This is a genomic window from Streptomyces sp. NBC_00669 (assembly GCF_036226785.1).
GTDB lineage: Bacteria > Actinomycetota > Actinomycetes > Streptomycetales > Streptomycetaceae > Actinacidiphila.
This window is the reverse complement of sequence record NZ_CP109018.1, coordinates 9,314,911-9,371,048: the sequence shown is the minus strand read 5'-3', so window position 1 is coordinate 9,371,048 and position 56,138 is coordinate 9,314,911. Positions and strand designations below refer to the sequence as shown.

Sequence of the window (56,138 nt, the reverse complement as noted above, 5' to 3'; positions counted from 1 at the left end):
CGCGGACGCCTCGCGCCACCTGCCGGTCGAGCAGCGCCTGGAGGCGCTGATCCGCCGCGGGCGCGAGAGCGGCGAGTTCACCACCGGCCTGGAGACCGGCTGGCTGGTCGCCGCCACGATCGCGCTCGGCCACGCCGCCGACCAGCAGATCCGCGCCGGCCGCCTGGACGCGCCGGCGGCGGCCGAGCAGTTCCGGTCGTCGGTGATGCGCTTGTACGAGGCAGGCGATCCCGGCCTCTCACCGTGACGGTGCCCCAGCGTCAGGCACCGGTCCCCCGCGGTGCGGGCTTGGCCGCACCCGCCCCTTCCCCGCCTCACTCCCCCGTGTCACCTCGGCCGGCGGCGCGGTCGTCGACACGCGGCGGTTCCGCGACGCCGACGATGTTCCCGTCGAGGGTACGGACCTGGACCGACCAGCCCAGCGCGGTGAGGTCGTCCGTCAGGGAACGGGCATCGTGGAAGACCTTCACGATGCGGTACTGGCTGCCGTCGTCGAGCCGGCGCAGCGCCGCCGGCGTCGGCTGGTCCGGCAGGACGTCCTCGTACGCCGCCGCGGCGGGGCCGTCGTCGACGAAGACCGCCCGGCCACCGGGCGCGAGCGCGGCGGCGACGGTGTTCCAGAAGGCGGGCAGCCGCGCCGGCGGGACGTGGGAGAGCCAGAAGGCGAAGAACACCGTGTCGTAGCGTCGCGGCGGCCGCCACGTGAACAGGTCGGCCTGAAGGAACTCGACCGAGGGGGAGGTGGTGCGCGCCCGGGCCAGGGCCAGCACTTCCGCTGACGCGTCGACGGCCGTCACCGAACGGGCCCGCGCGGCAAGGCCCGGGGTCCACCGGCCCGTCCCGCAGGCCAGCTCCAACACCTCCCCGGCGATCGGGAGTTCGTCGACGACCGTCAGCAACTCCCGCAGGGCTTCGTAGGTCGCGTACTGCCGGTCGTACTCGGCCGCGCCGGCCCGGTAGTAGGCCCTCTGCTCCGCCAGAAGTGCGGTGTCGTCCATGGTGCGGGCTCCTCTCGACAGGGGTGCGGTCGAAGTGCGGTCGAAGCCCTTCACGGCCGGCTCGCCGACTTGGACCCACCGCCACTGTCGGCCTTCACCTTCGGGCAAGGTCAAGTGCGGACGCGGTCAGACACCCGGTAGGTGCCGCTCGCCAGGGCTCACTGGAAGCGCCAGCGGAAGTCGTCCTTCGGATTGGTGTCGCAGGGGTCCTGTTCGAGCCGGGCGTCCTCGCGGCCGGTGCCGACGCCGGGCACGTTGACGCACATGCCGCTGCTGTAGTCGCGAATCCAGTACGTGCCGTCCGGGCGCGGGTCCAGCCACCAGAGCTGGTTGTCGGCCTTCGTCCGGTTGCAGGCGAACTCCTCGATCTTCGTGCCGGCCGGCTCCGCGGCGTAGTTCGGCAGGTCCATGCACAGCCCGTCCTTGTGGTTCCTGATCACGAACAGGCTGGCGCCCTGCGGGCCCCCGCTCTTGTACGCGACCTGAAGGTCCCACAACTGGTTGTCGCCGTCGGTGCCGTCGCAGTCGTACTGGTTGACCGGCCCGTCGCTCGTCCCGTTGCCGAAGCCGGGTACGTCGGCGCACAGGCGGGTGGTCACGTTGTCGATGAGCACCTTGCTCGCGCTGGAGGCGGCGTTCGCGCGGGCGCGGGCGGCGGCCGCGGTCGACACCTTCTTCTTCGGCGTCGACTTCGGCTTCGCCGTATGCTTCGGCGCGGATTTCCCCGAGGTCGTGCCGGTCGTTCCCGGGTGCGGGGTGCCGGCGGCGCGGTGCGGGTGCGCGGGCGGCTTCTTCGACGCGTGGGGCGACACCTTCGCGGTGGGCGACGCGGTGCCGGTGGCCGGGGCCGGCAGCGTCTGCGGGGTGTCGCCGTGGGGGTCGGCGGACGGGATGTCATGGGTCTGCGCGGCGGGGGCCGCGCCGTGGTGCTGCCAGGTGGTGACCGCGAACGGGAGCGTGGCGCCGATCGCCACGACCACGCCCACCGTGATCAGTACCGGCAGCGAGCGGGCCGCCGACCTCCGCCCGGCCTCCGGGCCCCGCCCGGAGGCACCGCCGGAAGCGCCGCCGGCCCCGGGGCCGGAACCGCCCGCGGCGGGCCGCACGGACCCGAGCGGTTCCCCGGCGGCGGCCGTCCCCGCGGCGCCGCCGGTCGCGGTCCGCGCGGGTGCGGCCGGCGGGAGGCCGTCGGGCACCGAGGGCATCACGACCGCGCGGCGGACCACCACCGCCGGTGCGGCGTCGTCGTCCGGCTCCGGCCGGCTGCCGTCGGCGCCAGGGTCCCGCGGGGGCCGCGAGGTGGGCATGCGTCGTCTCCGTAAGGTTCCGTAAGATTCCGTAAGGTCTCAGGTCGCCCGGCCGGGCCGTGCGGTGCGTACGCCCCGCGGACCGGCCGGTGAGGCGGTCCGGCGCTCCGTCCCAGGCGCCATCCTCCACCACGCGGAACCGGTTGGACCCGGGATCGGCCGAATTCCGTCGCGTACGGCCGCACTTGGGCGCGAACCATCCCCAACCACCGTGCCGACGAGCCCGCGTGGCACGCCCTTACCGGACGATACGCCCAGGCCCGGGCCGGTTGATCATCGACCCCGGTCCGTCTCGTCGGTCGCCCGCCGCATCCCGCGGCCGGCCGAGCAGCGCGAGGCCCCGTGCGCGGCGGCGAAGCACCCACCGCCCGCCGGCTCCCTCGTCCACGCCGGCCCGGCCGGCCACCCCTCCCCGTGCGGCCCGGCTGGGCTCACCGCGCTCATCTGTCGCCGAAGTACCTGGCCAGTCCGTAGGCGGTGAGCGCGGAGCAGCACAGGGTGGAGAGCCGTCCCAGGCCGAAGTCGTGCGTCCACGCCCTCCACAGGGAGCCGAAGTGGTGGAAGAAGACGTCCGTGACCGAGAGGCTGTGGCCGAGTCCGGCCGCCGTGTCACCGGCGATCAGCGCGGCGCCGAACAGGCTCCCGAAGATCACCGCGCCGGCTGTGAGCAGCGCCGCCGCGAAGGGAAGCGCCACGACGCGCCCGCCGACCTCGCCGACGGTGATCCCCACCAGCGCGGCCATCACGAAGGCGCCGAAGTGGAACTCGACGCTGCTGCCGTGACGGTCGGTCAGCCCCCACAGCAGCCCGCCGTAGGCGAACGCCGCCACGACCGCCACGAGCACGCCCACCGCCAGGCCGAGGCCGAGGTGGTTGCGTTCCCCCGCGCCGGGCGGCGGCACGAAGCGGGCCGGGGCCTCCGGACGGTGGTAGCCCGGCGCGCCGAACGGGTTCCGGCCCCCGGCCGGCGGTGGCGGGTGGTCGACGCTCATGAAGAAGTCCCCCCCAGGACGGTACGGCGTGCGGGCGCCGCGTCACGCCGGCGAAGTGCGGGCGGTCGGCGACGAGCAGAGCCGCAATGTAGCAGGAGGGTACGACAATTCGGATCTGCGGCCACGGCGGAGGTCCAGGTCAGCGCGGGGCGTCCATGCGCTGCGTGCCGATGACCGACAGAAGCCGGAGCGCCTCCTCGGACGGCGAGCCGGGGGCGGCGGTGTAGATCACCACCTGCTGATCGCGGTCGGTGATGTCGAGGACGTCGCAGTCGACGGTGACCGGGCCGACCGGCGAGTGCGGGAACGTCTTGCACAGGGTCGGGGCGACGGACACGTCGTGGGAGTCCCACAGCCGGCGGAACTCCTCGCTCCCGGCGAGGAGTTCGTCCACCAGCTCGGCCACTTCGGAGTCCTCCGGGTAGCGGGCGGCCGTCGCGCGCATGCGTTGCGCCGAGGAGCGCGCGAAGAGGTCCGCGTCGGACACCCCGTACAGCCGCAGCCCCTGCGGGTGCGGCCCGAGGAAGCACCTGCGCACGAGGTTGCGGTCGCGCCGCGGCACCGCGGAGAAGTCCTCCATCAAGGCCGCCGCGAGGTCGTTCCAGGCGAGGACCTCACAGGTCGCGGACGTCACGATCGCCGCGGCCTGCGGCAGCCGGCGCAGCAGGTCGAGGATGCTCTGCCGCACCTCGCGGGCGGGGCCGGCCGGCCGCTGCGGCGGCGCGCCGGCGAGGTGGTGGAGGTGGTCGCGCTCGGCGTCCGACAGCCGCAGGGCCCGGACCAGCCCGGCCAGCACCTCGCGCGACGGCCACGGGCCGCGGGCCTGCTCCAGGCGCGTGTAGTACTCCGTGGAGATGAACGCCAGCTGCGCGACCTCCTCGCGGCGCAGCCCGGGGGTGCGCCGCCGCCGCCCCGCCGGCAGCCCCACGTCGGCCGGGCCGATCCGCTCGCGCCTGCTGCGCAGGAAGTCGGCCAGTTCTCGTCGGTCCATGCTCCCAGTGTGGGCCGGGCCCGCACCGCGCAGCCAGGTACAGCCGGTGCCTGGATCGGCTCCGCGGCCGGACGCAGGCTCGTTCCCATGGACAACCTCACTTCCGTCGACGGCACACCCACCACCGACACATCCAAGGTCTCCGCCGCCACCACCACTTCCGCCACCGCCTCCGCCACCGCCTCCGCGGACCGGGGCCTGCTCGCCGGCAAGGTCGCCTTCGTCAGCGGCGCCGGGCGCGGCATCGGCGCCGCCGCGGCGCGGCTCTTCGCCCGCGAGGGCGCCCGCGTGCTGCTGGCGGCCCGTACCGAGCACCAGCTCAAGGCCGTGACCGAGGAGGTCCGGGCGGCGGGCGGCACCGCGCAGTACGTGGTGTGCGACCTCGCCGACGCGGCGAGCGTACGGGCTGCCGTGGCGCGCGCGGTGGACCTCTACGGCCGGCTCGACGTCGCGTTCAACAACGGCGCGGCGATCCAGCGCCCGGGCCCGATGGACCAGTTGCCGGAGGACGACTTCGACCGCATCTACGAGGTGAACCTCAAGGGCGTCTGGCTGGCCATGGTCGCCGAGGTCCAGGCCATCCGGGCCACCGCCGGGACGGGGGCCATCGTCAACAACTCGTCCGTCGGCAGCCTGATGGGCAACCCGGAGCTGCCGGCCTACGGCGCGATGAAGCGGGCGGTCAACAGCCTCACCGAGTCGGCCGCCGTCACCTACGGCCCGGAGGGCATCCGCGTCAACGCCGTCGCCCCGGGCGCCACCATGACCGAGATGATCCGCGAGTGGGAGGCGGACTCCCCCGGCATCGTGGACCGCACCAGGTCCGTCACTCCGCTGCGCCGGCCGGCCGAGCCCGACGAGATCGCCCAGGCCGCCGCGTGGCTGCTCAGCAACCGCTCCTCCTTCGTGACCGGCACGGTCCTGCGCGTCGACGGCGGCCTCCGCACCTGACCCGCGGCCCCGCTCGCCACCGAGGCGGCCCGGGGCCGTACGGAGCAGGAGCCGCCGCCTGGCTGCTCAGCAACCGCTCCTCCTTCGTGACCGGCACGGTCCTGCGCGTCGACGGCGGCCTCCGCACCTGACCCGCGACCCCGCTCGCCACCGAGGCGGCCCGGGGCCGTACGGAGCAGGACAGGGCGGTCGCAGTGCGGCGCGGTAGCGGGCGAGCAGCCGGCGTACCGGTCCTGCCGGAGCCGGTCCAGGGCGTCGGCGGCCCGCTCGCAGCGGAACGCCCCGGCCCACGGTCGGATCGCCTTCCGGCGACGCGGTGTCCGGGGCCGCGTCCCGCACCGCCGATGGGCCGGCCTGGGCGGCGACGACGTGCACGGTGCGCCCGTCGTGCGGGTTCGGCGCGGGCCGCGCCTGGTCCATGGCCGGGCGCGCGGCCATGGGGCCGCTCCCGGCACCCCGTGCCGCCGGCGGCGGGACCACCCCGCCGCACCCGCGCCGCAGGCGTTCGCCAGGACGTCCGCGGGGTCCGGGAGGAGCATGGACAGGAAGGGAATCCGCGGGCAAGGGAGCCTTCCATGTCGCAGAGCACGACACTCACCGTCCTGGGAGCCGGCGCGCTCGGCGCGGCGATGGCGACGCGGCTCGGACGGACCGGGCACGAGGTACGGCTGTGGAACCGCACGTCGGAGAAGGCGAGCGCGGCGGCGGAGCACGCTGAGGGGGTCACGGCGGTGGAGGACCTGGGCGACGCGGTCGCCGGCGCGTCCGTCGTCTTCACCGTGCTGCGTGACGGCCCGGCGGTCGCGGAGGTCATGTCGGCCGCCTTCGCCCGGCTCGCCGACGACGCCGTGTGGGTGCAGGCCAGCACGGTGGGGCCGAGCAGCGCCACCGACCTGGCCGGCCTGGCACGCGACCACGGTGTCGCGTACCTCGACGCGCCGGTCTCGGGAAGCACCGATCCCGCCCTGCAGGGCACGCTGATCTGGCTCGTCGCCGGCTCCGAGGACGTCCTCGCGCGGGCGCGTCCCGTCCTCGACGACCTCGGCTCGTCCGTGCTGCACGTGGGCACGGGAGCCGAGGGCAGCGCCGTCAAACTCGCGCTCAACGCCTGGATGGCCGCCTCGACGGTGGCCATGAGCGACGTCCTGGCGCTGTGCGACGCGCTCGGCGTCGACCACGCGGCCCTGGTCCGCGCGCTGGAGGCGGGTCCGCTGGCGATGCCGTACGAACTGCAGAAGATCGGCGCGATGGACGACGAGGCGTACGCGCCCGGGTTCGGGGTGCGGCTCGCCTTGAAGGACATCGACCTGGCGGCGTCGGCCGACGTCCCCAGTTCCCTGTTCCAGGCGGTGCGGGACCGGCTGGAGCAGACCGTCGCGGCCGGGCACGGCAAGGACGACCTCGCCGCCGTCGACTACCGGAGGCAGAAGCGGTCGTCGGCCGCCTGACGCCGACGAGGAGCCGACCGACCCAAAGGGACCCGGCACGGGGACGCCCGGGCGGACGGGCTGCGGCGCCCGGCCGGCGCGGGCTCGCCCGCCCGGCTCCGGTTCGCTCCGCCGGCCCCGGCTCACGACCCGTTCGCGTCGGGCACGATGACGACCTTCCCGGCGACGGTGCGCGACTCGGCGAGGGCCAGCGCCGAGGCGGCCTCGGACAGCGGGAAGCGCGCGGCGACCTGCGGCGCGAGGACGCCGTCGGCCAGCAGCCTCAGCACCTGCGTGAGGTCCTCGCCCAGCCGGCGCCGGAAGTCGGACAGGCGGCGCCGCCCGGCCCAGAAGTTGTAGAAGTGCGCGCTCTTGCCGTTGGGCAGGTAGTTCCACAGCGTCAGGCGCGCGAACAGTTGCAGCACCGGCAGTCGGGAGTTGCCGCCGCTGTCCTTCGTGGCCGCGGTGCCGTAGGAGACCAGCGTGCCGCCGCGGCGCAGCAGCCGCCACGACCGCGCCACACCGGGGCCGCGCGGCCGGGCACTCCGCCGTACTTCACGCTCCTGACGGGCCGCGGCCGGGCTGCGCGGAGTGGGTGTGCAGGCGCGGTGCGAACGTGGTGTGGAAGACCCCCGCCGCCGCTCCCACGGCCGCCGCCGCGTCGCCGAGCGTCGAGTACACCACCCGCACCTGGCGTACCCGCCGCGCGACCGGCAGGCGGTTCACGGCCGCCGAGATCTCCGTGAGGTAGAGCTCCGCGACCTGCGGCGGCACCGCGGGGCCGCCGACGACGATGAGGTCGATGTCGTACAGCTCCGTCATCGCGACCGCGCCGCGGGCCACCACGCGGGCCACCCGCCGGATCGCCTCCGCGGCCCGCTCGTCGCCGTCCGCCGCTGCCGCGCACACGGCCGCGTGCGCGCCGGTGTGCGGCAGCGCCAGGCCGGCTTCGGCGGCCGCGGCGACCACCGCGGACATGGTCGCGCACTCGGGCACCATCCGGGGATCGCCGTCCGGGGTGAGCCGGTCCGCCGCGTAGGCCGTCATCACACCGAACTCGCCGGCGTTGCCCGAGGCCCCGCGGAAGACGTCCCCGTTGAGGAACGCGCCGCTGCCCGCACCGGCGCCCAGGTACAGGTAGGCGAAGTCGCCCGAACTCTCGGCCGCGCCCAGCCACCGCTCGCCCACCGTGGCCGCCGTCGCGTCCTTCTCCAGCAGGACCGGCAGTTCGAGTTCACGGCTGAGCCAGGCGCGCAGCGGCACCTCGTCCCAGCCCTCGAACAGCGGCGGGTCGAGCAGCATCCCGGCGTTGACGTCGAGCGGTCCGGGCGCCGCCACACCCACGCCGAGCAGGTTCTCCGCGAGCGCGCCGACCGTCTCGACGGCCGCGCGGGCCATGTCCCCGATCCGGGCCACGCACCACTCCGGTGCGCTCGGCCGGGGCAGCGCCAACTGGCGGCGGTCGCGGACGTTCCCGCACAGGTCCACCAGGACCAGGGTGATCACCTCCGGGTCCACGTGCAGGCCGATCGCGCACGCCGCGTCGGGGCGCAGCCGCAGCGGGACCCGCGGCTTGCCCCTGCTCGCCATCCGCCGCTCGTCCTCGGCGAGCAGGCCCGTGGTCAGCAGGTTGCGGGTGATCCGGGACACCGCCTGGGGGGTGAGTCCGGTGCGTTCGGCGATCTCCACCCGGCTCAGCGCCCCGGACACGCGGATCGCCTCGATCACCAGCTTCTCGTTGAACGATCCCAGCGTGAACTGGTCGAACGCGCGGTGCGTGGCCCTGGCCGGCGGCGCCTCGGCCGCGCTCCCCGAACGGAACCACCGGAACGGCTCGGTGGCCGGCGCGCCCGTGTGCACGCGGGTCGCCTCCGCGAGCGAGTCGAGCGCCGCACGGGCCCGGTGCGGCTGGTAGCGCAGCTCGAGTTGGGCCACCACGCTCACCGTGGCGGCCCATCCCATCGACGCCGAGGCGGTGTGGCGTACGACGCCCGGCGGCAGCGGCTGCACGTCCGCGGTGTCGCCCCAGAGCAGCACGTGGACGGTACGGCCGGGGAACATCCGTACCAGCTCGGCGAGTTGCGCAGGCGTGCCGGGCCGCACCGCACCGTCCTCGGCGCGCATCTGGGCCCGGCGCAGGCTCACGGTCATGGCCGCGTAACGCCGGCGCCGCTCCTCGCCGCCCGCCTGCACCGTGTCGAGTTGCTCGGGCCGGTCCGTCTCCGCGACGGCCAGGCCCGCCGCGCCCTGCCCGGCCGCCCACACCCCCAGCAGCTCCGGCCGGTGGCAGCTGAGCGGGCCCCGCGCGGGCAGGTGCAACGGCCCCTCGGGGGTGCCCGGGTGCGCGCCCCAGCGCTGCCACACCTTCCCGAGCGAGGTGTGCGAGACGCCGAGGAGTTCGGCCAGGGCCCGTGCCGACCACTCCCGCAGCGGAGCGGGCGGCCCCGCGAGGGTGGCGGCCACCGCGTCGGCCTCGTCGATACGGTGCGGCCGGCCGCTGCGGGGCTGGTGTTCCAGGCCCGCCAGCCCGCTCTGCGCGTAGCGCTGCCGCCAGGCCATCACGGTCGGGCGCGACACCCCCAGCCGGCGCGCGCTCTCCGTCACGGAGACACCCGCGGCCGCGTCGCGCACGATGCCGACCCGGACGGCACGCTCCGCTCCCCCCTCCGCCCAAACGGCGAGTTCAGCGAGCTGATGGTCGGTCAGAGCGATGTCCGCGGGCCGTTGCACGATGCGCTTACCTCCTTTTGTAAAAGTACTTATTGGCCGACAGCATGCCCAGCTGGCCAGGGAGAGTCTTTCACTTCGCCGATCAGGGCACTCCGGCCGCCACCAGCAAGAACGCGCTTTCTACGAGTGTAGACACAGCTCCTTGGTTGCCGAACGAGCGGTTGCCGACGCAATTTGCCTGTTGGAAGCATTGACGTAAGGTAATCCATTGAATTTATATAGCCCCCCTGGCCCTGGTGGTGGCCGGAGACACCCGTCTCTCTAGGAAAGGGCTTTCATGTCATGACGACCCTTGACCAACCGGCCGCTCGGCCGCCCTCGGCAGACGCACCGCCGGGCGACAGCCCGCAGCGGGCGTCCCGTCCACGCCGCCGCCGCGACATGGGCCTGCTCTGGTTCCTGATACCGGGCATCGTCGTACTGCTGCTCTTCCAGTACATCCCGCTGCTCGGCAACGTCATCGCCTTCCAGGACTACCAGCCCTACATCGGCATCATGCACAGCCGGTGGAGCGGCCTGCAGAACTTCGACGTCATCTTCAACGGTGACCAGGGGTTCCTCCACGCGCTGGTCAACACGCTCGAACTGACCCTGATCCAGGTCATCTTCGTCTTCCCCGCCCCGGTCCTGCTGGCGCTGGCGCTGAACAGCCTGGTCAGCGACCGGGTCAAGAAGTGGGTGCAGAACGTCCTGTACCTGCCGCACTTCCTGTCCTGGGTGGTCGTCGTCGCGCTCTTCCAGCAGATGCTCGGCAACGACGGCATGCTCAACCTGTTCCTGCGCGCCCACGAGATGGGCAGCTGGAACATCATCGGCAACCCCGACCTGTTCAAGGGGCTGCTCACCTCCCAGGTCATCTGGAAGGACACCGGCTGGGGCACCATCCTCTTCCTGGCCGCGCTCTCCCGCGTCGACAACGACCTCTACGAGGCCGCCGCGATGGACGGCGCCAGCCGGCTGCGCCAGACCTGGCACGTCACCCTGCCCGCCCTGCGCGGCCTGGTGATCCTGCTGCTCATCCTCCGCCTCGGCGACGCGCTGAGCGTGGGCTTCGAGCAGATCCTGCTGCAACAAGGCGGCGTGGGGCTGGACCAGAGCGAGGTACTGGACACCTACGTCTACAACAACGGCCTCATCGGCGGGCAGTGGGGCGTCAGCGCCGCGGTCGGCCTGGTCAAGGGCATCGTCGGAGTCGTGCTCGTCCTGGGCGCCAACAAGATCGCCCACCTCTTCGGCGAAGAAGGTGTCTACCAGTCATGACCACGCTCAATCCCAGCCACCCGGTGCGCAGCAGGCCGCGGCGCTCCTACAGCGCCATCCCCGGGGAGTCACCGGGGTCCCCGCCCTGGCGCGTGGCCAAGTCGCTGATCCTGCTGGTCTGCACGATCCTGGTCCTGCTGCCGTTCCTGGCGATCATCTCCACCTCGCTCGCGGGCGCCGACCAGGTGAACAAGGCCGGGGGCTACGTGATGTGGCCCCACCACATCACCTTCACCGCGTACCACGCGCTGCTGTCCGGCGGCATGGTCTCCAAGGCGATGCTGGTCAGCGTCGGCGTGACCGTGGTGGGCACCGCGCTGAGCCTGATCTGCTCCATCATGCTCGCCTACGGCCTCAGCCGGCCGGGCTCCTTCGGGCACAAGCCCGTGCTCATGATGCTGCTGATGACCATGCTCTTCGCGCCCGGTGTCATCCCCAGCTATCTGATGATCAAGGAACTGCACCTGATCAACAGCTACTGGTCGCTGATCCTGCCGTCCCTGATCAACGCGTTCAACGTGATCGTGCTGCGGTCCTTCTTCATGGGTCTGCCGCGCGAACTCATCGACGCCGCCCGGATCGACGGCGCGTCCGAGCTGTCCATCCTGCGCCGGATTGTGCTGCCCCTGTCGAAGGCGTCCGTGGCCGTCGTGGGCCTGTTCTACGCGGTGACCTACTGGAACGCCTTCTTCAACGCCATGTTGTACATCAACGACGCCTCCAAGTGGCCGCTCCAGCTGGTGCTGCGCACGTACGTCGTCAACAACGCGGCGATCAGCGGCGGGCAGGTCAACACCGCGGCCGGGGCGCCGCTGCCGCCGACCCAGACCCTGCAAGCGGCGATCCTGGTGCTGTCGATCGTGCCCATCGTGATCGTCTACCCGTTCCTGCAACGGCACATGAACAAGGGCGTGATGGTCGGGGCGGTGAAGGGATGAGCGTTCGCCTGCGCGCGGGCCGCGTCCCGGCCCGCCCCACACCCCACACGTCGCGTACCGAGAGGAGACTGCCGTGACTTCGGCACTCAGCCGTCGGGGTTTCCTGCTCGGAGCCGCCGGCATCACCGCCGGAATGGCGCTGTCCGGCTGCGGCGACGGCGGGCCCGACATCTCCCAGGCCGCGGCCAACGCCAAGGCGCAGCTTCCGTCGTACATCCCCTACCGGGGGGTGCCGACCACGATGCCCAGCAGCCCGCAGGGCATCACCCCCGGGTACCTGCACTATCCGGCCGAGCCCGTCAAGGCGTTCCCGGAGGGGCCGCCCGCCACGGGCCCGGGCATCGACATCATGACGTTGATCTTCAACCCGGTGCCGCCGCCGGTGGGGCGCAACACCATGTGGAAGGCCCTCGACAAGTCCGTCGGCTGCGACCTCAACTTCCAGATCACCCCGGTCGGCGACTATCCGGACAAGTTCGCCGTGGTCATCGCGGGCGGGGACCTGCCGGACGCGATGCTGATGCTCCTTCAGAGCGCCAACCGCTCGCCGCAGATGCTGTCCGTCCTCTTCCAGGACCTCTCCGAGCACCTGTCCGGGGACAACATCCGGGACTACCCCTACCTGGCGAACATCCCCACCGCGTCCTGGGCGCCGTGCGCGATGAACGGCGGCATCTACGCCCTGCCGATGCCCCGCATGCTCTCCGGCGGCCCCACCTACACCCGCCTGGACCTGTTCAGGAAGAAGGGCATCGATCCGAACCCCACCAGCTGGAAGGAGTTCGCGCAGCTCTGCAAGGACATCACCGACCCCAAGGCGAACCAGTACGCGCTCGGCGACCCCATCACGGCGTTCAACTTCGCGATGCAGAGCCTGCACGGCGCCAACCAGTGGGGGGAGGAGAACGGCAAGTTCACCTGGTACCTGGAGACCGAAGAGGCCAAGCAGTCCCTGGACGCCGTCCGGCAGCTCACCAAGGCGGGCACCCTGCATCCCGACGCCTACAGCGTCACGGGCAAGGTCAAGGACTGGTTCGGCGGCGGGCAGATCGCCATGAACCCCGACGCGCCCAGCTCGTGGAACGACTACTACACGACGTACGCCTCGGCCACCAAGGGCTTCGAACTCGGCGCCATGATCGCGCCGGGCTGGGACGGCGGCGCCCGTGCCCAGTGGCAGGGCTCGGCGAACTACGCCGTGCTCGTCGTCAAGAAGGCCCCCAAGCCGCGCATCAAGCAGATCCTGCGCGCCATGAACGCGCTCGCGGCCCCGTTCGGGACCGACGGCTACCTGCTGCGCAAGTACGGCGTGCAGGGCCCCGACCACACCATGCAGGGCTCCGACCCGATCCTCACCCCGCAGGGCCAGAACGAGGTCACGCTGCCCACGATCTTCGCCACGGACGCCCCGCAGGTCCTCTACTACCCGGCCAAGCCGGAGATCGTGGCCTCCCAGTACGCCTTCCAGAAGGCGGCCGTCCCGATCCTGATGCCCAACCCGGCCGAGCCGCTGTACTCGGAGACCAGCTCCAGGAAGTCCGGGCTGCTGCAGACCTCCATCGACGACACCCGCAAGGGCATCATGCAAGGCCGCGTCCCGCTCAGCGAGTGGGACGGCGTGATGAAGGACTGGCGCAAGAACGCCGGCGACCAGATCCGCGCCGAGTACGAGAAGGCGTGGGAGGACTCCCACGCGTGACCCGCTCCCCCGCCGATGACCGCTTCCGGCGGGCGCCGGCCGCGGACCGGCTGCCGTAGCCACCCCGGACCGAGCCCACCCCCCAGACCACCGGTGTGCCGCCGGCCCCAGGCGACCCGGGACCGCGCCCCGCTCGCGGCCCACCGGTCCCCCCCGACCGTCACCGACTCCCCCAAGGTGCGTGACCCATGTATCGAAGAGCGATATCCGCCCCCTGCGGCGCCCTGCTGCTCGCCGCCTGCGCCCTGTTCTTCCTCCCCCACGACGAGGCCCACGCCGGCACCGTCCCGACGCATACCCGGCCGCACACCCCGACGGCCGGCGCGACCACACCGTTCACGACCGTGGAGGCCGAGTCCGGGAAGCTGGGCGGCGGCGCCCGCGTCCGCTCCATCAGCCCCGGCGTGCCGGAGCCGACCGCGGCCTCCCTCGAAACCGAGGCGTCGGGCTACGCGCTGGTCGAACTGAAGGCCACCGGTGACTCGGTGACGATCACGAACACCAGCGGCAAGAGCGCCAACACGCTGGTGGTCCGGGCCTCGATCCCCGACGCGCCGAAGGGCGGCGGCATCGACGCGTCGCTGGACCTGTACGTGAACGGCGTGCAGCGCCAGGCGATCCCGCTCAGCTCCAAGCAGGCATGGAACTACCGTGGCGCGACCACCAACCCGGACGATCCGAACGCCGGCGGGATGCCCTACCGCTTCTACAACGAGTTCCCGCTGTGGGTCACGGGCGCGCCCATCCCGGCGGGCAGCACCATCACGCTCAAGAAGGACGCCGCCAACACCGCCGCCGTCTACGACGTCGACTCCGTCGACTTCGAGAACGTGGCAGCCGCGCTGAAGCAGCCGGCCGGCTCCCTTTCCGTGCTGGACTACGGCGCGGACCCCAAGTTCGGGACCGACTCCACCATCGCCATCCAGAACACGGTGAACGCCGCCAGGACACAGGGCAAGTCGGTGTGGATTCCGCCGGGCAAGTACCTGACGAACAGCCTGGCCGGCACGCCGCTGGACTTCACCGGCGTCAAGGTCCAGGGCGCCGGCATGTGGTACACCACCCTCTACCGCAAGGTCCCGCTCCCCACCCCCGACGGTTGGCGCTCGGAGATCCTGGTGGGTTCGGGCACCACGCTGACCGACGTGCAGATCGACGCCAACGCGGTCTGGCGCCAGGTACGCGGTGACGGCGGTTCGGACTACGGCATCAACGCCAGCGGCGCCGGCGGCTGGCTGGTGGACCGGATCTGGACCCGGCACACCGACGCCAACTGGCTGTCGGGCACCAACGGCGTCATCGAGAACAGCCGGACCGCGGACTCCTACGGCGACGGCTTCAACGTCAACAACAGCAACACCGCCAGCCCGGACAAGCTCGGCAAGAACATCACCGTGCGGAACAACTTCGCCCGCAACACCGGCGACGACTCCTTCGCGACGTATTCCGACGCCGGCACCGGCGGGACCGACCCGCAGGTGGACGGCACGAAGATCCTCAACAACACCGCGATCGCGCCCTGGTGGGCCAACGGCATCCGGATCGCGGGCGGCTCCCACATCCAGGTGAAGAACAACCTGGTCAACAGCGTGTCCTCGAACAACGCCATGGACATCGGGGTGTTCGGCGACACCGGCAACCCCCTGCTGTCCGCCACGGTCAGCGGAAACGTCCTGATCGGCGGTGGCGGCTGGAACGGCGTCCGGCACGGCGTGCACATCGGCTCCCCGGCCGACACCTCGCTCTTCCCGACCGCCTACACGACCGTCACTTTGAGCGACAACGTCCTGCGCGGCTCCCTGAACGCGGGCCTGTCCATCGACACGGCCCGCGACCACGTGACGCTCACGAACAACACGATCGACCACCCGGCGAAGCAGGGCATCTGGATCGCCGCCGGAGTCACCGGCACCGGCGTCTTCTCCGGCAACACCGTGAAGAACCTCCTCCCGGGCCAGGTCGCGACCCAGAACGACTCACCGACCACCTTCACCGTCACCGGCTGAAATCTCCCGGCCCCCGCCGCCGTTCCCCTCCCCCACGTGGGGAGAGGGACGGCGGCACTGTGCGGTGGGCAGGGTCCCCTGCCGCCTTACGCGGCCGGGTCCGGGGAATCCGGCTCCGCGGAACTCGAGCCCGGGGAGTCCGGGTCCGGGGAATCCGGGGCGATGCCCTGGAAGAGGTTGGCGATCAACCGGTCGACGAACTCCGCGGTCAGCGGCTGCGCGGGCAGCAGCAGCCGGTGGTAGACGGCGCCCCAGAGCTGGTCGACGATCGCCTCGAGGTCGACCCCCGCGCGGATCTGGCCGGCCTCCCGCGCGCGCGTGAGGCGTGCGACGGCGAGCGCGCGGCGGTGCGCGACGTAGTGCGTGGAAAGCGCCTGCGCCAGGTCGGGGTCGCCCTGGGCGGCTCCGATGATCCCGGCGACGACGGCACCGTTGCGGTTCAGCAGCTCGACGAACACCCGCAGTTGCGCGGTCAGGTCGGCCTTGATGTCGCCCGTGTCGGGGAAGGCGAGGGTCGCCTGGAACGCGTTGAAGTAGGCGTCGAAGGCCAGCGCCCCGGGCGACGGCCACCACTTGTAGAGGGTCATCTTGCTGACCCCGGCCCGCGCGGCGACCTTGGAGAAGGTCAGGGCCTGCACCCCGTCGGCGAGCAGGAGCTCGGCCGCCGCGGTGAGCGTCGCGTGGCGGACGTCCTCCGCCCGGCGCCGTCCGCGCCCCGGCTTGAGCGGGCCGGGCCCCTCGGCCCCGGGCTCCTCGGCGTCTGTTCGCTCCATCACGACTGCTCCTCGTCCGGCATGGCCGGCCTGGTCGACGCGGCCTCGGCACCAACTATATGGACTCTCCGGCCACATGTATATGGACTCGACGTCCACATACTGTTAATGTACTCATCGTCCACAAAGACGAGAGACCCGAGAGAGAGGTCGCCATGACCACATCCGCGCAGACCACCACCCGTGTGGCGCTCGTGACCGGGGGTTCGGGCGGGATCGGCAGCGAGGTCGCGCTCGCGCTGGCCGCCGACGGCATGTCCGTCGTCGTGCACTACTCCGGCAGTGCCGAGCGCGCCGAGAAGGTCGTCGCCGCGATCCAGGAGGCCGGCGGTGTGGCGGTCGCCGTACCCGGCGACGTCGCGGACGAGACCGCCATGACCGCTCTGTTCGACGCCGCCCAGGAGCACTTCGGCGGGGTGGACGTCGTGGTCAACACCGCCGGGATCATGCTGCTCGCCCCGCTGGCGGAGATGGAGCTCGACGCCTTCGACCGGATGCACCGGGTCAACGTGCGCGGCACGTTCGTCGTCTCCCAGCTGGCCGCCCGCCGGCTGCGCCCCGGGGGCGCGCTCGTCAACTTCTCCACCTCCGTCACCCGGCTCCAGCCACCGAGCTACGGCGCCTACGCGGCGAGCAAGGGCGCGGTCGAGGCGATGACCCTGATCCTCGCCCGCGAGCTGCGGGGCCGGGACGTCACCGTCAACGCCGTGGCCCCCGGGCCCACCGCGACCCCGCTCTTCCTCGAAGGCAAGAGCGCGCAGGCGGTCGACCGGCTCGCCGCCGCCTCGCCCCTGGAGCGGCTCGGCACGCCCGAGGACATCGCCCGCGCCGTGGCCTTCCTGGCCGGTCCCGGCGGCCGGTGGATCAACGGGCAGGTCCTGTTCGCCAACGGCGGCGTCGCCTGACCCACGGGCGCCGTCCGCCCGCGACCCACACGGCCACGCACCACCCACCACGCACCGCGCACCACCACGACCGGAGAGTTCCCATGTCCACTGTCCTCATCACCGGCGCCGCCACCGGCATCGGCAACCTCACCGCCCGCGCGGCCGCCCGCGCCGGGCACCGCGTCTACGCGACGATGCGCGGCCCCGAGGGCCGCAACGCCCCCAGGGCCGGCGAGCTGCGCGACGCCGCCGCCGCGGAAGGCGTCGACCTGCGCGTCATCGAACTCGACGTCAGCTCGCAGGAGTCCGCCGACGCCGCCGTGCGCACCGTGCTCGCCGACGGCGGCGGGCTCGACGTGGTCGTCCACAACGCCGGCCACCTGCTGGTCGGTTACGTGGAGGCGTTCACCGCCGAGGAGATCGCCCACCTCGTCGACGTGAACACCCTGGGCGTGCAGCGGCTCAACCGCGCCGCGCTCCCCCACCTGCGCGAGCGCGGCCACGGCACCCTGCTCTACGTCGGCAGCACCATCCCCGTCACCACCCCGCCCTTCCTCGGCCCCTATGTCGTCTCCAAGGCCGCGATGGACGCGCTGGCCCTGGTCACCTCCTACGAGGTCTCCCAGTTCGGCATCGAGACCGTGATCGTCATGCCCGGCGCCTTCACCGAAGGCACTGACCACTTCCCCAAGGCCGGCCGCGCCGCCGACACCGCCGTCGCCGAGGCGTACCGGGTCCTGGACCCGCTGGTCGCCCGCAACGAGGAGGCCACCGCGAGCCTGTTCACCCCGGGCAGCACGGCCGACCCCGTCGTCGTGGCCGAGGAGATCGTCCGCATCCTCGCCCTCCCGTACGGCGAGCGGCCCTTGCGCAGCGTCGTCGACCTCACCCACTCGAAGGTGGAACAGGCCAACGCCGCCGTCACCGAGGCCCGTACCGACTTCGTCCGCCGCATGGGCTTCGGCGAGGTCCTGGAACTGCGCCGGGCCTGACCGCCCCGGCCCCCTGCGAACTGCACAAGAGAGCGAGACCCCCATGGCCGAGTCCCCCCTCGCCGCGATCATCGACCTGCTGCGCACCTCCCCGCTCGACATGGGCGGCGACCCGCACACCATGCGCCTCGTCTTCGACGAGATGATCGGCTCCCACCCCGTCCCCGAGGACGTCCGCGCCGTCCCCGGCGAACTCGGCGGCATCCCGACCGTCGACGTCACCACCGGCGGCGCGCCGTCGGGAGTGACGCTGTACTTCCACGGCGGCGGCTACGCCCTCGGGTCCGCCGCGGCAAGCGTCAACCTGGCGGCCGACATCGCCCGCCGCACCGGTACCACCGTCCGTTCCGTGGACTACCGCCTCGCGCCGGAGAACCCGTTCCCGGCCGCCGTCGACGACGCGCTCGCGGCCTACCGCGGGCTGCTCGACCGCGGCATACCGGCCGAGGAGATCGCCGTCAGCGGCGAATCCGCCGGTGGAGGGCTCGCCGTGGCCCTCCTGGTCGCGATCAAGGAAGCCGGCCTCCCCCGGCCCGCGGTCGCCGCCGTCCTCTCCCCGTGGGCGGACCTCACCCTGTCCGGCCGCAGCCACGTGACCAAGGCCGCCCTCGACCCGGCCCTCACCCGGGAAGGGCTCGCCACCCGCGCCGCCGACTACCTCGCCGGCACCGACCCGCGCAGCCCCCTCGCCAGCCCCCTCTTCGCCGACCTGCGCGGGCTGCCCCCGCTGCTGATCCAGGCCGGCAGCCACGAGGTCCTGCTCGACGACGCCGTCCGGCTGGCCGCGAAGGCCGCCGACGACGACGTGGCGGTCACCCTGCGGACGTTCCCGGGCGCGCCCCACGTCTTCCAGGGCTTCGCCGCCGTCCTCCCCGAAGGCGCCCGGGCCCTGGACCACGTCGGCGCCTTCGTCCGCGCCGGCCTCGGCCGGCAGGCCGTCTGACGCACCGGCCCGCACACTGGGACGGCCGCCTGGTCCCAGCGCCGGGGGCGTTCCCGCCCCCGGCACGGAAGCAGACACATCGAGGAGCGAACCATGCGAGCCGTACGATTCCACCGTTACGGAGGCCCCGAGGTGCTCGACGTCGAGGACGTCGAACCGCGAGCCCTCCAGCCGCACGACGTGCTGGTCCGGATGCGCGCCGCGGGCATCAACCCGGGCGAGGCGAAGATCCGCAGCGGCGAGCTGCGCGAGCGCCTCCCGGCGACCTTCCCGTCCGGACAGGGCAGCGACCTGGCCGGCACCGTGGTGGGAATCGGCCCCGACGTCACCCGGTGGCAGGTCGGCGACGACGTCCTCGGCTGGTCCTGGGAGCGTTCCAGCCAGGCCGAGTACGTCGCCGTCCCCGAGGACCAGCTCGTCGCCAAGCCCGAGGGCCTGGCCTGGGAGGTCGCGGGCGCCCTGTACGTGGCCGGCTGCACCGCCCACGCGGCCGTCGCCGCCGTCGCCCCTCGACCGGGCGAGACCGTCGTCGTCAGCGCGGCCTCCGGGGGCGTGGGGAGCATCGCCGTCCAACTGGTGCGCCGCGCCGGCGCGCACGTGGTCGCCGTCGCCTCCGCCCGCCACCAGGACTGGCTGGAGGCCCACGACGCCACCGTCGTCCCGTACGGCGAGGGCGTCGCGGAGCGGGTGCGGCAGGCGGCCGGGAAGGCGCCGGACGCGTTCCTCGACTTCTACGGCGGCGACTACGTCCGCCTCGCCGTCGACCTCGGCGTCCCCCCGGACCGGATCAACACCATCGACTACGCGGCGGCCGCCACGTACGGGACCCGGTCGGACGCGAGCGCCGAGGGCACCAAGCCCGAGGTCCTCGCCGAACTCGCCGGGCTGGCGGCCACCGGGGCCCTGGAGGTCCCGATCAGCGCGGTCCACCCGCTGGCGGAGGTGCGGCAGGCGTTCGAGCAGCTCGAACACGGCCACCCGCTCGGCAAGATCGTGCTCCTCCCCTGACCGGCGCCGGACGTCCGGCACGCGGGCCCGCGCGGGCCCGCGCGGGTCAGGCCGGCGGCCGGGCGGTGGTGACGGTGAACAGGCCGCCGTCGGGGTCGCGCAGTTCCGCGTAGGCCCCGGAGTGCGTGCTGCCCTGGCGGATCAGGGTGCCGCCGAGGCCGCGGGCGGCGGCCACGCAGGCGCCGGTGTCCGGGACGGTGAACTGCACGTCCCAGTGCGGCCGCACCGTCGGGTCCGGGTCGGCCTCGACCGCCCCCGAGCTGAGCCGGGCGACCACGGCGCCGCCGCTGCGCACGACGACCTCCTCGTGTTCGTAGTCGACGGTGCAGCCGTCCGGGCTGCCGTCGGCCCACTGCAGGACGCCGCCGTAGAAGATCGCGGCCTCGAAGGCGTCGCGGGTGCGCAGCCGGAGCACCACCGGCCCCTGGTCGTGCCAGGTCTCCCAGCCCCTGGGCAGCCGCCCGTCCCACACCCCGAAGACGGCGCCGTCGCGGTCGGCGGCGACCAGGGCCCGGCCGGAGGCGAACGCGACCGGGCCGAGCGCGACGGTCGCGCTGCGCTCGCGGATGCGGCCGGCGGCTTCGTCCACCTGGGGGACGAAGAAGTACGGGGTCCAGCCGACCGCGATCTGCAGGTCGGTGGCGACGGCCCCGATGCCCGCGACCGGGCGGCCGTCGCTGAGGGCGACCGCGAAGTGGTCGCCGAGCGTGGTGTTGCGGAACTCCCAGCCCAGCACGCTGCCGTAGAACTTCTCGGCCGCCTGGAGGTCACGCGCGGTGAGGTTGGCCCAGCAGGGGGCTCCGCGGGGCGCGTCCGCGGCGGGCGCGATGGCGGTGGGCGCTGATGGGTGCTCGCTCGTCACTGTGGTGCCGTTCCGTTTCGGGGACAGGGAACTGCCGGGGGTCGGCCCGGGGGCCTCGCGTCGCCTTCCCCGGTATGGCGTGATCATGCCTCGCGGTTCGCCCCGATCCGCTGGTTCCGGGCGGGCCGTGGGACAGCCGGCACCGGACCGGCGCGTGACCGGGGCTCGGCCGGAGTGCGGCCGTGTGCAGGACGTTACCGGCTCCGGGCGGTGCGTGACCGATCGGGGTCGGCTCGGCGGCCGGCGGGCACGGACCGGGCCCGCGCTCACCCGGGTCCGGACACGGGTGAGGGCCCGCCGGGACACGGCGGGCCCTCGTGGTGGTTCGGGTGGGCGGCACGGGGCTGGCCGGGCGCGATCGACCGGGCCCGCCCCGGGCGCTCAGTCGCCGTAGCCGGCGGGCTCCCGCGGCCGGTCCGGGCGGTCGTAGGCCGGCGGGCGGGCGGGCGCGGGCGGGCGCAGCGGGCCGCGCGCCAACCGGTGCGCGCCGAACGCCAGCAGCACCGCCAGCAGCCCGCCGCCCCCGGTCCACAGCCAGCGCGGCGACCACCAGGTGCCGGCCCAGCCGCCCGAGGGGGCGACGCTCGGGCCGTTGGCGGTCACCACCGGCGCCACGGAGCCGTCGACCGCCTGGCTGCCCGCGGTGCCGTCCGAGGTGGCCTCGACCTGGGCCTGCACCGGCTGGCCGAGATCGGTCGAGGGCAGGTCGAGGACGGTCACCCGGACGTAGTACGCGCCGCGCAGCGGGTCGTTGGCCCACGGCTCGGACCACGAGCGGATCGTCCGCAGGTGGCAGACCAGGTCGACGGAGGCCGCGTCGGCGGCCGCGGTGACGGTTTGGGTGCCGTAGCGGCAGGACTGGTGGCGGCGCAGGCCGTCGTAGACGTCGACCTGCCAGGTGGACGCGCCGTGCCGGGTGGAGGTGGTGGGGAAGGTGACGGTGGCGTGCACGGTGACGTGCTGCCCGGTGTCGGCGGGGAACTGCCAGTACAGGTAGTCGCCGGTGGACGCCTCGGCGGTGGCGTGCACGCCCTGGTCGATGACGGTGGCGGTGCGGAAGTCGGTGCCGGCCTGGGTGGGCGGCGCGTCGGACCCGGTCGCGCTGGGGGTGGGGTCCGGGGTGCCGGAGTCGTCGTCGGCGGCGGCCGGTCCGGTCAGCGCGGTGAGGGCGGCCGCCGCCAGCAGGGTGGCGGCGCCCAGCAGTCGTACGGTGCGCATCAGCGGGTCCTCCCGGTGTTCGTGCGCCAGCGGGCGGCCCAGCCGGTGAGCAGTCCGGCGACGGCGCCGACGGCGGCGAGCAGGCCGAGCAGCCACCAGCCGCGGCCGAGTCCGTAGAAGGCCACGTCGGAGGGCTGGTCCGGGCTGTGCACGAGGTCGATGGACAGCTCGACCGGCAGGCCCGGGGTGGTCTTGACGGAGGCCGGCGCGGAGAAGGAGTTGCCGACCTGGAGGCACACGGTCTCGGCCGGGGTGTCGTCGTCGGCCTTCGGCTTCGGGTAGCGGATGCCGGCCGAGACGGCGTCGGTGCGTCCGGTGCCGCCCTCGTCGTCGCGGACGATCTCCCGCCCGTGCAGGGTGACGCCGCGCAGCAGCACGCCGTAGTCGGCGTTCACCGAGCGGTCGTCGGAGACGGTGGCGGCGGCGCGCAGTTCCTGGCCGGGGCTGACCTCGACGCGGTACCAGCGGTTCTGGGAGAACGTCTCGCGGTCGGTGTACAGGCCGCGCTTGAGTACGGGCGCGGCCGCGCAGGTGTCGGCGCCCTGCACGGCGCTGGGGGTCACCGCGGTGTCGGTGCTGCGGTTGACGAGCTGCTTGACCTTGGTGGTGAGCTGCTGGCGGTGCTGCACGGTGGTGTAGGTGCCGCCGGTGGCCTCGGCGATGCAGCTGAGCTGGCTGCGGGTGTGGGTGTCGGGCACGAGCCCGAGGGTGTCGATGGTGAGGTCCACGCCCTGGGCGGCGATCTGCCGGGCGACGTCGCAGGGGTTGGCCGCGCAGGTGTCCTCGCCGTCGGTGATGAGGACCAGGCGGTGGGTGCCGTCGCCGCCCTTGATGTCGTCGGCGGCGGCGAGCAGGGCCGGGCCGATCGGGGTCCAGCCGGTGGGCTGGAGGGTGGCGACGGCGCTCTTGGCCTGGTCGCGGTTGAGGGCGCCGACGGGGTAGAGCTGCCGGGTGTCCTTGCACCCGGTCTTGCGGTCGTCGCCGGGGTAGTTCGCGCCCAGGGTGCGTATGCCGAGCTCGACGCCCTGGGGCGTGGAGTCCAGCACGTCGTCGAACGCCTGCTTCGCAGCGGACATCCGCGACTGCCCGTCGATGTCCTTGGCGCTCATCGAACCGCTGACGTCGAGGACGAGTTCGACCTTGGGGGTGGCCCCCGGCACGGGCTCCCCGGCTTGGGCGGTGGCCGGCAGGAGGCCGCAGGCCAGTGCGGCCATCAGCCCGCAGGCCGAACCGGCGGCCAGTAGCTTTCGGATGATCATCGGTGGATCGTAGTGAAGGGTGGGCCGATTCCCGAAGTCGGCTGGTCAGCAAGGGCGTTGGACGCAATCGGACGGACTTTGACGTTTCTTTACAACCCGGGCGGCGGCCGGGTCGTCTCTGCTCGCGATTCCGGACGACGGGTTCCGCGAGTCGCCCGGGGAAGCCCCGGGAGGGGCCTGGGAAGACATCCGGGGAGACAAGGAGCAGGACATGCGCAGCAGTTCACTCGCCGCGGGGGCCGCGGTGTTCGCGGTGGCCGCGCTGGGAAGCGTACCGGCGATGGCGTCCTCGCCCGTCGCGGACGCCTCCGGCACCCCGATGTGCGCCACCTCGCAGCTCAGCGCCGCCCTCGGCGGCGGCGACGCGGGCGCCGGGAACCTCTACCGCTACCTGGTGATCACCAACACCAGCGGGACCACCTGTCACCTGACGGGCTACCCGGGCCTGTCGATGCTCGACGCGAGCGGCAAGCAGATCGGCCAACCCGCCACCCGGGACGCGCGGACGTACGCCGCGGTCGTGCTGAAGCCCGGCGCGTCGGCGAGCGACACCATCCACACCGTCAACCACCAGGGCACGTGCCTGCCGGCGTCCACGAGGCTGAAGGTCTACCCGCCGGGGAACACCGCCTCGCTGACGATCCCGGGGGCGATCACCGACTGCTACAACACCTTCGCGATCACCCCCCTCGCCGCGGGCAAGGGCGGCAACGACGGCGGCACCCCGACCGCCGCCCCGACCGCCGCGCCGTCGGCGGGCACCAGTGGCGGCGCGCAGGTGCCGACGGTGCCCTCCGGCGCCCCCGACACCGGCCTGGCCGAGACCGGTTCGCACGGCGGGACCACCACGGCGCTCGCCGCGACCGGCGCGGGCGTGCTCGCGCTGGGCGGCGCCGGCGTCACGGTGGCGCTGCGCCGCAAGGTGCGGGACAGCCGTTGAGCCGCGCGGCCGGTGTGACCGCCGTACGTGAGGGGGCCGCCGGCCGCCGGACCCGCCGCGGGAGCGCTGTATGCGCGCTCGCGGCGGGTCTGGCCCTGCTGTGCGGGTGTGCGTCGACCTCGCCCGCGCAGACGCCGTCCGGCGGCGGGTCGGTGGCCCCGACCACTTCCGTGTCGGCGGACGACGGCTCCGGCCCGTCCGCCACCGCGCCCGCCGCGTCCGCGCGGCCGATGGCGCGCTCGGTGCCGTCGCGGCTGCGCATCCCCTCGATCGGCGTCGACACGACCGTCATGGCGCTGGGCCTGGCCGCCGACGGCGAGGTGAAGGTGCCGCCGATCGAGAAGGACGCGCCCGCGGGGTGGTTCGACGGCTCGCCGACCCCGGGCCAGCTCGGCCCCTCGGTGATCCTCGGCCACGTCACCGTCGGGTCGTACGGCGACGGGGTGTTCCTGCGCCTGGACAAGATCCGCAAGGGCGAGACCGTGTCGGTGGTCCGGGCGGACGGCTCGGTGGCGACCTTCGCCGTCGACCGGGTGCAGACCGTCGCCAAGTCGCATTTCCCGACATCCTCCGTCTACGGGAACGTGGACCGCCCCGAACTGCGTCTCATCACGTGCGGCGGGACCCGGATCAGCGGGGGCGGCGGCTACCCGGACAACGTGATCGTGTACGCCTCGCTGGTGTCCGGGTCGTGAACCCGATGGCGCCCGCCGGTCCGGCCGGCCTCACCGGGCCGGTACGGTCGGCTGGGCCCGCCGGGCCGTCACGACGACAAGCGAGGGGAGCGACCATCCGGTCTCAAGAGCGCGCGGCCTCCGAGCTGTTCGCGGCCCTGTACCCGCGGTTGGCGGGCTGGGTGCGCAAGCTGGTGGACGACGACGGGACCGCGCACGAGATCGCCTCCGAGGCGTTCACCAGGCTCTGGGCGCGCTGGACGAAGGTGGAGGAGCCCAGCGGCTTCCTCTACGTGACCGCGGCGAACCTGGTGCGCGACCACTGGCGCAAACTGGAGCGCGAGCGGCGCGCGCTGCGCCGGGTGAAGACGGAGGAAGCGGTGAAGCAGCAGCCGGAGGCGACCGACCCCACGGTGCGGATGCTGGTGCAGTCGCTGCCGGAGCGGCTGCGCGACCCGGCCCTGCTCTACTACTTCGCGGACCTGCCGGTCCGGGAGGTGGCGGCCCTGCTGGGCCGCAGGGAGGGCACCGTCAAGGCCGACCTGCACGCCGCCCGCGAACTGCTGCGCGCCAAGCTCGGGGAGCACCATGACCGGATTTCCTGACGGCCCCGCGGTTCCGGACGGGTCCGGGCCCCCCGAGGAGTCCGGCCCGTCCGGCACGTCCCGTGGCTCGGGCGGCTCGGGCGGCTCCGGCGCTTCCGGCGGCCCTGGCGGGCGCGTGGAGCGGGCGAACGGCTTCGACCGCCTCGGCGGCCTCGACGATCCCTCGGACGAGCGGGCCGGCCGCGACATCGCCGGTGGCCGCGACGTCGACCGCGACCTCGACGACGGCCCGGGCTCGGGCCGCGACGACGGCACGGACCCCCTGGCGCGGCTGCTGCGACCCGCGGGCGGCTATCTGTCCGCCCCGCCCGGCACCTTCGAGCGGATCAGGCGCCGGGCCGCACGGCGCCGCAGGGTACGGGCGCTGGCCGGCGGCACCGCGGTCGCCGCGGTCATCGCGGGCGCGCTGTTCGTCACCGGAGTGGTCACCCCCGACGGCGACAGGACGATCGGCCCGCCGGCCGACCACTCCCTGGCCAGCAGCGGCCCCGCGCCCTCCGGGCGGCCGACCGCCACGCCCTCCGAGCAGCGGGCCAGCGGCGGGAGCGGCACGCACACGCCCGCGGCGCCCACCTCGCCCACGCCGTCCGCCGGCGACACCGCCGGCGCGCCCGGCACGGTGCCCACCACGGCCCCGACGACGCCGGACACCAGCCCGCTGTGCACCGCCGCGCAGCTCACCGCGACCCTGGGCGGCGGCGACGCGGGCGCGGGCAACCTCTACCGCTACCTGGTGATCACCAACACCAGCGGGACGACCTGCCGCGTCGCGGGCTACCCGGGCCTGTCGATGCTCGACGCGAACGGCAAGCAGATCGGCCAACCCGCCACCCGCCGGAAGGTGAGCTACTCCCCCGTCGTCCTCAAGCCGGGCGGCAGCGCCAGCGACACCATCCACACGATCAACCAGCAGGGCACCTGCCTGGCCACGTCGGCCCAGCTCAAGATGTACCCGCCGGGCAGCAAGGCGTCACTGAAGTTCACCGGGCAGATCACCGACTGCGACGACATGTTCGAGATCACCCCCTTCACCGCGGGCAAGACCGGCAACCCGCCCTCCTGAGCCCCCCGCGGTGTCCCTGCTGCGGCGCGCTCCCGCGAAGGGGCGCGCCGCAGCGGCACGCAGGAGGCCCGCGGCGTCATGCGGCGGCACCCGGCGGCTTCGCGTCCACGCGCCCGGTGCGCGAAGCTTTGAAACAGGGCTCAATGCGGTAACGGCACGTGAGGACCGACAGGCCCGCCGGCCGCCCGGGGCCTAATCTGACGGTCGGGGAAGTGAGGTGAGCGAGCTGCGACGATTCCGGGCCGACCGCCGCCCTGCCCGCGAGCGCCCGCAGACCGTGCGGGGCGCCCGCCACCCGGCCGGACGCCTGTACGACGACGACCGCGGCGCCGTCGGCGAGACCGACCGGGCGGACGACCTCGACGCGGCCGACCGCGCGACGGACCGCGCCCGCCGTACGGACCAGGTGGCCGCGACGGACGTCCTCGCCACGGACCACGCGGTCGGCGAGGACGACCCGGACCGCTTCGGCGATGAGGCGGACGACCTCGACGACTCGGGCAGCAGCCGCCTCCCGGTCGGCCTGGACCGCCCCTCCGCCCCCCTGCCCCTGACGGTGCTGCCGTACGCCGTGATGGCGCTGGTCGCCCTGGTCGACGGGATCGGCGGGCAGAGCGTGGGCCTGCTGCCGCTGGTGGCGCTCGGCCCGGCCTTCGCCGGGCTGGTCGGCTCCTGGGTGCGTACGGCGGTGATCGGCGTGCTGGCGGTGGCCGTGGTCTGCGCGCTGGGCGCGGTCGACGGCCTTTTCGCCGAGCGGCGCGGGTTCGCCGCGATCGGCGCCGTCGTCGGGGTGACGGTCGCCGCGGTGATCGCCGCGGTCACCCGGCAGCGGCGCGAGGCGGAACTGGCGAACGTCCGGTCGATCGCCGAGGTCGCGCAGCGCGTGCTGCTGCGCCCGGTGCCGCGCAGCGCCGGCCATCTGCGGGCCGCCGTGTCGTACACCTCCGCGGTGACCGAGGCGCGGATCGGCGGGGACCTGTACGAGGTGGTGCCCACGCCCGCGGGGGTGCGGGTGATCATCGGCGACGTGCAGGGCAAGGGGCTGGAAGCGGTGGAGACGGCCGCGGTGGTGGTGGGCGCGTTCCGGGAGGCGGCACACGACGAGAAGACCCTGGAGGGCGTCGGCGAGCGGGTGCAGCGCGCCGCGGACCGCACGCTGCGCGGGGAGAAGTTCGTCACCGCGGTCATGGCGGAGATCGACCCGCGGGGCGGCACCACGCTGCTGAACTTCGGCCACCCGCCGCCGATGGTGGTCCGCCCCGACGGGCGGGTCGACTTCCCCGAGCCGCCGGCGTACTCGCTGCCGCTGGGGCTGAGGATGCGCCAGGACGAGCCGCCGGTGCCGTTCGAGGTGGACTTCCGCCCCGGCGACCAGTTGCTGCTGTACACCGACGGCGTCACCGAGGCACGTGACGCGTCCGGGGCGTTCTACCCGCTCGGCGAGCGGGCGCACCTGCTCGCCGACGACGACCCGCAGCAGGCCCTGGAGACACTGCGGGCGGACCTGATCGCCCACGCCGAGGGGCCGCTGCACGACGACGCGGCGATGCTGCTGCTGCGCTACCGGGACCCGAGGGCGCGTCCGGTGCCCGCGGCGACGCCGGACGCCGCGAGCGCCGGAACGGACGCTGCTTCCGGTTCCGCCTCGGGTTCGGGTCCCGGCTCGGGTCCCGGTTCTGCCGCAGGCCCCGGTTCTGCCGCAGGCCCCGGGTCCGGCCCCGACGGGGTCAGCGGCAGTCCGGGTGGCCCCAGCCGTCCTGGTTCTTCGTGATCGGCTCGCCGGCCGCGTAGGGGCGGCCGCAGCGGCACCGGCCGGGGTACTTCGCCTTCAAGGTGCGCACCGGCCCGCCGCCGGCCGGCTCGGCGGCGCCCTTCGTGGCGCGCGGGCCGGACCGCGCGGCGCCCTTGGCGGGCTTGCGGCTGCTCGCGGGCGCGGGCGGCGGCGCCGGGGAACCCTCGGCGCTGCCGGCGGGCTGCTGGGTGACGGCCGCCTGGCTGGCGGCGCGGTCGGCGAAGTCGTTGAGCCGGTCGCCGTCGACCTGGTGCGCGGGCACGTAGCGGAAGTCCACGGTGCGGCCGGTGAGCAGGGCGTCGATCCGGACCACCAGCTCCTGGTTGGCCACCGGCTTGCCCGCCGAGTTCTTCCAGCCGTTGCGCTTCCAGCCCGGCAGCCAGGTGGTGACGGCCTTCATCGCGTACTGGGAGTCCATCCGGATCTCCAGCGGTACCGCGGGGTCGGCGACGGTCAACAGCCGTTCCAGGGCGGTGAGTTCGGCGACGTTGTTGGTCGCGGTGCCCAGCGGCCCCGCCTCCCACCTCTCGGGCTCGCCGGAGCCGTCTGCCATGACCCAGGCCCAGCCGGCCGGACCCGGATTTCCTTTGGACGCGCCGTCACAGGCGGCGGTGATGCGGTCTGCCACGCTCCGATCATGCCACCTGGCGAGGGTGGCGCGGACCCCGGCCGGTCCCGGCGCCGTCACGCCGCCCTGGCGCCGGTCACTTCTGCTGGAGGTGCGCCGCCTCGGTGTGCTCGCGGACCTGCTCCGGCGTCAGGTACGCGTCGGTGTACTCGAAGTCGCGCAGCGAGGCCGGAGTGCGGGCGAGGAAGCCGGTCCGCACGAAGTCGTCCCCGGCGACCGCGTTGAGCAGCCAGTTCGTCATCACGCGGGTCTTCGCCACATTGGTGCGCAGCGCCGTCCAGTGGTAGCCGCGGGCGACGGCCTGGGCGGGCAGTCCGCGCAGCTCGACGCCGAGCGGCTTGGACACCGCGTCGCGGCCGCCCAGGTCCACGACGAGGCCGAGGTCCTTGTGCAGGTAGGGCTGGAGCGGCTGGCCGCGCAGGGACGCGATGACGTTGTCCGCCACCTTGCGGCCCTGGCGCATGGCGTGCTGCGCGGTGGGCGGGCAGACCGCGGCCTCGTCGTCCTTCGTGAGGTCGGGCACGGCGGCGGCGTCGCCGAGGGCGAAGACCCCGGAGCGATCGGGCACCGACAGCTGCGCGCTCACCGCGAGGCGGCCGCGTACCGTCTCCGCGTCGAGCGTGGCGACCAGCGGGCTCGCGACGACGCCCGCGGTCCAGATCAGGGTGCGGCAGGGCAGCACCCGGCCGTCGGTGAAGGTGACCTCCTCCGGCCCGGCCTTGGCGATGGACACGCCGAGCGAGATGTCGATGCCGCGGTCCCGAAGGATCTTCTGCGCGCTGAGGCCGAGCTTGTCGCCGAGTTCGGGCATCAGCTTCGGCGCGATGTCGATCAGGTGCCACTTGATCTGGCGCGGGTCCAGCCGCGGGTAGCGGGTCGCCGCGTTGCTGGTGAGGCGCTGCAGGCACGCGGCGGTCTCGGTGCCCGCGTAGCCGCCGCCGACCACGACGAACTGCAGCCGCGAGGTGCGCTCGGCCTCGTCGTGGCTGGCGTCGGCGAGGTCCAGTTGCGAGATGACGTGGTCGCGGACGAACGCGGCCTCGGCGAGCGTCTTCATGCCCCGCGCGTTGTCCACCAGCCCGGGGATGTCGAAGGTGCGGGTGACGCTGCCGGGCGCCAGCACGATGTAGTCGTACGGCTCGTTGACGGTCTCGCCGGTGATCTTCCGGACCACGCAGACCTTGGCCTTGGTGTCCACGCCGATGGCGCCGCCGGGGATGATCCGGGTCCGGTACTTCTGGCTGCGGCGCAGTGACACCGCGATGGACTGCGGGGTGAGCATGCCGGAGGCGACCTGCGGCAGCAGCGGCAGGTAGAGCTGGTACGAGAACGGCGTCACGAGGGCGACATCCGCCTCGTCCGCGCCCAGTCTGCGCTCCAGCCGCCGTACGCACCCCACTCCGGCGAAACCCGCGCCCACCACGAGGATCTTCGGTCGTGCCACGATTGCCCTTCCCTTCTGCGGCCCGGCTGCTGTCCTTCGCCCTGCGCCTGCCCGCGGATCGCGGCCTCGCACTTCTGTCCTACCCCGCCGGCGGGTGGGCCGCCAGCGGAACGGCGGAGCCGGGCGGGACGCGCGCTACGCGGAGGCGGTCAGCACCACGCGGCGGCCCGGCTCGGTGGGGGCTGTCCAGGCGCGCTCGACCTCGGCGAGCGGCACCGGCTGCGCCGCGGCGGTGAGCGTGCCCGCGGCGAGTTGCTCCATCAGGGACGGAAGTTCGGCGACGATGCCGGCCGCGGTGAGGGACCCCTGGCCGCTGCCCATGATCCGCAGGTTCGCCGCGCGGAGCACGAACGACGGCAGGGTGATGTCCGGCCCGGCCATGGACCCGATCTGAATCCAGTCGAGCGCCGCGCTGCGCTCGGTCCGGCGGGTGAGCAGGGCGGGGATGGCCAGTTGGGTGGGGGCGCCCCAGGTGTAGTCGATGACGACGTCGACATCGGCGGCGGCCTCGCCCAGCCGGCCGGCGGCCTCCTCCGGATCTCCGGTCAGCGGGACCACGGTGGTCGCGCCGAGGCCGGTGAGCATCGCCAGCCGCTCGGGGTCCCGCCCGGCGGCGACGACGTGCGCCGCGCCGAGGTGGCGGGCGATCTGTACGGCCATCTGCCCGGCGCTGCCGGTCGCGCCGAGCACCAGCACGCTCTGCCCGGGTTTGAAGGCGACCCGGCGGCGCAGCGCCACCCACGAGGACATGGCCGGGTTCATCGCGGCCGCGATCACCACCGGGTCGGCGTCCTCGGGCAGCGGGACGGCGCGGCGCGGATCGAGGACGGCCTGCTCGGCCATGGTGCCGGGCGCGTCGTCGTCGGCCACGAAGTACACCCGCCGGCCGTCGGGCAGCCGCCCCACCGCGTCCACGCCGGGGACCATCGGCAGGCGGCCGTCGCTGGTGTAGTGGGTGCCGTTCGCGCCGGAGCGGACCCGGGGGTGCAGCCCGGCGGCGAGCACGTCCACCAGCACCTGGTCCCCGGCCGGGTCGGGGGTGGCGAACTCCTCGTAGCGGGGCGGGTGGTCGAACGAGCGGACGACGGCGGCGCGCATGGCGGCTCCTTCGGACGGGGCGGATCAGCGGTCCGCCCACGGCATTAGTACGTGGCACCAACCAAATTAGTTGGTGTCACGTACTACGTCAAGCTACGATGACCGCATGTCCGACGACGCCGCGCCGACCACCGAGTCCGCACCCGCATCCGCCTCCCCCTCCGGGCCCGATGCGACCGATATGGCCGATGTGGCCGATGTGGGGATCGCGGACGGCCTGGCGCAGCTCTCCTTCCTGGTCCAAGGCGTGCTGGGGAAGGTCGCGGCCGAGTACGGGTTGTCGGTGATCCAGCTCCGCCTGCTCGGCGTGCTGCGCGACCGGGAACCCGGCATGCAGGCGCTCGCCCGGCACCTGGGCCTGGACAAGTCGAGCATGACCGGCCTGGTCGACCGGGCCGAGCGGCGCGGCCTCGTCCGCCGCACCACCTCGCCCCACGACAAGCGTGCCGTCCTGGTGTCGCTCACCGCGGAGGGCCACGAGCTGGCCCGCACGGGCGCCGCCGACGCGAGCCGCCGCATCCACGCCCTGACCGCGCACCTCACCGACGCGCAGCGCACGCAGCTCTCCCTGCTCACCAGCGCGGTCCTGGCCGGCCACTCGACGATCTGACCGAGCCTCCGGCCGCTCCCACCGCCCCCTGACGCCGCCCCGCCACCACGTACGGGTCCGGCCCGCGCGGGAGTTGGCGGCAGAGGCGCACCCGGGTCCGGGTCCTGCGGCTCAAGCCCGCTCGGCTCAGGACCGGACCGGCGAACCCGGGGTGCCCGATCAGGACCGCCAGCCCCTGAGCTGCTGCGCTCCCGAGATTGCGCCCTTGGGTTACCACCCGCGACGGTGGCGCGCGTCGCCACCGGCCCGTAGGGGCTGTTGCTTTGTCGCGGCCGGACCACCGGCCGGCGGCCGGTTGCCGATTGCCGGTTGCCGATTGCCGATTGCCGATTGCCGGTTGCCGGTTGCCGGTTGCTCGCGCGGTTCCCCGCGCCCCGAGCGGTGAACGCCTTCCGGGGCAACGGCCCACGCGGGGAGGGGAGGACGTCCTTCTGGTTTCCGGGATCTCGCGGTCCCCCGGCGGCTTGTCGCCGGGGTACCCCTCTGCGACAAGCCCCCCACCGACAGGTGGTCCCGGAGCCGGCAGCAGCAGGCGACTCCCGGGGGCGGGGCGTTCACCGCCCCCGGTTCACGGCTGGGCGGTGAGCACGATCTTGCCGCGGCTGGCGCGCTCTTCGAGGCGTTCGTGGGCGCGCGCGGCCTGGTCGAGGGGGAAGGTGGCCTCCACGGGCACCCGGTAGGTGCCGGCCGCCACTCCGGCGGCGATCTCCCGCAGGTCGGGGCGGGGGTCGTAGCCGTGCTCGATCAGGCCGGTGAGCTGGAAGCCGTGGACGGAGCCGTTCTTCGGGTAGAAGTCGCGGGTGTCGACGGTGCTGGGCCGCAGCGCCACGTTCGCCAGGGCGACGACGCGTCCGGCGAAGCCGATCTGGCGCAGGCTCTGCGCGAAGACGTCCCCGCCGACGGCGTCGAGGACCACGTCGGCGCCGCGTCCTTCGGTCAGGCGCAGCACCTCCTCGACCGCGGCGTCACCCGGGAAGGCCGAGGTGTCGATGGTGTCGTGGGCGCCGAATCCGGCCGCCCAGCTGACCTTCTCGGCGCTTCGGGCGGCGGCGATGACGCGGGCGCCGGCGTGCGCGGCGATCTGCACCGCCGCGCTGCCCACACCACTGCCGGCGGCCTGGACGACGACGGTCTCGCCCTTCCGGAGCCGCGCCAGCCGGTGCAGGCAGTACCAGGCGGTGACCCAGGCGATCGGGAGCCCGGCGGCGGCCTGGACGTCGACGCCGTCGGGCAGCGGGACCACGCGGGCGGCGGGCACGACGGCGAGTTCGGCGTAGAACCCGGGGGTGGACGCGCCCAGGGCCATCACGCGCCGGCCGGGCGCGAGGTCCTCGACGCCCTCCCCCACGGCGGCGACCGTGCCCGCCGCCTCCAGGCCGAGGACCAGCGGGAGCGGGCGGGCACGGTGGTAGGTGCCGGCCCGGGCGAGGGCGTCGGCGCGGTTGACGCCGGCGGCCTCGACCCGGACCAGCACCTCGCCGGGGCCCGGCACCGGGTCGGGCATCTCCACCGGGGTGAGGACGTCCGGGCCGCCGAAGGTGTCGATCCGTACCGCGCGCATGGGCCACCTGTCTCGTGTCGGTCCCTCCCGGCGTCGGCTCGGCGCCGGTCAGGTCTGCCGGGCCGGGGCGGCGCCGGTGAAGTGGTCCCACTGTGCGACACCGCTTCAACGAGTGTCAACTGCTACCGTCGTGTCATGGCGGCGACGGATGCGGCGACAGGTACGGCGGGTACGACGGCGGGCCCGGCGGGTGCGGCCGGCTCGGCCGGCGCGGCGAGCGGTGAGAGCGGACCGGGCTTCCGCTTCGTGGGCGGCCGGGTCTGCCTGGACTTCGTGGCCACCCTCGGCAAGCGTCACACGGACCCGGTGGAGCGGCTGCCCGAACCGGCGGCGCTGGCACGGTGGTTCGGCGAGGCCGGGCTGCTGCCGCCCGGCGCGGCGGTACCGCAGGTCGGAGCGGCGGGGCTCACCCAGGCGAGGGTGCTGCGGGAGGCGCTGAACCGTCTGGTGCGCGCGGCGATGGACGGCCGGCCGTACGGCCGTACGGACATCGCGGTCGTCAACCGGGTGGCCGTGCTGCCGGACCTGGCCCCGCAGCTCGCGGACGGCGACCGGACCGGCGCCGGCGGCCCGGAGGTGCGCTGGCAGCACCGCGGACCGGTGGCGGGGGCGGCACTGGCCACGGTGGCGCGGGACGGCGTCCTCCTGCTGGGCGGCCAGGAGGCGGCCCGGGTCAAGGAGTGCGGCAACCCGGCGTGCTCGCTGCTGTTCGTGGACGACTCGCAGGCGCGGCGGCGCCGCTGGTGCTCGATGGACCGCTGCGGCAACCTCGCGAAGGTCGCCGGCTACCGGGCCCGGGCCCGCCGCAAGGACGCGGCGGCACCGGCGGGCGGCGCCGGACCGGAAGCGGACCTTGCGAGGTGACGAAGGACCGTCCGCCGGCCCCTCCGGACGGGATCGGGCCGGCCCGGGGGTGGCGCCGGGTGCGCCCCGAAGCCGCCACGTGTTGATCTTGACGGCGTGACGGCTGCGCTGCGCTGACCTTCTGCGTCGCCAAGGCCGCGACGGCGCGTTCGTCGTGCTCGCCCGGCCTTCCGTGCGCGTCTCAGCCCGTACGCACCCGAACGCGCTCGCACGACACCGTCCGCCTCGCCCCCGCCGCCCTGCGCCGATCTCACCGGAGCCGACCCGAATGGCGTCCGTCCCGGGGTGGATCATCAGATCCAGGTGGGCACGTGCCCCTCGGTGTAGCGGGCGCCGAAGCCGCCCAGAGGCAGGATCTCGTCGATGGCCGTGAGGTCCACGTCGGCGAGGGTGAGGTCGGCGGCGGCGGCGTTCTCCTCGATGCGCGACGGGCTGCGGGAGCCGGGGATCGGCACGATGTGCTCGCCCCGGGTCAGGAGCCAGGCCAGGGCCAGTTGGGAGACGGTGGCACCCTTTGCCGCCGCGAGCTCGGCGAGCCGGTCGACGGCTTCGACGTTCTTCTCGAAGTTGCCAGGCTGCCAGCGAGGGTCGACGTTGCGGATGTCGGTGGCTTCGTACTGGCCGGCGGGTTTGGCGGTGCCGGTGATGAACCCGCGGCCCAGGGGAGAATAGGCGACGAAGCCGATACCGAGTTCGTCCAGGGTGGGGAAGAGCTGCTCGACGTCCCGTTCGAACAGGGAGTACTCGGTCTGAAGGACGGAAACCGGCTGCACGGCGTGTGCCTTGCGGATCGTCTCCGGGCCCGCCTCGCTGAGGCCGAAGTACCTCACCTTGCCCGCGTCGATCAGCTCCTTGACGGTGCCCGCGACCTCCTCGACGGGCACCTCGGGGTCGACGCGGTGCTGGTAGAAGACGTCGATGTGATCCACACCGAGGTAGTGCAGGCTGTTGTCGGCGACCTTGCGGATGTTGTCGGGCCGACTGTTGAGGGCGCCGCCGATCCGCTCGGGAGGCACGGACATGTCGACGCCGAACTTGGTGGCCAGGACCACGTCGTCGCGAAAGTCCCTGACCGCCTTGCCGACCAGGATCTCGTTCGATCCGGTGCCCCAGCCGTACATCTCGGCGGTGTCGAAGAAGGTGATGCCCAGGTCGTACGCGCGGCGGAGGGCGGCGACGCCGGCCGCCTCGTCGGTGGGTCCGTAGGCCATCGTCAGGCCCATCGAGCCGTAGCCGATCGCCGAGACCTCAAGGCCCTGGCTGCCCAGTGGCCGGTGCTGCATGACGGACTCCTTCGAAGAGAACTGAAAGGTGGTTCTTTCACCGGCGCAGGGTGAAGCTGCCGGGGCGGTGCACGGACCGTCGCGTCAGTGCGCCGCGGCGGTCAGCCCGGCGCGGTGGATGCGGGTGTGCTCGGCGACGCGTCGGCCGAGGTGGCGAGCGGTGTTCAGGTCCGCGTCGTGGACCGCGGGGGTGTCGTTGAAACTCTGTGCGCCGGCCCCGAGGTAGAAGCCGAGGCGGTTGTCGTCCTGGGGGCTGGATGTGGTGGTGTTCCAGCCCGGCAGGAGGTTCAGGCTCACCCACAGCATTCCGTGCTGGGCCGCCAGGAGCGAGAGGTACTGCAGGGTGTGCAGCTTGTCGCCGCTCATGGAGCCGGAGTTGGTGAATCCCGCCGCGAGCTTGTCGCTCCAGGCGCGGGTCATCCACCGCTTGCTGCTGGCCTCGGCGAAGGCGTGGAACGCCCCCGACGCGCTGCCCATGTAGGTGGGGGTGCCGAAGATGATGGCGTCCGCAGCGTCCATCAGTTCCCAGTCGGCATCGCCGAGAGAGGCGACGTCCACGTGGTGGACGTGCGTCCCGGCGACGGAGCGTGCGCCGTCCGCGACGGCCGTGGCGATCTGCGCGGTGTGGCCGTAGCCGGAATGCGACGCGATGACGATCGAGATATCGGACATGGGTGTTCCTCTCCTGCCGCGACGGCGGCGTGTTCGGTGGTGGTGCCGGCGGACGACGAGCTGCCCGCTGCGGCGGTCGGCCGCACTGCTCCACGGGCGGGGGACCGACAGCCCCGGTCGGGGCGCGGCGCATGCCCGGGTCCCACGGGCCGGTGCCGAGCGGCATCAGCGTGGATCGTCGTTCCGCTTGAAACAGTAGCACCGATAAGGCGGCGATACGAAAAATGGGATATCGTTGTTCCATGAACGAGGGACGACGCGCCGCGCGGCGCCAGGTACTGCAGGTGGCCGCCAAGCTTTTGGAGGAGGGCGGCAGCGAAGCGGTCTCCACACGCGCCGTCGCCGCAGCCGCGGGCATCACGGCCCCCGCGCTCTACCGGATGTTCGACGACAAGGACGGACTCCTGGCCGAGCTTGCCGCCTACGGGTTCGAGATGTACCTGGCCGAGAAACGGGAGGCGCTGGCGCTGACCCCCGACGACCCGGTCGCCGACCTCTACCGCGGCTGGGACCTGCACGTCGACTTCGGACTGCGGCACCCCGCGTTCTACATGCTCATGTACGGCACCGTGCAGCCCGGGCGGCGGCCCCCGGCCGCGGACGAGGCGCACGCCCTGCTGGTGAGGCTGCTGGGCCGGGCGGCCGACGCCGGGCGCCTTCGGGTTCCGGTGGAGCAGGCGACCCGCGTCATCCACGCGGCGACAACGGGTGCGACGCTGGCGCTGATCGGCGAAGAGTCCGCGGAGCGGGACCTGACCACTTCGGCACGGCTGCGGGACACCGTCATCGCCTCGGTCACCACGGACCCGCCCGCCTCACCCGGCTCGGACCTGGCCTCACGCGCACTCGCCCTCGATGCCGCGCTTCAGACGGCGCTCACCACCGGGCCCTCAGCCGCGGGCGCCGGGGTACCTCTGCGAGACACGGAGACGGCTCTGCTGCGCGAATGGCTGCAGCACCTCGCAGGCTGAACCGGCCGCCCGCCCCTCCGTCCGCGACGGAACGTCACAGATCACCGGTTCCGACACAGCTCCTCACTCCCGAAGGATGCGAGGACGCCCCGATCCTGGGCAGGGAAAGGCGTCGTCAGCGTCTGCGCCGCCGAAGGCACGCCACCAAGCGGGCACCCCGCCGGCGGCTTTTGGGCTTGCCTCGGCGCTGCCCCGGCCTGGACGGCGTGCCGAACCGCGTGCGGTCCCCCGTGTCCTCGCGCCGACGTGCGCCGTCGCGCCGTGGGCGCCGGCGCTTCCGGCGATCAGGGCGGCCGCGGGTGCGGGTCCCGCCGCTCATCGCGCGGTCGCGCTCGCCGGGCGCGCGGTGGTGGCCCCGCCGGGCGCCCACGGCGGCGCTGGTGCCGATGGGAGCGGTGGGCCGCCCGGCGGCCGTGGCGGGAGTGGCGCTGATCAACCGCCGCGGCCCGGGCGTCCCGGGCACCCTGGGCGACGATGATCGGCCGAGTCCTTGACAGCGGGAGCGGTTGCTGGTTCGTTGACACTGAGACCAAACCGAACGATCGGTCGGCAGGGGGTCGGTCGGCGCGGCGATCGGCATGCCGGTCGGCGCGGAGTGACCGGAAGTGCGAGGGAGAGCGGCATGAGTGGGAGCGTCCCGGACGAACTGCTGGACCCGGCGGAGCGGATGGGGCCGGACGAACTGGCCGCGCTCCAGCTGGAGCGGTTGCGGGCGACGCTGCGGCACGCGTACGACCACGTGGAGCCGTACCGGCGGAAGTTCGACGCGGCCGGGGTGCGGCCGGAGGACTGCCGGAGCCTGGCGGACCTGGCGCACTTCCCGTTCACCACGAAGGCGGACCTGCGCGCGGCGTACCCGTTCGGGATGTTCGCGGTGCCGATGGCCGAGGTGCGCCGGCTGCACGCGTCGAGCGGGACCACCGGGCTGCCGACGGTGGTCGGCTACACCGAGCACGACCTCGCGGCGTGGGCGGAGGTGGTGGCCCGCTCGATCAGGGCGGCGGGCGGCCGCCCCGGCCACAAGGTCCATGTGGCGTACGGCTACGGGCTGTTCACCGGCGGCCTGGGCGCGCACTACGGCGCCGAGCGGGCCGGCTGCACGGTGATCCCGGCGTCCGGCGGGATGACGGCGCGGCAGGTGCAGATCATCCGGGACTTCGAGCCGGAGATCATCATGATCACTCCGTCGTACATGCTGACGCTGCTGGAGGAGTTCGAGCGGCAGGGCATCGATCCGCGCAGCACCTCGCTGCGGGTGGGGATCTTCGGCGCGGAGCCGTGGACGGAGGGGATGCGGGCCGAGATCGAGGAGCGGTTCGCGATCGACGCGGTGGACATCTACGGCCTGTCGGAGGTGATGGGGCCCGGGGTGGCGCAGGAGTTCGCCGAGGGCAAGGACGGCCTGCACATCTGGGAGGACCACTTCCTGCCGGAGGTGGTGGACCCGATCACCGACGCGGTGATGGCACCGGGCGAGGGCGGCGAACTGGTGCTGACCTCGCTCACCAAGCAGGCGCTGCCGGTGATCCGCTACCGCACCCGGGACCTCACCCGGCTGCTGCCGGGCACCTCGCGCCCGGCGATGCGCCGGATGGAGAAGGTCACCGGCCGCTGCGACGACATGATCATCCTGCGCGGGGTGAACGTCTTCCCCAGCCAGATCGAGGAGATCGTGCTGCGCACCCCCGCGGTCGCGCCGCACTTCCGGATCGAGCTGACCCGGCCCGGCCGGATGGACCACATGGCGGTGAAGGTCGAGGCGCGGGCGGGCGCGGGGCCCGAGCAGCGGGCGGCGGCCGCCGCGTCGATCGCCCGCGGGGTGAAGGACGGCGTGGGGGTGACGGTCGAGGTCACCGTGGTCGACCCGGAGACGCTGGAGCGTTCGGTCGGCAAGATCCAGCGGGTCGCGGACCTGCGGGACCTGCGCGACCGTCCCTGACCGCACGCCCCCGGGCGCGCGGGGCCGGGGGCGTGGGGCGGTGGCGTGGGGCCGGGCGCGTACGCGGGCTCGGGGCCGGGGCTCGGGGCCGGGCGGTCCTGGGGTCGTGCGGTCATACGGGTGACGCGGGTCAGACGGTCATCCGTCCGCCGGAGGTGCGGGCGGGGCGAGGCGGCGCAGGGCGACCTCGGCGAGCAGGGCCGCGCCGTCGGCGAGGACCGCGTCGTCGAAGAGCGCGTCGGGCGCGTGGTTGCCCGGCGCGGTGGCCGGGTCCCGGCCGGGCGGGCAGGCGCCGAGGCTCGTCATCACCCCAGGGACCTCCGCCAGCACCCGGCCGATGTCGTCGGAGACCAGCGCCGGACGGGTGGTGCGGGTGAAGCGTTCGGCGCCGAAGAGGTCGGCCACGGCCCGGCCCACCAGGTCGGCCTCGGCGGTGTCGTTCACGGTGGCCGGATAGCCGGGGGCGTACGTGACCGACACCTCCAGGCCGTGGGCCGCGCCGATGCCGCGGGCGGTGCGCTCGGCCTCCTCGGTGAGCCGGGAGAGCGTGGCGTCGGACAGCGCGCGCAGCGTCGCCTCGATCGTGGCCGTCGCGGGGATGATGTTGGGCCGGGTGCCCGCGTGCACGGTGCCGACGGTGAGCACCACCGGGTCGAACGGGTCGAAGCGCCGGGCCGGCAACGCGCCGAGCGCGGTGACGAGTTCGGCCAGCGCGGGGATCGGGTCGCGGCTGCGGTGCGGCCACGCTCCATGGCCGCCGGCGCCGTGCAGGGTGACCGCCAGCGTGCCGTTGGCGGCCAGCGCGGGCCCGGCCGTGTTGCTGAAGTGACCCGCGGGCGCGGACGCGCTGGAGTGCAGGGCGTAGGCCGCCACCGGACGGCTCCCGGTGGTCTCCAGCAGCCCCTCTTCCAGCATGAGCCGCGCGCCGTCGTGGCCCTCCTCCCCCGGCTGGAACATCAGCAGCACGTCGCCCGCGAACCGGTCGCGCCGGGCGGCGAGCAGGTGCGCGGCCCCGGCCAGCATCGCGGCGTGCTGGTCGTGGCCGCACGCGTGCCGGGGGCCGTCGGCGAAGGGCAGCGCGTCCAGGTCGGCACGCAACAGCACCGTGGGCCCCGGCCCCGTACCGGAGACCACCGCCACCACGGAGCTGAGCGCCGTGCCGGTACGGGTGCTCAGGCCCAGCCCGTCGAGGGCGGCGAGTACGGTCTCCTGGGTACGGGGCAGGTGCAGGCCGGTCTCCGGGTGCTCGCGGACGGCGTGCCGCAACCGGTCGAGGCCGAGCGAACGGGCCTGCTCCACCAGGTCGTTCATCAGGCGGTGCCCCGCAGTGCGGGCAGTACGGTCTCGGCGATGCGGTAGGACTCCTCCAGCAGCGGGTTGCCGGACAGGATGAAGGTGTCCACGCCCAGGTCCTGGAACTCCCGCAGCCGGTCCACGACTTGGGCGGTGCTGCCGACGACGGCGGTGCCCGGGCCCGGGCGGAACAGGCTCATGCCCGGCCACAGGTTGGCGTGCTTCTCCAACTCCCGTGCGTGCTTGGGCACTCGGCCGCCGTGCTGGCGGAACTGCCGGGCCCAGCCCTCGCCGTCCTTGCTCTCCGGGTCGCCGAGCATCCGGGTGTACGTCGCCTGGCTGGTGACGTCGAGCAGCCGGTCGGCGGCGGCCCACGCCTGCTCCTCGGTGTCGCGCACGATGAGGTGCAGCCGCAGGCCGAGCCGCAGTTCGCGGCCGTAGTGGGCGGCGCGCTCGCGCACCCGGTCCAGCTTCTCCTTCAGCAGGTGCGGCGGTTCTCCCCAGGTGAGGTAGACGTCGACATGCTGGGCGGCCATCTCGATGCCGGGGGCGGAGGAGCCGCCGAACCACAGCGGGGTGTGCACGCCGCCCTGGATCGGGGCCAGTTCGCGCAGGCCCGCGCCGGCGCCGGTCAGCTCGTAGAAGCGGCCCTTGTGGTCGAAGACCTCGCCTGCGGTGAGCCGTTTGACGATGTCCCAGTACTCGGCGCTGAGTTCGTACCGCTCGTCGTGTTCGAGTTGCAGGCCGGCCTGGCGCAGCGCTTCGGTCGAGCCGTTGACGACGTTGAAGCGCAGCCGGTCGGGGCCGAAGAGGTGGGCGAAGCTCAGCGCCATCTTCGCGAGCATGGTCGGGGAGATGAGGCCGGGGTGGACCGCGAGCAGCGGCTTGAAACTCGGCCGGGTCTGTGCGGCGACCGCGCTGGCCAGCGGCCACACGTCGTACAGGTCGGTGGCGAACAGCGCGCCGTCGTAGCCCAACCGGTCGACGGCGACGCCCAGTTGCTGGAGGTAGGCCAGGTCGATGCTGCGGCGGCCGGCGGGCTCCCAGGGGTAGGCGCCCTCGCGCGGGATGATGTACCAGAGGATCTCGGGGCTGGGCACGGTCACTTCTCCGGGGCTTCGCGGGTCTCGGCGGCGGCTGCGGCGACCGCTGCGGACGTTTCGGACGGGGCGGTTTCCGACGGGGCGGGGGTGAGGGATCGCGCGGCGACGGCGTCGAGGCCCGGGTGGCGGGCGTCCGCGACGGTGATCGGGCGGGGCAGGAAGCCGGCCGCGGCGAGGATGTCGGCGGCCTCCTGCTGCTCGGCGACGAAGCCGGCGGAGACCGGTTCGAGCTGCCAGGGCAGCGCGGCCAGTGCCTCGCGCCAGTCCGCCGCGCTGCCGCCCTGGTCGGCCGCGGCGATCTCGGCGGCCTCGTCCAGGTGGCCGGCCGCCCAGGTGTCCGCGGCCTGGAGCGCCCGGACGATCAGGCCGACCAGGTCGGGGCGGCTGTCGGCGAGTTCACGGCGGGTGAAGAACACCGAGCGGTCGGCGATCAGGTCGCCCGCCTCGGCCAGGGTGCGCACCCGGCCGTCGCGGCGCGCGGCGGCCAGTTCGGCGCCCTGGCCCACCCAGGCGTCGATGCCGCCGTCCAGCAGCCGCGCGTAGGAGCCGGCGCCGGACCGCTGCGCGGTGATGTCGGCGCCGTAGGAAAGGCCGTGCTGGGCAAGGGACTTGGCGACGAAGTGGGTCTGCCACGAGCCGATCGCCAGGTGTACGGTGCGGCCCTTGAGGTCGGCGAGGGAGGCGATGTCGCCGTCCGCGCGGACCAGCAGGGCACCGTGGCCCGGACGCGGCGCCGACACGGCGGCGTAGACGAGGTCGTGGCCCGCCGCCTGGGCCGACAGCGGCGGGGTGGAGCCGGTGCCGCCGAAGTCGATGGTGCCGTCGGCCAGCGCGGCCGCGGTGTCCAGGCCGCCGATCCGGTGCCAGGCGACGGTCTCGCCCGACGGGCGCAGCGCCTCTTCGAGCAGGCCGAGCCGGGAGAGGTGGTACAGCGACGGATTGGCCTGGTGGACGCCGATGTTGACGGTCATGCGGAGGACTCCTCGGGGGTGGTGGAACCGGTCGTGGGTGCGGTGGTGCGGGCGTCGGCGGGGCCTGTCACGGGGGCCGGGCCGGAAGTGGCGCCCGGGTCGGCGCCCGGGTCGAGGTGCTTGCCGGCGGGGTGCTCCCCCGTGGCTGGCGCGCCGGGTCCGGCGGCGGACCCGGCGTGGCCCACGCCGAGTTCGGCGAGCAGCCGGGTGCGCAGGGCGGCGAACCTCGGGTCGGCGCTGTCGCGCGGGTGGTCGATGGCGATCCGCTCGTCGGACGCCAGCCGGCCGTCGCGCAGGACGGCCACCCGGTCGGCCAGGCGGATCGCCTCGTCGACGTCGTGGGTGACGAGCAGCACGGCGGGCTGGTGGCGGCGGCACAACTCGCCGACCAGGTCGTGCATCCGCAGCCGGGTCAGCGCGTCCAGGGCCGCGAACGGCTCGTCCAGCAGCAGGAGTTCCGGCTCGCGGATCAACGCCCTTGCCAGCGCCACGCGTTGGGCCTCGCCACCGGACAGGGTGGCCGGCCAGGCGTCGGCGTGCCGGTCGAGGCCGACCTCGGCAAGGGCGCGCCGGCCGGTCTCCTTGGTGCGCGTGCCGCGCGGCAGGGCGACGGTGACGTTGGCCAGCACCTTCTTGGACGGCACCAGGCGCGGCTCCTGGAAGACGACGGTCCGCGACTCCGGGACCAGCACGGTGCCCTCGTCGTGCCGGTCCAGGGCGCCGATGATCCGCAGCAGGGTGGTCTTCCCGGTGCCGCTGGCGCCGAGCAGGGCCAGGAACTCGCCCTGGGCGATGTCCAGATCGAGGCCGTCGAGCACATGCCGGGTGCCGAAGGTGCGGCGCAGCCCGCGGATGCGGACGGCGGCCCGACCGCCGGTGCGGTCCTGGGCGCCGGTACGGTCCTGCGCCTCGGTGTCGGCGTCGGCCTGGACCTGGGCGTGGCCGGGGTCCTGGCCTCGGTCGTGGCTGCGGTCGTGGTTTGCGTGGGCGCCGACGGCGCCCGCGAGGGTCTCGCTCATCGTGCGGCCCCCTGGGTGCGCCAGGGCATGAGCAGCCGTTCCAGCAGCCGGGCGCTGCCGTCCGCGACCAGCCCGATCAGGGCGTAGATGAGGATGCAGACGGTGAGGATGTCGGTGCGGCTGTACTCCTGCGCCGTCGACATGAGGTAGCCGATGCCGGCGGTGGAGTTGATCTCCTCGGCCGCGATCAGGGCGATCACGCTGAGGGTCATCGACAGCCGCAGCCCGGACAGCAGCGCGGGCAGCGCGCCGGGGAGCACCACCTCGCGGACCAGCGCCAGCCGGCCCATGCCGAAGCTGCGCATGGCCTCCACCAGCTTCCGGTCGGTGTTGCGCACCCCGCCGGCGGCCGAGACGTACATCGGGAAGCTGGTCGCCACCGCGATCAGCACCACCCGGGCGGTCTCGCCGATGCCGAACCAGACCATGAACAGCGGGACCAGGGACAGGAACGGGATGGTGCGCAGCAACTGCATGGAGGAGTCGAGCAGTTCCTCGCCGAGCCGGGAGAACCCGGTCAGCACGCCGAGCACCAGCCCGGCCGACGCGCCGATCAGCAGGCCGAGGCCGGCCCGGGTCAGCGAGACGGACAGCGCGTCGCCGAGTTGCCCGCTGGTCCACAACTCCTTGAACGCGGAGAGCACCTGGCGCGGTGAGGCCAGCAGCGACGGGCTGAGCGTGCCCGAGGCGGAGGCCCAGATCCAGACCAGCACCAGCGCCACCGGGCCGAGCAGCCGCAGCCCCAGGCTCAGCGCGCGCGGCCGCGGCCGGACCACCTTCGGGCGCGGCGCGACCAGCCCGGGTGCCGACGGGTCCGTGGACGTGCCGATGGCCACGCCGCTCACTTGGCGCTCGCAGCGGTCTTGTCGATGTCGATCACGTACGGCTTGACGTCGAAGACACCCTTGGTGATCTTCTGGTCGGCGAAGAACTGCGCGACGGTGGCGAAGTGCGCCAGCTGGGTCGCGCCGATCGGCTGCGCGGTGCCGAGCGCCTTGTCGATGGGCAGTTCGACCGCCCGCTGGGCGGGGGTGACGGCCTCCGGGCCGGAGTCGGTCTTGACGTTGAGGTACGCCTCGGGGTTCTGCTGCTGCTTCAGTCCGGCGTCGTGCAGGTAGTCGTAGAGCGCCTTGACGACCTCCGGGTGCTGGGTGGCGAAGCTGTTGCGGACCGCCCAGACGGCGTAGTTGTCCGAGCCGACCTGGCCGCCGGTGGTCAGGAAGCGCGCGCCGGAGTTGGCGAGGGCCGGGATGGAGTACGTCGCCCACGTCGACCAGGCGTCCACCTGGCCGGAGTTGAAGACCGGGCCGATCTGGTTGGGCTGGAGGTAGACCCGCTTGACCTTGTCGGCCGGGATGTGCGCCTGCTGGAGGGCCTTGAGCAGCAGGTACTCGCTGGTGCCGCCGTGCCAGACGGCGACCTTCTTGCCGACCAGGTCGCTGACGCTCTTGATGTCGGAGTTCTTCTTCACCAGGATGCCTTCGCCCAGCTCGTCGGGGTCGACGGCGGAGAAGAGCTTGAAGCCGGGTGTCTGGGCCAGTGCGGCGATCGCGGAGGTGATGGAGCCCTCGGCGAAGTCCAGGGCGTTGGCGTCGAGTTCCTGTGCGGCGGGGGCGAACGCGCCGGCGGTGCCGGTCCAGGCCACCTTGGCGTGCACCTTGGCCAGGGCCTTGGCGAGCGAGCCGTCCTTGCGTCCGAGGGCGAGCACTCCGGAGTTGCCGCCGTCGGGGATGCGGACGGTGATGGTCGCGCCGCTGCCGCCGGCGTCGGCGCGGGCCGAGCCGGTGGAGGACGAGGAGCAGGCGGCCAGGGCCAGCGCGGCGAACAGGGAGGTGGTGGCGAGGGCTAGTTGACGGACGTTCACGGAAGGTCTCCAGGAAGTGGCGGGCCGTGGTCGGCGCGGGTTCAGGGGGTGGCGGAGGCGGTGCCGGCGGCCGGCGCGACGGCATGGGACCCGGCGGCCGGGCTCCGCGTGCCGGACGGCTGCGGGGCGGCGGGTGCGTGCGAGGTGCCGGGGGTGGGCGCGGTGGCAGTGGTTTCCGCGGCAGTGGTTTCTGCGGCGGTCGCGGCCCGGGCGGCGCGCAACTCGCGGGCCCGGCGCAGGGGTTCGTGGTCCGCCCAGCCGGCGACGTCGACCGGTTCGGGCAGGAAGCCGTGCGCGTAAAGGAACCGCTCCTGCTCGGCCAGCAGCGTCAGCCGCTCCTCGCTCAGGTCGAGTCCGAGGCTGCCGGCGGTGCCCGCGCGGTAGGCGCCGGCCACCCCGTCGGGACCGGCCCCGGTCTCGGCGCCGAGGATGCGGGCCAGGTCGCCAGGGTGGGCCGCGGCCCACTCGGCGGCGTCGAGCAGCACGGCGAGGAAGCGCGTCACGAGCTCGGGCCGCTCGTCCAGCAGCCGTTGGTGGACGGTGATCGGCCGGGGCGTGCCGTTGTTCACCCGGCTGCGGCGGTCGGGGACCGCGTCCAGGTCGATCGCGACCTCGGCGCCGTAGCGGCGGGCGGTCTCGACGGCCACCGCGCCCTTGACGTAGACCGCGTCGACCCGGCCGTCCCGCAGCGCCGCCAGCTCCCCCTCCCACTGGCCCTGCCGGACCCCGGGCACCTCGACGAGCCGCGCGTCGTCCAGGGTCAGCCCGGCCAGTCCGAGGGCTCCGGCGTGGCCGTGCAGCGCCATGGCCCGCCAGAAGTCGATCGCGATGTCATGGCGCGGGACGGCCAGCCGCCGGCCGCGCAACTGCTCGGGGGTGCGCAGGTCGCTGTCCGCGCGGACCAGGATGGACTGCCGCTCCTCGATCCAGGTCAGCGCGATCACCCTGGTCGCCTCGCCGCGTGAACGCGCCCACAGCGCCGGGACGTTGCCGCCCTCGCGGAACAGCGCGGTCAGTTCGTGGGTGAAGTGGCTGCGGGGCAGGCCGTCGCTGCGCTCGTCGTCGGCGGCGTCGCGCAGCGAGCGTACGGCGATGCCGTCGGGGGCGAACTCGGCGGCCAGGGTGCCGCGGTCGGCGGCGATGCCGGTGGCGGTGGGGACGGGGCAGCGGGTGAACCAGATCTCGTCCGGCTCGGACATGGGTGCTCCAGGCGGCAGTTGGGCGCGGGGATGCGGCGTGCGGGGACGGGGCGGGGGACGCGGGGTGCGGACCGCGGGAGGCGGTACCGGGGTGGTGCGGCCGGTGGCCGTACGCGGAGGGGACACCGCAACGCGGGACGTCCCGCCGGTGCGGCGGTGTCGGTGCGGTCAGCGACAGCTGGCGCCGCGGGACCGGCCGAGGTCCAGGTACAGCCGTGCGCACAGGGTCTGGTGGAAGGGGCTGAGCAGGCCGGACGTGGTCATCACGGGGTGCTCCCTTCCGTTCCTGGTGCGTGGCGTGCGGTCTGCAACGGAGGCTGGCACACACCCTCGGCCGCGGGCAACACTTCCCATGATGTGGGACGCGCTTGTGGGCGAGAGTTCACAGCCGGAGACGTGGCGCAATGTTCTGGCAACAGTTGCCAGATGGTGGCAGCCTCCGCATGCTTGGGGCCATGACGACGGATGCGCGCACGAAGCCTGCCGACGCGCCCCCGGGAGCGCAGGCGGTCACCCGCGCACTCCGGCTGCTGCACTGCTTCCGGGACAACGCGGGGGAACTCAGCGCCTCCCAACTCGCCCGCCGGATGGAGCTGTCGGCGTCCACCGCCCACCGGCTGGCCCGTACCCTGGTCGCGGCCGGCTTCCTGGAGCAGGACGAGCACACCGCCCGCTACCGGCTCGGTCCCTCCGTCGCCGAACTCGGCCAACTCTCCCTGCACCAGCGGGGCATGCACCGCGCGGTACCCGAACTCGACGCGCTGGCACGGGCCACGGGCACTACGGCGGACCTGGCGATCCGCAGCGGCGACCACGCGGTGATCCTGGTCGGCGGCTCGGTGAACCCGGCGGCGGGCCTGGGCCTGCGCCGCCCGCTGCACTCCACCGCGCTCGGCAAGGTGCTCCTGGCGTGGGCGCGTCCGGGCGAGCGCGACCTGGCCGCCCTGCCCCCGCTGCGTGCGCACACCGACCGGACGATCACCGGACTGGACGCGCTGCGGGCCGAGTTGGAGCGGGCGCGGACGGCCGGATACGCACTCAACGACGGCGAGTCGGCCTACGGGGTGCGCACCGCGGCGGTGCCCGTCCTGGACGCGGGCGGCCACGCGCACGCCGCGCTGGCGGTGCGCTCGACGCCCGACGTGCTCACCGACGCCCGGCTGCCCTGGTTCGTCGCCCGCGCCCGGGCCTGCGCCGCGGCGCTCGAAGTGCTGCTGCTGCCCCCGTCGCAGCGCCGGTCGCCGCTCGCGGACTGACCCGGTCGGAACCTCAGCGCGACGTCAGCTCGACCTCAGCTCGACGGCCAGAAGATCATCTGCACGGCCCACCCGAGCAGCCCGGCCACGAACAGTGCCACCACCACCATGATCAGGGTGATCGGCAGCGCGCCCCAGCCGCGGCTGAGCGGTTCGCGCTCCGGGCCGTCCAGGTCCGAGACCCCGGACTCCGCCGGTGGCGTCTCGCCGGGCCGGGGCCGGGCGTCCCCGGCGATGCTCAGCCCCTCGTCGGCCACGTGCGGGTTGGTGTGGGTAGCGGTCGCCATGGCGGCGCTCCATCCGATCGCGCGGTTCACGGGAAGATCCGTACGTCAGCCGCATACCCCGTGAAACCCGCACAAACCTCCTAACCCCCACGCCGGGCGCCCGGAAGGCACCGCGCACCCGAAAGGCACCGCGCGCCCGGACAGCGCAGCGCCCGCCCGCCCCCACGGAGAAGGGCCGGACGGGCGCTGCCTCAAGAACGCGGTCAGTCGATGTCGACCGGCCCGTCGGAGGAGCTGTCGCGCCTGTCCTTGCCGCCGACGTGCCCGCGCAGGGTCAGGCCGGTGCCGGGCGCCTCGCCGTTCTGCTCGCCGCCGAGGTTCTTGCGGACCGAGTCGAGGATGGTGAGGCCCTGGCTGACCAGGCCCGCCGCGATCTCGCTGAGGCCGTCGGCGCCGTTGAGCACGTTGACGTTCGCGCCCGACAGACCCGCCGACGCCTCCTTGACGATCTGCGGGAGCTGGTCGATGAGCATCCGGTCCAGCGCGACCCGGTCGTGCGACGCCGCCGCGGCGGCCTGGATACGCATCCGCTCGGCGTCGGCCACCGCCAGCACCCTGATCCGCTCGGCCTCGGCCTCGGCCGGCTTGACGATCTCCGCGACCAGCTGCTGCTGGCGCAGTTCGGCCGCGCGCAGCGCCAGTTCGGTCTGCGCGGCGAGCACCTCCTGCTGGGCGTGCGCCTGGGCCAGCGGCCCCGCCTGGGCGGCCTGGGCCTGGGCCCGGTCCACCTCGGCGCTGTACTCGGCCTGCACGACCGCGGTCTGCCGGGCGTACTCCGCCTGGTTCCGCGCCGCGACCTGCTGCGCCTCGACCGACGCCTGGGTGGCCTGCGCCTGGGCGATCTGCGCCTGCCGCTGGATGGCGGCCTTGTGCGGCGCCGACATCGCGTCGATGTACCCGGTCGCGCCGTCGTCGATCGACTGGATCTGGAGCGAGTCGACGGTGAGGCCGATCTTGCCCATCTCCGACTTGGAGGTCTCCAGTACCTCCTTGGCGAGCTTCTGCCGCTCGGTGACGATCTCCTCGACCGTCATCGACCCGATGATCGACCGCAGATGGCCGGCGAAGATCCGCCCGGTGAGGACCGACATCTGGTCCTGGTCGGACAGGAAGCGCTGGCCGGCGTTGACGATGCTCTCGTGGTCGTTGCCGACCTTGAACGCGATGACCGCCTTCACCGTCAGCGCGATGCCCTGCCGGGTCACGCAGGTCTCGGCGACCTCCGCCTCGCACAGCGCGAGGGTCAGGAACCGGGTCTTGCGGAAAACCGGCAACACGAACTTCCCGTGCCCGGTCACGACACGGAAGGGCGCACCTCCCAGCCCTCGGCGACCACCCGAGATCAGCATCGCCTCATCCGGCGCGGGTACGCGGTATCCCAACATCCATAGTCTCCTTCATGTCGCGCGGCTCAGCCGGTCCTTCATGAGCGCGGTCAGCCGGCCGATCCGTCGAGCCCGTCGAGCCACTCGATGACATCGACCTGGCGGCTGCCGCGGGATTCCACCACAAGCACGGTCGCACCCTTGGGCAAGGGTTCGTCCGACCAGGCAAGAAAGGCTTCGGAGCCGCCTCTGACCCGCACCAGGACCTCGCCGGGACCGGCGGGTCCGCGCGTGCCGATCAGCAGTTCCCCCGTGCAGCCGATCACGGCATCGTCCGGTGCCATCTCCGGCCGCCCCCTTGTCGTCGTGGTTGTGCGAATTCCGACCGTGACCATCCTCCCACCTGGGGCCCTCCCGGGATCACCGATGGTCGTTACGGAATACGCGTGCCGCGCCCCCGCGGTTCCAGCCGCAGACGGGCTTCCCGGCGCCGTCTTCCGTCCCGCTCGTACGCCGTTCGGCCGCAGCCGTCAGCCGGTCGTCGCCACGAAGTCGCGCAGCGCGCCGGCGAGCAGCCCGGGCTGGTCCTCGGGGACCAGCGTGCGGGCGTCGGCGACCTCCAACAGGCTTCCCTGCGGCAGGAGTTCGGCGAGTCGGCGGCCGTGCGCGAGCGGCATCATCCGGTCCTCGGCCGCCCACACCACCAGCGCCGGCCGGTCGAAGCCGCGCAGCGCCTCGGCGGCCTCCGCCATCTCCCCGCGGCGCGCCCCGAGCAGGTAGCGGCGCAGGTCCGCGCGGATGGCGGGATCGGTCAGCAGCGGGCGCATCCAGCCGTCGATGATCTCGTCCGGCACCGGGTACTTGCTCAGCACCCCCAGACCCGCGGTGGAGCGGCGCAGCGGCCGGGCCGCCATCATCCGCACCACGGCGTGCAGGGCGCCGGGGATGTGCGCCGCAAGGGTGATCATCTTGCCGGGTAGGCCGGGCGGGTAGTTCTCGAACGCCTCGCAGGAGACCAGCACCAGCCGGGCGATCCGTTCGCCGTGGAAGGCGGCCACCTGCTGGGCGCGGCCGGAGTCGACCTCGGCGAGCGTGACGTCGCGCAGGTCGAGCCGGTCCAGGAACTCCGCGGCGAGCGCGGCGACCGCCCGCGGCGACAGGTCCGCGTCCGGGCGCATCGCAGTGCGGTGACTCCCCTCGGGCAGCGTCGGGGTCAGGCAGCGGTGGTCGGTGCGCAGGTCGTCGACGACCTTCCGCCACACGCTGCCGTCCTGGGCGAGGCCGTGCAGCAGGACCACCACCGGCCCGTCACCGCCGGTGTCCCCGTAGGCCAGCGTGCCCGCGCTGAGTTCGACGGTGTGCTGCTCGTCCGCCGTACCGGTCCCCGTCGTCATGCCCGTCCCCGTCCCCGTCGCCATGCCCGTCCCCTCCGCCGTGCCCGCCGTACAGGTCCCGCGCTGGGCGGGCGGCTGGAATGATCGGCGCACCCTCCCGGTTCGGGAGACTACGACACAGGACGCGACGGCGCGGCAGGGTCCGCGGTTTCGGCGTGCCCGGCGGCACCCAGCCATGCCAGGGTGAGGGCAGGCAGCGGGGAAGAGCAGCGCACACGGTAGGAGGCTGGATGTTCCGGGGCTTCACGGCTCCCTCGTCGGACCGGACCGAAGAGGACCAGAGCGAGCGGGACCGCGACAGCACGGCATCGCCCTGGGCGTACATCCGCACCGAGACCGGCAGCGCCGCGGTCCTGCTGGCGGCGACGGTCGCGGCGCTGGTGTGGGTGAACGTGGCGCCGGGCGACTACGCGTCGGCGTGGGCGACTCGGCTGTCGGTGCAGTGGGGCGGCCACGGCGTCGACCTGGACCTGCGCGAGTGGGTCAACAGCGGCCTGATGACGCTGTTCTTCCTGGTGGTGGGGCTGGAGGCGCGGCGCGAGTTCGACATGGGCGAGCTGCGCGACCGGCGCAGGATCGCCCTGCCGCTGCTGGCCGGGGTCAGCGGCATGATCGTGCCGGTGGCGATCTACCTCGCGGTGAACTCCGGCGGCCACTCCGGGCACGGCTGGGGCACCGCGATGTCCACCGACACCGCGTTCGCACTGGGCATGCTCGCCCTGCTCGGTTCGCGCTTCCCGCGCCGGCTGCACACCTTCATCCTGACCGTCGCCGTGGTCGACGACTTCGTGGCGCTGGCGGTGATCGCGGTCGCCTACAGCGAGCACATCTCGTGGACGCCGCTGGCGGTCGGCATCGGGTTCCTGCTGCTGACGGCGGCGATCCGGCGGGCCGGGGTACGGCGCGGCGGGCCGTACGCGGTGCTCGGGATCGCGGCGTGGACGGCGTTCGTGCACTCCGGGGTGGACCCGGTGGTCGTCGGTCTGATCATCGGCCTGCTGGCGTTCGCGTACCCGGCGCCCCGCGACGCCCTGGAGCGGGCCAGCGGCCTGTTCCGGTCCTTCCGCGAGCAGCCCACGCCCGAGCTGGAGCGGGAGGCGCGGCTGGGCCTGGCCTCGGCGCTGTCCCCCAACGACCGCCTGCAGCGGCTGTGGCACCCCTGGTCCAGCTACGCGATCGTGCCGCTCTTCGCCCTCGCCAACGCCGGCATCGAGATCAACGGCTCGCTGCTGTCGCAGGCGTACACCTCCCCGATCACGCTGGGCATCCTGCTCGGCTACGGCATCGGCAAGCCGATCGGCATCGTGGGCTCCACGGCGCTGGCCACCCGGCTCAGCCGCGGCCGGATGCGCCCGCCGGTCGGCTGGGCGGCGGTGACCGGCGGCGGCACGATCGCCGGCATCGGCTTCACGGTGTCCCTGCTGATCGCGACGCTGGCGTTCTCCGGGCGGGAACTGGACGAGGCGAAGATCGGCGTGCTGAGCGCCGTGGTCTTCGCGATGCTGAGCACCTCCATGGTGGCGCTGGTGACCTCCCGGCTGCCCGAGGCGCGGCGGGCCCGGGCGCTGCTGGGCACCGCGCAGTCGGTGGTCGACCTGGCCGAGCCGGTCGATCCCGACCACGACCACGTCCGCGGCCCGCTGGACTCCCCGGTGACCGTGGTGGAGTACGGCGACTTCGAGTGCCCCTACTGCGGGCAGGCCGAGAGCGTGGTGCGCGAGCTGCTCGCCGACTTCGGTGACGTGCGCTACGTCTGGCGCCACCTGCCGCTGACCGATGTGCACCCGCACGCCCAACTCGCCGCGGAAGCCTCCGAAGCGGCCGCGCTTCAAGGCGGGTTCTGGCAGATGCGCGACCTGCTGATCACCACTCAGGACGAGCTGGGCGTCAAGGATCTGATCCGGCACGCCGACGGGCTCGGCCTGGACCTGGAGAAGTTCCGGCACGCGCTCAAGGCCCGCAAGGGTGCGGCCCGGGTCGCGCGGGACGTGGAGTCGGCCGACCTCAGCGGGGTGTCGGGCACGCCGACGTTCTTCATCAACGGCCGCCGGCACCACGGCGCCTACGACATCGAGAGCCTGTCCGCGGCCGTGGTGGCCGCGCGCGACCGCGCGGTCCTGGTGGACGGCGCCGGCCCCGGCTCCTGAGCGCGGGTTCCCGGCGGGGCACGCCGGGCGGCGGGCGGCGGGCTCCCCGGGCGGGAGAGCTGCCCCGCGGCCACGGGCTCGCGATCGGCCGCCGCACGATCGACGGCCGGGTGGGGCGCGGCGCCGTCGCCGCGTCCCGCCCGGCCGTCCCGTGGCGGCTCAGGCCGCTCGGACCGCGTGCGGCGGCACCGGTTGCTGGTGGCCGCCGCTGGCCATCATCCGGACCTCGCCCTCGCCGCTGATCTCGGCGCGGACGATGCCGGTGTCGTCCTCGTAGACGGGGTAGCCACCCGCGCCCGAGGCGTCGGTGCGGTGTACGACGACGACGTCGTCCTCGACGGCCGGGGCCTGGAAGACCAGTTCGTAAACAGCGGGATATTCGTCCATGGGCACACACCTCCCCAGGGGCATTACTCCATTCTCCCGCGGATCGTCCGGTTCCGCCTCCCGGGGGACGTACCCTGCTGGCGTGGACATCGGCGCCGGCCCCCTGGAACGGAGCGCGGCGGACCGGCCCGGCTCCCCCGGCACCGCGGGAGCCGCGTCCGGCCCGGCGGCGCTCGCCGACGCGCTCCTTCCGCTGGTCGGGCCCGGCCGGGTCGTGGTGCTGAGCGGCGCCGGCCTGTCCACGGAGTCGGGCATCCCCGACTACCGAGGCGAGACCGGCCGCCGCCGGCGCGGCGACCCGATGACGTACCAGGAGTTCACCGGCAGCGCCGGCAGCCGCCGCCGTTACTGGGCGCGCAGCCATCTCGGCTGGCCCTCGATCTCCGGGGCCCGGCCCAACGCGGGCCATCGGGCGGTGACCCGCCTGGTGGCCGCCGGGCTGGTGTCGGGCGTGATCACGCAGAACGTCGACGGGCTGCACGCCGCCGCGGGTACACCGGACGCGGTGGAGCTGCACGGCACTCTGCACGCGGTGGTCTGCCTGGACTGCGGCGCCCGCGGCTCGCGGGAGGAGCTGGCGGGGCGGCTGGACGCGGCGAACCCCGGGTTCCGGGCGATGTCCGCGCGGATCGTCGCCGACGGCGACGCCGAGCTGCCGGCCGAGCACATCGACGCGTTCCGCACGGTGGCCTGCACCGCGTGCGGCAGCGGCGTCCTCAAGCCCGACGTGGTGTTCTTCGGGGAGAAGGTGCCGCTGCCCCGGGTGGAGCGCTGCTACGGCCTGGTCGACGCCGCCTCTCTCCTGCTCGTCGTCGGCTCCTCGCTCACGGTGATGTCGGGCCTGCGGTTCGCCCGCCACGCGGCGAAGCACGGCACGCCGGTGGCCATCGTCAACCAGGGCCCCACCCGGGGCGACGACCTGGCGGCGCTGCGGCTCGACCTCCCGCTCGGGCCTGCCCTCACCGCCCTCGCCGACCAGCTCACCGACCGCCTCGGCGGGTAGCGGTCCGCCGGGCGTCGTCGGATCAACTAAGCAGCCCGGTCCGGTAGGCGGCTGCGACCGCGGCGGCGCGATCGCGTACGCCGAGCTTCGCGTAGAGGTGCAGCAGGTGCGTCTTGACGGTGGCCTCGCTGATGAACAGCCGCCGGGCCGCCTCCCGGTTGGTCGTGCCCGCGGCGACCAGGCGCAGCACCTCCAGCTCGCGGTCGGTGAGCGTCCCGGCGGGCGTGGCGGGTTCGCGGACCCGGCCGATGAGCTTCTGCGCGACGGTGGGGGCGAGCACGGGATGGCCCTGGTGGGCGGCGCGCACGGCACGGACGAGTTCGTCCCGCGGCGCGTCCTTGAGCAGGTAGCCGGTGGCGCCCGCCTCGATCGCGGGCAGCACGTCGGCGTCGCTGTCGTACGTGGTGAGCACCAGCACGTGGACGGCGGGGGCGCGCTCGCGCAGCAGCCCGATCGCCTCGACGCCGCCCATCCGCGGCATCCGCAGGTCCATCAGCACCACGTCCACGCCGAGCGCGAGCGCCCGGTCCACGGCCTCGGCCCCGTCCGCGGCCTCGCCGGCGACCTCGAAGTCCGGGTCACCGTCGAAGACACCGCGCAGGCCGTCACGTACGACGGGGTGGTCGTCGGCGACGAGCAGGCGAATGGTCACACGCCATTCTCCATGATCGCCGGGCGTCCGGCGCCGGTACGGGACGGGCCGTTGGGACTGGTCGGGCCGCTCGGGCCGGGCTGCTCGGGGACCGTGTGGCTGTCCGGCGTCGCACGGTCGGCGGAGCCGGGGGCGCGGTCGGCGGAGCCGGGAGCACGGTCGGCGGAGCCGGGGGCGGGATCGGCGGAGCCCGGGGCACGGTCGGCGAGGCCCGGGGCGGAGTCGGCGGAGCCGGGGGCGGGATCGGCGGAGCCCGGGGCGGGACCGGCGGAGCCGGGAGCGGGATCGGCGAGGCCCGGGACACGGTCGGCGGAGCCCGGGGCGGGATCGGCGGAGCCGGGGGCCGGGGGCACCGCCGGCACGCCGGCGCTGAGCACCGTCCCGTCGCCCGGCGCGCTCTCGATCGCCAGGGAGCCGCCGACCTGGCGCAGCCGCTGCCGCATCGCGGTGAGCCCGAAGCCGTGGCCGTCGGCGCGCGGCTCGGCCCGCTCGCACGCGGCGGCGTCGAAACCGGTGCCGTCGTCGAGGACGTCGAGGACGACGACCTCGTGGGTGTAGGAGAGGGTCATCCCGGCCCGGGACGCTCCGGCGTGCTTGGCGATGTTCGCCAGGCCCTCCTGGGCGGTGCGGAACAGCGCGACCTCCAGCGCGGGCGGCAGCGGTACGGCGTCGCCGGTGACCTCGAAGCGGACCGCGATCCCGGAGGTCTGGGTCCACTGCTCGGCGAGGTCGCCGAGGGCGCCGGGCAGGTGGGCGGCGGTGTCCAGCGGACCGGGCCGCAGCGCCTGCACCGAGCGGCGGGCCTCGGCCAGCGACTCCCGGGCCAGCCGCCGGGCCAGTTCCAGGTGCCGGG

At 73.9% G+C, this 56,138-nt stretch carries 52 protein-coding genes and 2 pseudogenes (2 of these 54 only partly in view); 24 read left to right on the top strand and 30 right to left on the bottom strand.

Annotated features, from left to right (window positions below; translation table 11 throughout):
- Nucleotides 1-247 carry the final stretch of a TetR/AcrR family transcriptional regulator gene (locus OG896_RS39350; RefSeq protein ID WP_329373240.1) on the top strand. The gene continues 344 nt to the left of window position 1, outside the view, so only the last 247 of its 591 coding nucleotides appear in the window; its start codon lies beyond the left edge, outside the window; it ends in the stop codon at nt 245-247.
- A 67-nt stretch (nt 248-314) separates the two neighbouring features.
- On the opposite strand, the gene OG896_RS39345 is transcribed toward OG896_RS39350, so the two are convergent.
- The 4 genes from OG896_RS39345 to OG896_RS39330 form a co-directional block, all read right to left on the bottom strand.
- Nucleotides 315-998 carry a class I SAM-dependent methyltransferase gene (locus tag OG896_RS39345; RefSeq protein ID WP_329373238.1) on the bottom strand — a complete coding sequence of 228 codons (684 nt, stop codon included), beginning with the start codon at nt 996-998 and terminating at the stop codon, nt 315-317.
- A 158-nt stretch (nt 999-1,156) separates the two neighbouring features.
- Complete coding sequence (locus OG896_RS39340; RefSeq protein WP_329373236.1) at nt 1,157-2,305, bottom strand: RICIN domain-containing protein; 1,149 nt, start codon at nt 2,303-2,305, stop codon at nt 1,157-1,159.
- 440 nt (nt 2,306-2,745) lie between these two features.
- Nucleotides 2,746-3,297 carry a hypothetical protein gene (locus OG896_RS39335; protein WP_329373234.1) on the bottom strand — a complete coding sequence of 184 codons (552 nt, stop codon included), beginning with the start codon at nt 3,295-3,297 and terminating at the stop codon, nt 2,746-2,748.
- 139 nt (nt 3,298-3,436) lie between these two features.
- Entirely contained in the window at nt 3,437-4,288 is an 852-nt protein-coding gene (locus OG896_RS39330; RefSeq protein WP_329373232.1) for a helix-turn-helix transcriptional regulator, read from the bottom strand.
- 87 nt (nt 4,289-4,375) lie between these two features.
- Between OG896_RS39330 and OG896_RS39325 the strand changes: the two genes are divergently transcribed.
- From OG896_RS39325 to OG896_RS39315, 3 genes and pseudogenes are all read left to right on the top strand, one after another.
- On the top strand, nt 4,376-5,239 hold the full coding sequence (locus OG896_RS39325) for an SDR family NAD(P)-dependent oxidoreductase (protein ID WP_329373231.1): 864 nt from the start codon (nt 4,376-4,378) through the stop codon (nt 5,237-5,239).
- Between the two features lie 44 nt (nt 5,240-5,283).
- Nucleotides 5,284-5,370, top strand: a pseudogene (locus tag OG896_RS39320) (SDR family oxidoreductase); the annotation flags it as partial.
- A gap of 213 nt (nt 5,371-5,583) precedes the next feature.
- Nucleotides 5,584-6,687: an NAD(P)-dependent oxidoreductase gene (locus OG896_RS39315; protein ID WP_329373229.1), complete on the top strand. Its 1,104-nt coding sequence runs from the start codon at nt 5,584-5,586 to the stop codon at nt 6,685-6,687.
- 122 nt (nt 6,688-6,809) lie between these two features.
- On the opposite strand, the gene OG896_RS39310 is transcribed toward OG896_RS39315, so the two are convergent.
- Nucleotides 6,810-7,187, bottom strand: coding sequence for a zinc-binding dehydrogenase (locus tag OG896_RS39310; RefSeq protein WP_443057215.1), 378 nt, complete (start codon nt 7,185-7,187; stop codon nt 6,810-6,812).
- Between the two features lie 34 nt (nt 7,188-7,221).
- Complete coding sequence (locus OG896_RS39305; RefSeq protein ID WP_329373227.1) at nt 7,222-9,396, bottom strand: ROK family protein; 2,175 nt, start codon at nt 9,394-9,396, stop codon at nt 7,222-7,224.
- Between the two features lie 282 nt (nt 9,397-9,678).
- Between OG896_RS39305 and OG896_RS39300 the strand changes: the two genes are divergently transcribed.
- The 4 genes from OG896_RS39300 to OG896_RS39285 all read left to right on the top strand — a co-directional run bounded on the left by OG896_RS39300 (nt 9,679) and on the right by OG896_RS39285 (nt 15,299).
- Nucleotides 9,679-10,656 (top strand): ABC transporter permease, encoded by a 978-nt coding sequence (locus OG896_RS39300; protein ID WP_329373225.1) that lies wholly within the window; start codon nt 9,679-9,681, stop codon nt 10,654-10,656.
- Nucleotides 10,653-11,594: a carbohydrate ABC transporter permease gene (locus tag OG896_RS39295; RefSeq protein ID WP_329373223.1), complete on the top strand. Its 942-nt coding sequence runs from the start codon at nt 10,653-10,655 to the stop codon at nt 11,592-11,594. Before OG896_RS39300 ends, OG896_RS39295 begins: the two co-directional genes overlap by 4 nt.
- 73 nt (nt 11,595-11,667) lie before the next feature.
- Nucleotides 11,668-13,293, top strand: coding sequence for a substrate-binding domain-containing protein (locus OG896_RS39290; RefSeq protein ID WP_329373221.1), 1,626 nt, complete (start codon nt 11,668-11,670; stop codon nt 13,291-13,293).
- A 188-nt stretch (nt 13,294-13,481) separates the two neighbouring features.
- Entirely contained in the window at nt 13,482-15,299 is a 1,818-nt protein-coding gene (locus OG896_RS39285) for a right-handed parallel beta-helix repeat-containing protein (protein ID WP_329373219.1), read from the top strand.
- An 86-nt stretch (nt 15,300-15,385) separates the two neighbouring features.
- On the opposite strand, the gene OG896_RS39280 is transcribed toward OG896_RS39285, so the two are convergent.
- Nucleotides 15,386-16,072 (bottom strand): TetR-like C-terminal domain-containing protein, encoded by a 687-nt coding sequence (locus OG896_RS39280; RefSeq protein ID WP_329373217.1) that lies wholly within the window; start codon nt 16,070-16,072, stop codon nt 15,386-15,388.
- Nucleotides 16,073-16,227: 155 nt separating this feature from the next.
- On the opposite strand from OG896_RS39280, the gene OG896_RS39275 reads away from it, so the two are divergent.
- The 4 genes from OG896_RS39275 to OG896_RS39260 all read left to right on the top strand — a co-directional run bounded on the left by OG896_RS39275 (nt 16,228) and on the right by OG896_RS39260 (nt 19,902).
- Complete coding sequence (locus OG896_RS39275) at nt 16,228-16,977, top strand: SDR family oxidoreductase (RefSeq protein ID WP_329373215.1); 750 nt, start codon at nt 16,228-16,230, stop codon at nt 16,975-16,977.
- 83 nt (nt 16,978-17,060) lie between these two features.
- Nucleotides 17,061-17,951: an SDR family NAD(P)-dependent oxidoreductase gene (locus OG896_RS39270; protein WP_329373214.1), complete on the top strand. Its 891-nt coding sequence runs from the start codon at nt 17,061-17,063 to the stop codon at nt 17,949-17,951.
- 43 nt (nt 17,952-17,994) lie between these two features.
- Nucleotides 17,995-18,894 carry an alpha/beta hydrolase gene (locus OG896_RS39265; protein WP_329373212.1) on the top strand — a complete coding sequence of 300 codons (900 nt, stop codon included), beginning with the start codon at nt 17,995-17,997 and terminating at the stop codon, nt 18,892-18,894.
- A gap of 93 nt (nt 18,895-18,987) precedes the next feature.
- Entirely contained in the window at nt 18,988-19,902 is a 915-nt protein-coding gene (locus OG896_RS39260) for an NADP-dependent oxidoreductase (RefSeq protein ID WP_329373209.1), read from the top strand.
- Nucleotides 19,903-19,948: 46 nt separating this feature from the next.
- Here the strand turns inward: OG896_RS39260 and OG896_RS39255 are convergent, their stop codons facing one another.
- From OG896_RS39255 to OG896_RS39245, 3 genes are all read right to left on the bottom strand, one after another.
- On the bottom strand, nt 19,949-20,764 hold the full coding sequence (locus OG896_RS39255) for a VOC family protein (RefSeq protein ID WP_329373207.1): 816 nt from the start codon (nt 20,762-20,764) through the stop codon (nt 19,949-19,951).
- Between the two features lie 381 nt (nt 20,765-21,145).
- Nucleotides 21,146-21,982 (bottom strand): hypothetical protein, encoded by an 837-nt coding sequence (locus OG896_RS39250; protein ID WP_329373205.1) that lies wholly within the window; start codon nt 21,980-21,982, stop codon nt 21,146-21,148.
- Complete coding sequence (locus tag OG896_RS39245; RefSeq protein WP_329373203.1) at nt 21,982-23,241, bottom strand: VWA domain-containing protein; 1,260 nt, start codon at nt 23,239-23,241, stop codon at nt 21,982-21,984. The genes OG896_RS39250 and OG896_RS39245 overlap by 1 nt, the downstream gene beginning before the upstream one ends.
- Nucleotides 23,242-23,452: 211 nt before the next feature.
- Between OG896_RS39245 and OG896_RS39240 the strand changes: the two genes are divergently transcribed.
- The 5 genes and pseudogenes from OG896_RS39240 to OG896_RS39220 all read left to right on the top strand — a co-directional run.
- Nucleotides 23,453-24,181 (top strand): DUF4232 domain-containing protein, encoded by a 729-nt coding sequence (locus tag OG896_RS39240; RefSeq protein WP_329373201.1) that lies wholly within the window; start codon nt 23,453-23,455, stop codon nt 24,179-24,181.
- A gap of 152 nt (nt 24,182-24,333) precedes the next feature.
- A complete protein-coding gene (locus OG896_RS39235; protein ID WP_329373200.1) occupies nt 24,334-24,876 on the top strand; it encodes a class F sortase in 543 nt (180 codons plus the stop codon).
- Between the two features lie 95 nt (nt 24,877-24,971).
- The gene (locus OG896_RS39230; RefSeq protein ID WP_329374573.1) at nt 24,972-25,460 is read left to right on the top strand and encodes an RNA polymerase sigma factor; all 489 of its coding nucleotides are present in this window, start codon (nt 24,972-24,974) and stop codon (nt 25,458-25,460) included.
- Nucleotides 25,444-26,523: a DUF4232 domain-containing protein gene (locus OG896_RS39225; RefSeq protein WP_329373198.1), complete on the top strand. Its 1,080-nt coding sequence runs from the start codon at nt 25,444-25,446 to the stop codon at nt 26,521-26,523. The genes OG896_RS39230 and OG896_RS39225 overlap by 17 nt, the downstream gene beginning before the upstream one ends.
- Before the next feature lie 574 nt (nt 26,524-27,097).
- Nucleotides 27,098-28,087: pseudogene (locus tag OG896_RS39220) on the top strand (PP2C family protein-serine/threonine phosphatase); the annotation flags it as partial.
- Between the two features lie 163 nt (nt 28,088-28,250).
- Here the strand turns inward: OG896_RS39220 and OG896_RS39215 are convergent.
- From OG896_RS39215 to OG896_RS39205, 3 genes are all read right to left on the bottom strand, one after another.
- Nucleotides 28,251-28,943 carry a ribonuclease H family protein gene (locus tag OG896_RS39215; protein WP_329373197.1) on the bottom strand — a complete coding sequence of 231 codons (693 nt, stop codon included), beginning with the start codon at nt 28,941-28,943 and terminating at the stop codon, nt 28,251-28,253.
- A 76-nt stretch (nt 28,944-29,019) separates the two neighbouring features.
- Nucleotides 29,020-30,387, bottom strand: a complete 1,368-nt coding sequence (locus tag OG896_RS39210; protein ID WP_329373195.1) for an NAD(P)/FAD-dependent oxidoreductase — start codon at nt 30,385-30,387, stop codon at nt 29,020-29,022.
- Between the two features lie 135 nt (nt 30,388-30,522).
- On the bottom strand, nt 30,523-31,485 hold the full coding sequence (locus tag OG896_RS39205) for a quinone oxidoreductase family protein (RefSeq protein WP_329373193.1): 963 nt from the start codon (nt 31,483-31,485) through the stop codon (nt 30,523-30,525).
- 106 nt (nt 31,486-31,591) lie between these two features.
- Between OG896_RS39205 and OG896_RS39200 the strand changes: the two genes are divergently transcribed.
- Complete coding sequence (locus OG896_RS39200; protein WP_329373191.1) at nt 31,592-32,095, top strand: MarR family winged helix-turn-helix transcriptional regulator; 504 nt, start codon at nt 31,592-31,594, stop codon at nt 32,093-32,095.
- A gap of 568 nt (nt 32,096-32,663) precedes the next feature.
- On the opposite strand, the gene OG896_RS39195 is transcribed toward OG896_RS39200, so the two are convergent.
- Nucleotides 32,664-33,656 (bottom strand): quinone oxidoreductase family protein, encoded by a 993-nt coding sequence (locus OG896_RS39195; RefSeq protein WP_329373190.1) that lies wholly within the window; start codon nt 33,654-33,656, stop codon nt 32,664-32,666.
- A gap of 135 nt (nt 33,657-33,791) precedes the next feature.
- Between OG896_RS39195 and OG896_RS39190 the strand changes: the two genes are divergently transcribed.
- Entirely contained in the window at nt 33,792-34,520 is a 729-nt protein-coding gene (locus tag OG896_RS39190) for a CGNR zinc finger domain-containing protein (protein WP_329373189.1), read from the top strand.
- A gap of 293 nt (nt 34,521-34,813) precedes the next feature.
- On the opposite strand, the gene OG896_RS39185 is transcribed toward OG896_RS39190, so the two are convergent.
- Together OG896_RS39185 and OG896_RS39180 are read right to left on the bottom strand one after the other, a co-directional pair.
- Nucleotides 34,814-35,803, bottom strand: a complete 990-nt coding sequence (locus OG896_RS39185) for an aldo/keto reductase (RefSeq protein ID WP_329373187.1) — start codon at nt 35,801-35,803, stop codon at nt 34,814-34,816.
- Nucleotides 35,804-35,887: 84 nt separating this feature from the next.
- Nucleotides 35,888-36,475: a flavodoxin family protein gene (locus OG896_RS39180; RefSeq protein ID WP_329373184.1), complete on the bottom strand. Its 588-nt coding sequence runs from the start codon at nt 36,473-36,475 to the stop codon at nt 35,888-35,890.
- 242 nt (nt 36,476-36,717) lie between these two features.
- On the opposite strand from OG896_RS39180, the gene OG896_RS39175 reads away from it, so the two are divergent.
- Entirely contained in the window at nt 36,718-37,446 is a 729-nt protein-coding gene (locus OG896_RS39175) for a TetR/AcrR family transcriptional regulator (protein WP_329373182.1), read from the top strand.
- A 622-nt stretch (nt 37,447-38,068) separates the two neighbouring features.
- Complete coding sequence (gene paaK, locus OG896_RS39170; RefSeq protein WP_329373180.1) at nt 38,069-39,385, top strand: phenylacetate--CoA ligase PaaK; 1,317 nt, start codon at nt 38,069-38,071, stop codon at nt 39,383-39,385.
- A gap of 138 nt (nt 39,386-39,523) precedes the next feature.
- Here paaK and OG896_RS39165 read toward each other — a convergent pair whose 3' ends face one another.
- The 7 genes from OG896_RS39165 to OG896_RS39135 form a co-directional block, all read right to left on the bottom strand.
- Nucleotides 39,524-40,696 (bottom strand): M20 metallopeptidase family protein, encoded by a 1,173-nt coding sequence (locus tag OG896_RS39165; RefSeq protein WP_329373178.1) that lies wholly within the window; start codon nt 40,694-40,696, stop codon nt 39,524-39,526.
- A complete protein-coding gene (locus OG896_RS39160) occupies nt 40,696-41,784 on the bottom strand; it encodes an LLM class flavin-dependent oxidoreductase (protein ID WP_328459777.1) in 1,089 nt (362 codons plus the stop codon). Before OG896_RS39160 ends, OG896_RS39165 begins: the two co-directional genes overlap by 1 nt.
- Nucleotides 41,781-42,752, bottom strand: coding sequence for an ABC transporter substrate-binding protein (locus OG896_RS39155; RefSeq protein ID WP_329373175.1), 972 nt, complete (start codon nt 42,750-42,752; stop codon nt 41,781-41,783). The genes OG896_RS39160 and OG896_RS39155 overlap by 4 nt, the downstream gene beginning before the upstream one ends.
- Nucleotides 42,749-43,606, bottom strand: coding sequence for an ABC transporter ATP-binding protein (locus OG896_RS39150; RefSeq protein WP_329374570.1), 858 nt, complete (start codon nt 43,604-43,606; stop codon nt 42,749-42,751). The genes OG896_RS39155 and OG896_RS39150 overlap by 4 nt, the downstream gene beginning before the upstream one ends.
- A 161-nt stretch (nt 43,607-43,767) precedes the next feature.
- On the bottom strand, nt 43,768-44,601 hold the full coding sequence (locus OG896_RS39145; protein ID WP_329374568.1) for an ABC transporter permease: 834 nt from the start codon (nt 44,599-44,601) through the stop codon (nt 43,768-43,770).
- 11 nt (nt 44,602-44,612) lie between these two features.
- Entirely contained in the window at nt 44,613-45,635 is a 1,023-nt protein-coding gene (locus OG896_RS39140; protein WP_329373173.1) for an NrtA/SsuA/CpmA family ABC transporter substrate-binding protein, read from the bottom strand.
- Between the two features lie 41 nt (nt 45,636-45,676).
- The gene (locus tag OG896_RS39135) at nt 45,677-46,834 is read right to left on the bottom strand and encodes an ABC transporter substrate-binding protein (RefSeq protein ID WP_329373171.1); all 1,158 of its coding nucleotides are present in this window, start codon (nt 46,832-46,834) and stop codon (nt 45,677-45,679) included.
- 455 nt (nt 46,835-47,289) lie between these two features.
- Here OG896_RS39135 and OG896_RS39130 point away from each other — a divergent pair, with 455 nt between their 5' ends.
- Entirely contained in the window at nt 47,290-48,090 is an 801-nt protein-coding gene (locus OG896_RS39130) for an IclR family transcriptional regulator (RefSeq protein ID WP_329373169.1), read from the top strand.
- 35 nt (nt 48,091-48,125) lie between these two features.
- Here the strand turns inward: OG896_RS39130 and OG896_RS39125 are convergent, their stop codons facing one another.
- From OG896_RS39125 to OG896_RS39110, 4 genes are all read right to left on the bottom strand, one after another.
- Nucleotides 48,126-48,377, bottom strand: coding sequence for a DUF6480 family protein (locus OG896_RS39125; RefSeq protein WP_328459787.1), 252 nt, complete (start codon nt 48,375-48,377; stop codon nt 48,126-48,128).
- A gap of 203 nt (nt 48,378-48,580) precedes the next feature.
- A complete protein-coding gene (locus OG896_RS39120; protein WP_328459789.1) occupies nt 48,581-49,762 on the bottom strand; it encodes an SPFH domain-containing protein in 1,182 nt (393 codons plus the stop codon).
- Nucleotides 49,763-49,812: 50 nt separating this feature from the next.
- On the bottom strand, nt 49,813-50,046 hold the full coding sequence (locus tag OG896_RS39115; protein WP_328459791.1) for a hypothetical protein: 234 nt from the start codon (nt 50,044-50,046) through the stop codon (nt 49,813-49,815).
- 186 nt (nt 50,047-50,232) lie between these two features.
- Nucleotides 50,233-51,096: an alpha/beta fold hydrolase gene (locus OG896_RS39110; RefSeq protein WP_329373164.1), complete on the bottom strand. Its 864-nt coding sequence runs from the start codon at nt 51,094-51,096 to the stop codon at nt 50,233-50,235.
- Between the two features lie 230 nt (nt 51,097-51,326).
- Between OG896_RS39110 and nhaA the strand changes: the two genes are divergently transcribed.
- On the top strand, nt 51,327-53,243 hold the full coding sequence (gene nhaA, locus OG896_RS39105) for a Na+/H+ antiporter NhaA (protein ID WP_329373162.1): 1,917 nt from the start codon (nt 51,327-51,329) through the stop codon (nt 53,241-53,243).
- A 159-nt stretch (nt 53,244-53,402) separates the two neighbouring features.
- Here the strand turns inward: nhaA and OG896_RS39100 are convergent, their stop codons facing one another.
- On the bottom strand, nt 53,403-53,630 hold the full coding sequence (locus OG896_RS39100) for a DUF6296 family protein (RefSeq protein WP_329373160.1): 228 nt from the start codon (nt 53,628-53,630) through the stop codon (nt 53,403-53,405).
- Between the two features lie 88 nt (nt 53,631-53,718).
- Between OG896_RS39100 and OG896_RS39095 the strand changes: the two genes are divergently transcribed.
- On the top strand, nt 53,719-54,633 hold the full coding sequence (locus OG896_RS39095; RefSeq protein WP_402443949.1) for an NAD-dependent protein deacetylase: 915 nt from the start codon (nt 53,719-53,721) through the stop codon (nt 54,631-54,633).
- A gap of 22 nt (nt 54,634-54,655) precedes the next feature.
- On the opposite strand, the gene OG896_RS39090 is transcribed toward OG896_RS39095, so the two are convergent.
- Nucleotides 54,656-55,285: a response regulator transcription factor gene (locus OG896_RS39090; protein ID WP_329373158.1), complete on the bottom strand. Its 630-nt coding sequence runs from the start codon at nt 55,283-55,285 to the stop codon at nt 54,656-54,658.
- A protein-coding gene (locus OG896_RS39085) for a sensor histidine kinase (protein WP_329373156.1) crosses the window boundary here: on the bottom strand, nt 55,282-56,138 show its 3' portion. 835 nt of this gene lie beyond the right edge of the window; the window shows 857 of its 1,692 coding nt (coding positions 836-1,692); its start codon lies off the right edge, out of view — the gene reads right to left on this strand; its stop codon occupies nt 55,282-55,284. Before OG896_RS39085 ends, OG896_RS39090 begins: the two co-directional genes overlap by 4 nt.

Coding starts and splice junctions, on each gene's coding strand:
- OG896_RS39130 (WP_329373169.1), top strand. CDS start 47,290: ATGACGACGGATGCGCGCACGAAGCCTGCCGACGCGCCCCCGGGAGCG.
- OG896_RS39205 (WP_329373193.1), bottom strand. CDS start 31,485: ATGCGCGCCGCCGTCGTCCGCTCGTTCGACCACCCGCCCCGCTACGAG.
- OG896_RS39330 (WP_329373232.1), bottom strand. CDS start 4,288: ATGGACCGACGAGAACTGGCCGACTTCCTGCGCAGCAGGCGCGAGCGG.
- OG896_RS39155 (WP_329373175.1), bottom strand. CDS start 42,752: ATGACCGTCAACATCGGCGTCCACCAGGCCAATCCGTCGCTGTACCAC.
- OG896_RS39250 (WP_329373205.1), bottom strand. CDS start 21,982: ATGCGCACCGTACGACTGCTGGGCGCCGCCACCCTGCTGGCGGCGGCC.
- OG896_RS39295 (WP_329373223.1), top strand. CDS start 10,653: ATGACCACGCTCAATCCCAGCCACCCGGTGCGCAGCAGGCCGCGGCGC.
- OG896_RS39240 (WP_329373201.1), top strand. CDS start 23,453: ATGCGCAGCAGTTCACTCGCCGCGGGGGCCGCGGTGTTCGCGGTGGCC.
- OG896_RS39285 (WP_329373219.1), top strand. CDS start 13,482: ATGTATCGAAGAGCGATATCCGCCCCCTGCGGCGCCCTGCTGCTCGCC.
- OG896_RS39315 (WP_329373229.1), top strand. CDS start 5,584: ATGGGCCGGCCTGGGCGGCGACGACGTGCACGGTGCGCCCGTCGTGCG.
- OG896_RS39300 (WP_329373225.1), top strand. CDS start 9,679: ATGACGACCCTTGACCAACCGGCCGCTCGGCCGCCCTCGGCAGACGCA.
- paaK (WP_329373180.1), top strand. CDS start 38,069: ATGAGTGGGAGCGTCCCGGACGAACTGCTGGACCCGGCGGAGCGGATG.
- OG896_RS39135 (WP_329373171.1), bottom strand. CDS start 46,834: ATGTCCGAGCCGGACGAGATCTGGTTCACCCGCTGCCCCGTCCCCACC.
- OG896_RS39115 (WP_328459791.1), bottom strand. CDS start 50,046: ATGGCACCGGACGATGCCGTGATCGGCTGCACGGGGGAACTGCTGATC.
- OG896_RS39195 (WP_329373190.1), bottom strand. CDS start 33,656: ATGCGCGCGGTACGGATCGACACCTTCGGCGGCCCGGACGTCCTCACC.
- OG896_RS39180 (WP_329373184.1), bottom strand. CDS start 36,475: ATGTCCGATATCTCGATCGTCATCGCGTCGCATTCCGGCTACGGCCAC.
- OG896_RS39325 (WP_329373231.1), top strand. CDS start 4,376: ATGGACAACCTCACTTCCGTCGACGGCACACCCACCACCGACACATCC.
- OG896_RS39165 (WP_329373178.1), bottom strand. CDS start 40,696: ATGAACGACCTGGTGGAGCAGGCCCGTTCGCTCGGCCTCGACCGGTTG.
- OG896_RS39175 (WP_329373182.1), top strand. CDS start 36,718: ATGAACGAGGGACGACGCGCCGCGCGGCGCCAGGTACTGCAGGTGGCC.
- OG896_RS39245 (WP_329373203.1), bottom strand. CDS start 23,241: ATGATCATCCGAAAGCTACTGGCCGCCGGTTCGGCCTGCGGGCTGATG.
- OG896_RS39120 (WP_328459789.1), bottom strand. CDS start 49,762: ATGTTGGGATACCGCGTACCCGCGCCGGATGAGGCGATGCTGATCTCG.
- OG896_RS39340 (WP_329373236.1), bottom strand. CDS start 2,305: ATGCCCACCTCGCGGCCCCCGCGGGACCCTGGCGCCGACGGCAGCCGG.
- OG896_RS39270 (WP_329373214.1), top strand. CDS start 17,061: ATGTCCACTGTCCTCATCACCGGCGCCGCCACCGGCATCGGCAACCTC.
- OG896_RS39200 (WP_329373191.1), top strand. CDS start 31,592: ATGTCCGACGACGCCGCGCCGACCACCGAGTCCGCACCCGCATCCGCC.
- OG896_RS39275 (WP_329373215.1), top strand. CDS start 16,228: ATGACCACATCCGCGCAGACCACCACCCGTGTGGCGCTCGTGACCGGG.
- OG896_RS39345 (WP_329373238.1), bottom strand. CDS start 998: ATGGACGACACCGCACTTCTGGCGGAGCAGAGGGCCTACTACCGGGCC.
- OG896_RS39125 (WP_328459787.1), bottom strand. CDS start 48,377: ATGGCGACCGCTACCCACACCAACCCGCACGTGGCCGACGAGGGGCTG.
- OG896_RS39190 (WP_329373189.1), top strand. CDS start 33,792: ATGGCGGCGACGGATGCGGCGACAGGTACGGCGGGTACGACGGCGGGC.
- nhaA (WP_329373162.1), top strand. CDS start 51,327: ATGTTCCGGGGCTTCACGGCTCCCTCGTCGGACCGGACCGAAGAGGAC.
- OG896_RS39110 (WP_329373164.1), bottom strand. CDS start 51,096: ATGACGACGGGGACCGGTACGGCGGACGAGCAGCACACCGTCGAACTC.
- OG896_RS39265 (WP_329373212.1), top strand. CDS start 17,995: ATGGCCGAGTCCCCCCTCGCCGCGATCATCGACCTGCTGCGCACCTCC.
- OG896_RS39185 (WP_329373187.1), bottom strand. CDS start 35,803: ATGCAGCACCGGCCACTGGGCAGCCAGGGCCTTGAGGTCTCGGCGATC.
- OG896_RS39260 (WP_329373209.1), top strand. CDS start 18,988: ATGCGAGCCGTACGATTCCACCGTTACGGAGGCCCCGAGGTGCTCGAC.
- OG896_RS39225 (WP_329373198.1), top strand. CDS start 25,444: ATGACCGGATTTCCTGACGGCCCCGCGGTTCCGGACGGGTCCGGGCCC.
- OG896_RS39280 (WP_329373217.1), bottom strand. CDS start 16,072: ATGGAGCGAACAGACGCCGAGGAGCCCGGGGCCGAGGGGCCCGGCCCG.
- OG896_RS39335 (WP_329373234.1), bottom strand. CDS start 3,297: ATGAGCGTCGACCACCCGCCACCGCCGGCCGGGGGCCGGAACCCGTTC.
- OG896_RS39100 (WP_329373160.1), bottom strand. CDS start 53,630: ATGGACGAATATCCCGCTGTTTACGAACTGGTCTTCCAGGCCCCGGCC.